The organism is Streptomyces actinomycinicus (genome assembly GCF_016741775.1).
In the GTDB taxonomy this organism is placed as follows: Bacteria; Actinomycetota; Actinomycetes; order Streptomycetales; family Streptomycetaceae; genus Streptomyces; species Streptomyces actinomycinicus.
Genome location: NZ_JAERRK010000005.1, coordinates 340,765 through 398,435 on the forward strand (window position 1 = coordinate 340,765; position 57,671 = coordinate 398,435).

General features: G+C 73.8%; 45 protein-coding genes (1 of these 45 running past the window's edge). 19 read left to right on the top strand and 26 right to left on the bottom strand.

What is annotated here, in order from left to right; translation table 11 throughout:
* Positions 1-1,692, bottom strand: the 5' portion of a protein-coding gene (locus JK359_RS13310) for a helicase domain-containing protein (RefSeq protein ID WP_236677806.1). The gene continues 381 nt to the left of window position 1, outside the view; only the first 1,692 of its 2,073 coding nucleotides appear in the window; its start codon is at positions 1,690-1,692; its stop codon lies off the left edge, out of view.
* Positions 1,693-2,260: 568 nt separating this feature from the next.
* Between JK359_RS13310 and JK359_RS13315 the strand changes: the two genes are divergently transcribed.
* Positions 2,261-3,697 carry a GNAT family N-acetyltransferase gene (locus JK359_RS13315; RefSeq protein WP_201835259.1) on the top strand — a complete coding sequence of 479 codons (1,437 nt, stop codon included), beginning with the start codon at positions 2,261-2,263 and terminating at the stop codon, positions 3,695-3,697.
* A 110-nt stretch (positions 3,698-3,807) separates the two neighbouring features.
* On the opposite strand, the gene JK359_RS13320 is transcribed toward JK359_RS13315, so the two are convergent.
* Positions 3,808-5,007 (bottom strand): trans-sulfuration enzyme family protein, encoded by a 1,200-nt coding sequence (locus JK359_RS13320; protein WP_201835261.1) that lies wholly within the window; start codon positions 5,005-5,007, stop codon positions 3,808-3,810.
* Positions 5,008-5,067: 60 nt separating this feature from the next.
* Here JK359_RS13320 and JK359_RS13325 point away from each other — a divergent pair, with 60 nt between their 5' ends.
* The 6 genes from JK359_RS13325 to JK359_RS13350 all read left to right on the top strand — a co-directional run bounded on the left by JK359_RS13325 (position 5,068) and on the right by JK359_RS13350 (position 11,256).
* Positions 5,068-5,553, top strand: coding sequence for an Lrp/AsnC family transcriptional regulator (locus JK359_RS13325; protein ID WP_201835263.1), 486 nt, complete (start codon positions 5,068-5,070; stop codon positions 5,551-5,553).
* 51 nt (positions 5,554-5,604) lie between these two features.
* Positions 5,605-7,296 carry a DUF885 domain-containing protein gene (locus JK359_RS13330; protein ID WP_201835264.1) on the top strand — a complete coding sequence of 564 codons (1,692 nt, stop codon included), beginning with the start codon at positions 5,605-5,607 and terminating at the stop codon, positions 7,294-7,296.
* A gap of 196 nt (positions 7,297-7,492) precedes the next feature.
* A complete protein-coding gene (locus JK359_RS13335) occupies positions 7,493-8,170 on the top strand; it encodes a hypothetical protein (RefSeq protein WP_201835265.1) in 678 nt (225 codons plus the stop codon).
* Positions 8,171-8,331: 161 nt separating this feature from the next.
* A complete protein-coding gene (locus JK359_RS13340) occupies positions 8,332-8,604 on the top strand; it encodes a ferredoxin (protein ID WP_236677737.1) in 273 nt (90 codons plus the stop codon).
* Positions 8,594-9,985, top strand: coding sequence for an NAD(P)/FAD-dependent oxidoreductase (locus tag JK359_RS13345; RefSeq protein ID WP_201835266.1), 1,392 nt, complete (start codon positions 8,594-8,596; stop codon positions 9,983-9,985). The genes JK359_RS13340 and JK359_RS13345 overlap by 11 nt, the downstream gene beginning before the upstream one ends.
* A gap of 32 nt (positions 9,986-10,017) precedes the next feature.
* Entirely contained in the window at positions 10,018-11,256 is a 1,239-nt protein-coding gene (locus tag JK359_RS13350; RefSeq protein ID WP_201835267.1) for a cytochrome P450, read from the top strand.
* 37 nt (positions 11,257-11,293) lie between these two features.
* On the opposite strand, the gene JK359_RS13355 is transcribed toward JK359_RS13350, so the two are convergent.
* A complete protein-coding gene (locus JK359_RS13355) occupies positions 11,294-11,770 on the bottom strand; it encodes a rhodanese-like domain-containing protein (protein ID WP_201835268.1) in 477 nt (158 codons plus the stop codon).
* A 94-nt stretch (positions 11,771-11,864) separates the two neighbouring features.
* On the opposite strand from JK359_RS13355, the gene JK359_RS13360 reads away from it, so the two are divergent.
* Entirely contained in the window at positions 11,865-12,311 is a 447-nt protein-coding gene (locus tag JK359_RS13360) for an Lrp/AsnC family transcriptional regulator (RefSeq protein ID WP_201835269.1), read from the top strand.
* Positions 12,312-12,314: 3 nt separating this feature from the next.
* On the opposite strand, the gene JK359_RS13365 is transcribed toward JK359_RS13360, so the two are convergent.
* The 6 genes from JK359_RS13365 to JK359_RS13390 form a co-directional block, all read right to left on the bottom strand.
* Complete coding sequence (locus JK359_RS13365) at positions 12,315-15,308, bottom strand: AAA family ATPase (RefSeq protein ID WP_201835271.1); 2,994 nt, start codon at positions 15,306-15,308, stop codon at positions 12,315-12,317.
* The gene (locus JK359_RS13370) at positions 15,305-16,468 is read right to left on the bottom strand and encodes an exonuclease SbcCD subunit D (RefSeq protein WP_201835273.1); all 1,164 of its coding nucleotides are present in this window, start codon (positions 16,466-16,468) and stop codon (positions 15,305-15,307) included. Before JK359_RS13370 ends, JK359_RS13365 begins: the two co-directional genes overlap by 4 nt.
* 107 nt (positions 16,469-16,575) lie before the next feature.
* On the bottom strand, positions 16,576-17,202 hold the full coding sequence (locus tag JK359_RS13375; protein WP_201835275.1) for a YigZ family protein: 627 nt from the start codon (positions 17,200-17,202) through the stop codon (positions 16,576-16,578).
* Between the two features lie 59 nt (positions 17,203-17,261).
* Positions 17,262-17,873, bottom strand: coding sequence for a hypothetical protein (locus JK359_RS13380; protein ID WP_201835277.1), 612 nt, complete (start codon positions 17,871-17,873; stop codon positions 17,262-17,264).
* 136 nt (positions 17,874-18,009) lie between these two features.
* The gene (locus tag JK359_RS13385; RefSeq protein WP_201835279.1) at positions 18,010-18,552 is read right to left on the bottom strand and encodes a SixA phosphatase family protein; all 543 of its coding nucleotides are present in this window, start codon (positions 18,550-18,552) and stop codon (positions 18,010-18,012) included.
* Entirely contained in the window at positions 18,549-19,289 is a 741-nt protein-coding gene (locus tag JK359_RS13390; RefSeq protein WP_201835280.1) for a hypothetical protein, read from the bottom strand. Before JK359_RS13390 ends, JK359_RS13385 begins: the two co-directional genes overlap by 4 nt.
* A gap of 142 nt (positions 19,290-19,431) precedes the next feature.
* On the opposite strand from JK359_RS13390, the gene JK359_RS13395 reads away from it, so the two are divergent.
* The 3 genes from JK359_RS13395 (at position 19,432) to JK359_RS13405 (ending at position 22,963) form a co-directional block, all read left to right on the top strand.
* Entirely contained in the window at positions 19,432-19,839 is a 408-nt protein-coding gene (locus JK359_RS13395) for a CoA-binding protein (protein ID WP_201835281.1), read from the top strand.
* Between the two features lie 205 nt (positions 19,840-20,044).
* Positions 20,045-21,679, top strand: coding sequence for an APC family permease (locus tag JK359_RS13400; protein WP_201835283.1), 1,635 nt, complete (start codon positions 20,045-20,047; stop codon positions 21,677-21,679).
* Between the two features lie 63 nt (positions 21,680-21,742).
* The gene (locus tag JK359_RS13405) at positions 21,743-22,963 is read left to right on the top strand and encodes a 4-hydroxybenzoate 3-monooxygenase (protein WP_307788090.1); all 1,221 of its coding nucleotides are present in this window, start codon (positions 21,743-21,745) and stop codon (positions 22,961-22,963) included.
* Positions 22,964-23,149: 186 nt separating this feature from the next.
* On the opposite strand, the gene JK359_RS13410 is transcribed toward JK359_RS13405, so the two are convergent.
* Positions 23,150-23,521 (bottom strand): ArsR/SmtB family transcription factor, encoded by a 372-nt coding sequence (locus JK359_RS13410; RefSeq protein ID WP_236677738.1) that lies wholly within the window; start codon positions 23,519-23,521, stop codon positions 23,150-23,152.
* Between the two features lie 61 nt (positions 23,522-23,582).
* Here JK359_RS13410 and JK359_RS13415 point away from each other — a divergent pair, with 61 nt between their 5' ends.
* Entirely contained in the window at positions 23,583-24,755 is a 1,173-nt protein-coding gene (locus tag JK359_RS13415; protein WP_201835287.1) for a cation diffusion facilitator family transporter, read from the top strand.
* Between the two features lie 48 nt (positions 24,756-24,803).
* Here JK359_RS13415 and JK359_RS13420 read toward each other — a convergent pair whose 3' ends face one another.
* From JK359_RS13420 to JK359_RS13430, 3 genes are all read right to left on the bottom strand, one after another.
* Positions 24,804-25,361 carry a YbaK/EbsC family protein gene (locus JK359_RS13420; RefSeq protein WP_201835289.1) on the bottom strand — a complete coding sequence of 186 codons (558 nt, stop codon included), beginning with the start codon at positions 25,359-25,361 and terminating at the stop codon, positions 24,804-24,806.
* Positions 25,362-25,404: 43 nt separating this feature from the next.
* A complete protein-coding gene (locus JK359_RS13425) occupies positions 25,405-25,977 on the bottom strand; it encodes a helix-turn-helix domain-containing protein (protein WP_201835291.1) in 573 nt (190 codons plus the stop codon).
* A 140-nt stretch (positions 25,978-26,117) separates the two neighbouring features.
* On the bottom strand, positions 26,118-26,882 hold the full coding sequence (locus JK359_RS13430; protein WP_201835293.1) for an acyltransferase: 765 nt from the start codon (positions 26,880-26,882) through the stop codon (positions 26,118-26,120).
* Positions 26,883-26,990: 108 nt separating this feature from the next.
* Between JK359_RS13430 and JK359_RS13435 the strand changes: the two genes are divergently transcribed.
* On the top strand, positions 26,991-27,518 hold the full coding sequence (locus JK359_RS13435; RefSeq protein ID WP_201835295.1) for a gamma carbonic anhydrase family protein: 528 nt from the start codon (positions 26,991-26,993) through the stop codon (positions 27,516-27,518).
* Positions 27,519-27,577: 59 nt separating this feature from the next.
* Here JK359_RS13435 and JK359_RS13440 read toward each other — a convergent pair whose 3' ends face one another.
* Positions 27,578-28,228, bottom strand: a complete 651-nt coding sequence (locus JK359_RS13440) for a DedA family protein (protein ID WP_201835296.1) — start codon at positions 28,226-28,228, stop codon at positions 27,578-27,580.
* Between the two features lie 398 nt (positions 28,229-28,626).
* Here JK359_RS13440 and JK359_RS13445 point away from each other — a divergent pair, with 398 nt between their 5' ends.
* Positions 28,627-29,559: a lysylphosphatidylglycerol synthase transmembrane domain-containing protein gene (locus tag JK359_RS13445; RefSeq protein ID WP_201835297.1), complete on the top strand. Its 933-nt coding sequence runs from the start codon at positions 28,627-28,629 to the stop codon at positions 29,557-29,559.
* A 185-nt stretch (positions 29,560-29,744) separates the two neighbouring features.
* Here the strand turns inward: JK359_RS13445 and JK359_RS13450 are convergent, their stop codons facing one another.
* The 7 genes from JK359_RS13450 to JK359_RS13485 all read right to left on the bottom strand — a co-directional run bounded on the left by JK359_RS13450 (position 29,745) and on the right by JK359_RS13485 (position 48,350).
* Positions 29,745-30,812, bottom strand: a complete 1,068-nt coding sequence (locus JK359_RS13450; RefSeq protein WP_201835298.1) for a class I SAM-dependent methyltransferase — start codon at positions 30,810-30,812, stop codon at positions 29,745-29,747.
* On the bottom strand, positions 30,809-31,990 hold the full coding sequence (locus JK359_RS13455) for a glycosyltransferase (protein ID WP_201835299.1): 1,182 nt from the start codon (positions 31,988-31,990) through the stop codon (positions 30,809-30,811). The genes JK359_RS13450 and JK359_RS13455 overlap by 4 nt, the downstream gene beginning before the upstream one ends.
* Positions 31,987-32,790, bottom strand: a complete 804-nt coding sequence (locus JK359_RS13460) for an alpha/beta fold hydrolase (RefSeq protein WP_201835300.1) — start codon at positions 32,788-32,790, stop codon at positions 31,987-31,989. The genes JK359_RS13455 and JK359_RS13460 overlap by 4 nt, the downstream gene beginning before the upstream one ends.
* 3 nt (positions 32,791-32,793) lie before the next feature.
* Positions 32,794-33,114 (bottom strand): acyl carrier protein, encoded by a 321-nt coding sequence (locus JK359_RS13465; protein WP_201835301.1) that lies wholly within the window; start codon positions 33,112-33,114, stop codon positions 32,794-32,796.
* Positions 33,111-38,738, bottom strand: coding sequence for a type I polyketide synthase (locus JK359_RS38975; RefSeq protein ID WP_236677740.1), 5,628 nt, complete (start codon positions 38,736-38,738; stop codon positions 33,111-33,113). Before JK359_RS38975 ends, JK359_RS13465 begins: the two co-directional genes overlap by 4 nt.
* A 4-nt stretch (positions 38,739-38,742) precedes the next feature.
* The gene (locus JK359_RS13480; RefSeq protein WP_201835303.1) at positions 38,743-45,993 is read right to left on the bottom strand and encodes a type I polyketide synthase; all 7,251 of its coding nucleotides are present in this window, start codon (positions 45,991-45,993) and stop codon (positions 38,743-38,745) included.
* A 473-nt stretch (positions 45,994-46,466) separates the two neighbouring features.
* Complete coding sequence (locus tag JK359_RS13485; RefSeq protein WP_307788092.1) at positions 46,467-48,350, bottom strand: RICIN domain-containing protein; 1,884 nt, start codon at positions 48,348-48,350, stop codon at positions 46,467-46,469.
* A gap of 498 nt (positions 48,351-48,848) precedes the next feature.
* On the opposite strand from JK359_RS13485, the gene JK359_RS13490 reads away from it, so the two are divergent.
* On the top strand, positions 48,849-49,025 hold the full coding sequence (locus JK359_RS13490) for a cold-shock protein (protein WP_201835306.1): 177 nt from the start codon (positions 48,849-48,851) through the stop codon (positions 49,023-49,025).
* An 81-nt stretch (positions 49,026-49,106) separates the two neighbouring features.
* Here JK359_RS13490 and JK359_RS13495 read toward each other — a convergent pair whose 3' ends face one another.
* Complete coding sequence (locus tag JK359_RS13495) at positions 49,107-49,568, bottom strand: DUF4442 domain-containing protein (protein WP_201835308.1); 462 nt, start codon at positions 49,566-49,568, stop codon at positions 49,107-49,109.
* Between the two features lie 62 nt (positions 49,569-49,630).
* Between JK359_RS13495 and JK359_RS13500 the strand changes: the two genes are divergently transcribed.
* On the top strand, positions 49,631-50,749 hold the full coding sequence (locus JK359_RS13500) for a DUF8017 domain-containing protein (protein WP_201835309.1): 1,119 nt from the start codon (positions 49,631-49,633) through the stop codon (positions 50,747-50,749).
* 117 nt (positions 50,750-50,866) lie between these two features.
* Here JK359_RS13500 and JK359_RS13505 read toward each other — a convergent pair whose 3' ends face one another.
* The 3 genes from JK359_RS13505 to JK359_RS13515 form a co-directional block, all read right to left on the bottom strand.
* On the bottom strand, positions 50,867-51,712 hold the full coding sequence (locus tag JK359_RS13505; RefSeq protein ID WP_201835311.1) for a spermidine synthase: 846 nt from the start codon (positions 51,710-51,712) through the stop codon (positions 50,867-50,869).
* 15 nt (positions 51,713-51,727) lie between these two features.
* Positions 51,728-52,909 carry an elongation factor Tu gene (gene tuf, locus JK359_RS13510; protein ID WP_201835314.1) on the bottom strand — a complete coding sequence of 394 codons (1,182 nt, stop codon included), beginning with the start codon at positions 52,907-52,909 and terminating at the stop codon, positions 51,728-51,730.
* 275 nt (positions 52,910-53,184) lie between these two features.
* On the bottom strand, positions 53,185-53,907 hold the full coding sequence (locus JK359_RS13515) for a DNA alkylation repair protein (RefSeq protein WP_201835315.1): 723 nt from the start codon (positions 53,905-53,907) through the stop codon (positions 53,185-53,187).
* 49 nt (positions 53,908-53,956) lie between these two features.
* Here JK359_RS13515 and JK359_RS13520 point away from each other — a divergent pair, with 49 nt between their 5' ends.
* On the top strand, positions 53,957-54,724 hold the full coding sequence (locus tag JK359_RS13520; RefSeq protein WP_201835317.1) for a TVP38/TMEM64 family protein: 768 nt from the start codon (positions 53,957-53,959) through the stop codon (positions 54,722-54,724).
* 44 nt (positions 54,725-54,768) lie between these two features.
* On the opposite strand, the gene JK359_RS13525 is transcribed toward JK359_RS13520, so the two are convergent.
* Positions 54,769-55,938: a thiolase family protein gene (locus tag JK359_RS13525; RefSeq protein WP_201835319.1), complete on the bottom strand. Its 1,170-nt coding sequence runs from the start codon at positions 55,936-55,938 to the stop codon at positions 54,769-54,771.
* Between the two features lie 106 nt (positions 55,939-56,044).
* Here JK359_RS13525 and JK359_RS13530 point away from each other — a divergent pair, with 106 nt between their 5' ends.
* Entirely contained in the window at positions 56,045-56,515 is a 471-nt protein-coding gene (locus JK359_RS13530; RefSeq protein ID WP_201835321.1) for a winged helix-turn-helix transcriptional regulator, read from the top strand.
* Positions 56,516-56,745: 230 nt separating this feature from the next.
* Positions 56,746-57,621, top strand: coding sequence for an undecaprenyl-diphosphate phosphatase (locus JK359_RS13535; RefSeq protein WP_201835322.1), 876 nt, complete (start codon positions 56,746-56,748; stop codon positions 57,619-57,621).
* Positions 57,622-57,671 lie beyond the last annotated feature (50 nt).

The window sequence follows — 57,671 nt, forward strand, 5'->3', positions numbered from 1 at the left end:
GTCCCGGACGCTCTCCAGGATCTCCTGCGTGGTGCGGTAGCTGACGGTCAGGTCGTGCAGTCTGAACCGCGGTCCCACGTGGGGGCCCAGTGCTTCCTTCCAGTCGCGTGCTGTCGCGACCGGGCCTGCCTGGGCGAAGTCGCCCACCAGCGTCATCGCCCTTGCCGGGCAGCGGCGGACGATCATCCGCCACTGCATGGCGGTCAGTTCCTGCGCCTCGTCGACGACGACGTGCCCGTACGTCCGCTCGGGGGGCCCGTCGACCAGGCTCGCCGCCTCGTCCAGCAACGGCACATCGGCGCCGGTCCACGGGTCGTCCGGACCGCGCAGCAGAAGGGACCGCTCCTGCGCGGTCAGGCGGGGCAGGTGCTCGGCGAGAGCGCCGGGATCCGTCAGGAGCGCCTTCACGAGGTCACCGGGTACCAGCCGCGGCCACAACACCTCGACCGCTTCCTCGACGCCGGCGTCGTCGAGGAGACCGGCTCGGATGGCGTCCGGGTCCAGCTCGTGGGCGGGCCCCGAGTCGGCCGCACCTTCGGCACGGCGCTGGGCGGCTCCCGTGAACCGGTCGAGGTCGATGCCCGTCATCCTTTCGGTGTCGGCGTCGATCTGCTCCAGGAGGTCACCCAGGTCTCGTTGCATCGCGTCGGTGACGGCGTCGACCAACAGCTCTTTGAACACCTGGCGCGCGGGGTTGTGCCCCGGTGCGGCTGTCACGGCGGCGTCGCGTGCCGTGGCGACTTCCTCGTGGGACAGGCGAACCGGTTCCTGTCCGACCCGCACGGTGAAGTCGCCGGCGGGGGCCTGGTGGACGCGCAGCAGGCCGGCCAAGGCGTCGGCGAGGTCGGAGCCGCCCTTGAGGCGCGCCGTATCGAACGGGTCCGCCGCGTCCGTGGACACTCCGGCCAGTTCCCGGCAGGTCGCCAGAACGACGTCGTTCTCTCCGAGCGAGGGAAGGACCTGGGAGATGTAGTCGAGGAACCGGGCGTTCGGGCCGACCACCAGGACACCTTCCTCCGCGGCGCGCGGGAACGCGTACAGGACGTAGGCCGCCCGGTGCAGGGCGACCACCGTCTTGCCGGTGCCGGGCCCGCCCTGTACGACGGTCACCCCGCGGTGGGCGGAGCGGACGATCTCGTCCTGTTCGGCCTGCAGTGTCGCGACGGCCGCGTGCATCCTGCCCGTACGCCGTGCCGACAGAGCCTCGGTCAACGGGCCGTCCCCCACGACGTCCTCGTCGGTCGGAGCGGTCCCGTCCAGCAGTTCGTCGCTCACCGAGATGACCGTGCGCGCCTCGAGGCGCAGGTGCCTGCGCCGCCGCAGGTCCATCGGGTGGACCGGTGTCGCCTCGTAGAAGGGCCGTGCCGCGTTCGCGCGCCAGTCCACGAGCAGCGGCAGGTCGTCCTCCTCCGTGTGCAGTCCGATCCGCCCGATGCGCAGGGCCGTGCCGTCCGTCCGGTCGATGCGCCCGAAGACCAGCCCCTTTTCGGCGCCCTCCAGCCGGCTGATTTCCTTGGCCAGACGCTCGGCGGCGATTTCTCTCTCGTATGCCTCCCCGGGGCTGTCCGCCGGGGCCTTCAGCACACTCGCCCGCTGTATTCGCGCCTCGGAAAGCCGCTCGGTGAGCAACTCGTATAAGGAGGACACATAATCCTGCTCCGATTCAACCGCACGCACGGCAGGACCGTTCATTTTCGACAACAGAGGCTCCTTCGATCCGAGCCACACCATACGGTCGGTCTTCCCCGAAGGTAAGTCTTGACTTACCTGGTGAAGCCGTGTCCCTGCGGCTGCAGCCATGACGGCTGCCCGTGCGGCACATCGAGCATCACACCGTTCCGCATATCGCTGATTGCGCTCCCGATGTCCACCTCCCTGCGGGAGGAGCCCGCCCTTCGATGCCGGCGATTTTTTGCCGCGCCCGAGGAAAGGGAATGATGTCGACCCGCAGAGCAGATGGCTTTCACCAAGGAACGAATGACGCCCGGCGCGGCGGGAGTCCGATGAACCCAGGTTTTCCGGGGCACAGGGGGAGGTGCACGCACCTGGCGGAGGCCGCGGCACGCCGTGGCTCCTCCCGCCTGGCCGGCCAGGCGCGGCGGCTGCGGGACGCCCTCGCCGCGGAGAGGGCTGCCTGAACTCGGCGGGAACACCCCCGCATTGCAACCGTGTAAATCGCAACAAACGGGCGGAAGCATGCTTTACCCATCGGTCACAATCAGTTCGTGATCACGCAACACCCTTCCTTCACAGTGGCTGCATGACTCCAGAGATGTCTGATGTGACCCGGGCGAAGCACGGGCGGCCCGTGCACCACTGGCGGCGGGACGTCGTCGAGCTGGCCGCGCTCTTCACGGCCGTCGCCGTGGCGGACGGTGTGGCGAACCTGATCGGGCACGGACCGGACGGCCCGGCCCTGCTGATGATCTCGGCGCTCGCGCTGGCCGCGACGGCGGGCTTCCACGTGTGGTGGTCACGCCGCCACGGACACGCGCCGCCGCTGAGCGATACCGGCGCCCGGCCGGCCGCCCAGGCGCGGCAGGCCGGGTCGTCCGAGCAGCCGGCCGCCGGGGAGGCCGCCGGCGCGCTGTGGCGGATGCGGACCACGGTGAAGGACGAGCCGGGCTCCCTGGCCACCCTGTGCACGGCGCTGGCCGGGCAGCGGGTGGACATCCTGAGCCTGCAGGCGCACCCGCTGGCCGAGGGCACCGTGGACGAGTTCCTGCTGCGGGCGCCGGGCGCGCTGGCGGCGGCGGAGATCACCCGGGCGGTCGCGCTGGCCGGGGGCTCGGCCACCTGGATCGAGCGGGCCGACGCCCACGACCTGGTCGACGCGCCCACCCGGGTGCTCGGCCTGGCAGCCCGCACCGCCCTGGACGCCGCCGAACTGCCGCTGGCGCTGCGCCAGTTGCTGGGCCGCTGCACGATCCGTACGCTGCCCGGCACCCCGGCGGGCGGCGGACGCGGCCCGGAACCGGTGCCGGTCGAGGGCGTGCTGGAGGACACCCTGATGCGGCTGCCGGCGCCGGAGGGCGGTGTGCTCACCGTGGAGCGGCCGTACCTGCCGTTCACGCCCACCGAGTTCGCGCGGGCCCGGGCGCTGGTGGAGCTGGACAGCAGGCTCGGACCGCGCATCCCCGGCGGCCAGGACGTGCTGACCCTGCCCGAGGGCAACGACATCACCGTGCGCCGGGCCGACACCGGGGACCTGGTCGCGGCCAAGGAGATGCACGAGCGGTGCTCGCCGCGCACCCTCGCTCTGCGCTACCACGGCCCGGTCGGCGACGCGGACCGCTACCTGAACCACCTGCTCAGCCCCCGCTTCGGCCGGACGCTGGCCGCGCAGACCGCGTCCGGCCGGATCGTCGGACTCGGTCATCTGCTGTGGGACGGCGACGAGACCGAGGTCGCGCTGCTCATCGAGGACGACTGGCAGCAGCGGGGCATCGGCGGTGAACTGCTCGGCCGGCTGGTCGCGATGGCGGTGGAGGCCCGCTGCGAGAGCGTGTACGCCGTGACCCAGGCCTCCAACACCGGCATGGTCGCCGCGATGCGTGGTCTCGGGCTCCCCCTGGACTACCAGATCGAGGAGGGCACGCTGGTCATCACGGCCCGCCTCGACGCCGGGCGGACGCCCCGGCACTCCCCTCACCTCACCGCCCGCCACGGCCTGACCGGGCCGCCCCGCCGGACCTGACCGCCCGGCGCCCCGCACGGCGCCCCCCACCGGAACCGACGGCCCCGCCTCCGGCGGCCTCCCGCCCCACCGCTCGAGGCGCCGGGCCCCCCGCGCCCGGCGCCCGTTCCTCAGGCCACTGCCTCGCGCAGTCGCTCCGGCCCACGGGTTCGCTGCCCGAGGGCCTGGTCCAGGTCGGACCACAGGTCGTCGACGTCCTCGAGACCGACGGACAGGCGGAGCAGCCGGTCGCTCACCCCGGCCCCGCGCCGGTCGTCGGCGTCCACGATGCGGTGGCTGATGGACGCCGGATGCTGGATGAGCGTGTCGACGCTGCCCAGGCTGACCGCGGGGGTGATGAGCCGGACCCGGGAGATGACCTCGTGCGGGTCCTCGTGCACCTCGAAGGCGATCATCGCCCCGCCGAGCCGCGGGTAGTGCACCCGGGCCACGCGCGGGTCGCCGGCCAGCCGGCGGACCAGTTCGGCGGCGTTCGCGGAGGCGGCGCGCACCCGTACCGGCAGGGTGGCGAGGCCGCGCAGCAGCAGGTAGCCGGCCAGCGGATGCAGCACCCCGCCGGTGGCGAAACGTATCTGCCGCAGCCGGCCCGCGAACTCCTCGTCGCAGGCGACCACCCCGGCGAGCACGTCCCCGTGCCCGCCGAGGTACTTGGTGGCGCTGTGCAGCACCATCCGCGCCCCCTGCTCGGCCGGGCGCTGCAGCACCGGCGTGGCGAAGGTGTTGTCGGCGAGCAGCGGGACCGAGCCGCAGGCGTGGGCGACGGCCCGCAGGTCGAGTTCGGCGAGGGTCGGGTTGGCCGGGGACTCGACCATCACCAGACCGGTGTCGGGGCGTACGGCGTCGGCGATGCCGGCCGGGTCGGTCCAGGTGACCTCCGTGCCGAGCAGGCCCGCGGTCAGCAGATGGTCGCTGCAGCCGTACAGCGGCCGTACGGCGACGACATGGCGCAGGCCCATGGCCGACCTGGCGAGGAGGACCGCACTGAGCGCGGCCATGCCGCTGGCGAAGGCGACCGCGGACTCGGTGCCCTCCAGGCGGGCGAGCGCGGTCTCGAAGCGGGCGACGGTCGGGTTGCCGAGGCGGCCGTAGACCGGCGGCCCCACCGGGTCGGCACCGTCGGCGGCGAAGGCGTCGATGCGGACGGCCTCGGCCCGGCTGTCGTAAGAGGGATAGGTGGTGGACAGGTCGATCGGCGGGGCGTGCAGGCCCTGGCGGGCGAGGTCGTCGCGGCCGGCGTGCACGGCCTCGGTGGCCAGGGCTCTCGCTGCGGTGCGTACGTCGTCGTAGGCACCCGTGCTGGCTGTGTCCATGGGCGGAAGAGTGAACATCGAACGGTTCGCGGGAATCGGACACCGTGCTACGTTCGGGCAATGGCCGAATCTGTCGTACTGGATCCGGTCGATCTGCACCTGCTGCGCCTGTTGCAGAACGACGCCCGGACCACCTACCGCGATCTCGCCGCGCAGGTGGGCGTGGCGCCGTCGACCTGCCTGGACCGGGTGACCAGGCTGCGCCGCTCGGGTGTGATCCTCGGTCACCGGCTGCAGCTCGATCCGGCCAGACTCGGCCGGGGGCTCCAGGCGCTGCTGTCGGTGCAGGTGAGGCCGCACCGGCGGGAGCTGGTGGGGCCCTTCGTGGAGCGGATCAGGGCGCTGCCGGAGGCCCGGACGGTGTTCCACCTGACCGGTCCGGACGACTATCTGGTGCACGTGGCCGTCGCGGACATGGCCGACCTGCAGCGGCTGGTACTGGACGAGTTCACGGCGCGGCGCGAGGTGGCCCGGGTGGAGACCCGGCTGATCTTCCAGCAGTGGGAGTGCGGGCCGCTGCTGCCGCCCGACCACGCCCAGGGCTGAATCCCCCCGCGCGTGGTGACGCGGAGATCCTCCCCGTACGAGGATGGCCGCATGTCTGAGACCAAGAGCCCGCTGCCCCGTCAGGTAGCCGACGCCTACGTGGACGACCTCATCGCCCTGGACCCGGTCACCGGTACGTACCTCGGTGTGAAGGAGAGTGCGAGCCGGCTGCCCGACTTCTCGCCCGCCGGTCAGGAAGCCCTCGCGGAGCTGGCCCGGACCACGCTCGCCCGGCTGGACGAGGCGGAGCGGCGGCCCGGCGCGGACAGCGACGCGGAGCGGCGCTGCGGACGGCTGCTGCGGGAGCGGCTCACCGCCGAACTCGCCGTCTTCGACGCGGACGAGCACCTCCGCGCGGTCGGCAACATGAGCACGCCCGGCCATGCGGTGCGGAACGTGTTCACGGTCATGCCGACGCGGTCGGACGAGGACTGGGCGCTGATCGCGGAGCGGCTGCGTGCGGTGCCGGACGCGCTCGCCGGCTACCGCGCGTCCCTGCAACTCGGCCTGGAGCGCAAGCTGTTCGCGTCGCCCCGGCCCACCGGGACCTTCATCGGGCAGCTGACCGAATGGACGGACACGGACGGCTCGGGTCGCGGCTGGTACGAGGACTTCGCCGCCGCGGGCCCCGAGGCGCTGCGCGCGGAGCTGAGCGAGGCGGCGGGTGCGGCGACCGGCGCCCTGCGGACGCTGCGGGACTGGCTGCGGGACGTGTACGCGCCGGCGATCGAGGGCGCGCCGGACGTGGTGGGCAGGGAACGGTACGCACGCTGGACGCGCTACTACAACGGCACCGACCTGGACCTCGACGAGGCGTACGCGTACGGCTGGGCGGAGTTCCACCCGCTGCTCGGCGAGATGGAGCGGGAGGCGGAGAAGATCCTGCCCGGCGCCGGGACGCCGTGGGTCGCGCTCGCGCACCTCGATGAGCACGGGCGGCACATCGTGGGCGTGGAGGAGGTCCGCGCATGGCTGCAGGGTCTGATGGACAGGGCCGTCGAGGAACTGGACGGCACGCACTTCGAGCTGGCCGAGCGGGTGCGGAAGGTGGAGTCCCGCATCGCCCCGCCCGGCGGTGCGGCCGCCCCGTACTACACGCCCCCGACGGAGGACTTCTCGCGGCCCGGGTGCACCTGGCTGCCCACGATGGGCGAGACCCGCTTCCCGGTCTACGACCTCGTGTCGACCTGGTACCACGAGGGCGTGCCCGGGCATCATCTGCAGCTCGCGCAGTGGACGCACGTAGCCGGGAACCTCTCCCGCTACCAGGCGACCGTCGGCATGGTCAGCGCCAACGTCGAGGGCTGGGCGCTGTACGCGGAGCGGCTGATGGACGAGCTGGGCTACCTCAAGGACCCCGAGGAGCGGCTCGGCTACCTGGACGCGCAGATGATGCGCGCGGTCCGGGTGATCGTGGACATCGGCATGCACCTGGAACTGCAGATCCCGGCCGACTCGCCGTTCCACCCCGGTGAGCGGTGGACGCCGGAGCTGGCGCAGGAGTTCTTCGGCGCGCACAGCAGCCGGCCGGCGGACTTCGTGGAGAGCGAGCTGACCCGGTACCTGACGATTCCGGGCCAGGCGATCGGCTACAAGCTCGGTGAGCGGGCGTGGCTGCTGGGCCGGGAGAAGGCGCGCGAGCGGCACGGTGCCGCGTTCGACCTGAAGTCGTGGCACATGGCGGCGCTGTCCCAGGGGGCGCTGGGCCTGGACGACCTGGTGGACGAGCTGTCCCGGCTCTGACGCCGCGCCCGTGCTCCCTCCCGCCCCGTCGCCCGGCAGGCGACGGGGCGGTCGTCGTAGCCGGCCCGGCCCCGCCGGCGCCTGCGGCACGGGGCGGCGCGGCGCGGCGCTCGGCCGTACGGCCGCCTCCCGCTGGCGCGCGCCTGGCGGAGGCGGCTAGCTGGTGCCGGGGGCCGACGCGAGAGGCGGGCCGGGCATGCACGAGAAGGGGCCGGGGCAGCAGGTACTGGAGACACCGCGCGCCGCCGGGCTCGCCGGTGTCCTCTTCGCGCTGCTCCTGGCAGCGGTGATCGTCCTGGTCCGGACGGGGCTTCCGGCAGGGGCCGACACGTCCGGCCCGCAGGCGTTCACGGACTCCGCGCAGCGCGACGCGCTGCGGGCGGCCCTCACGCTCGTGCCGTTCGCCGGCATCCTCTTCCTCTGGTTCGTCGGTGCGGTGCGCGCGCACGTCGGTGCCGTCGAGGACAAGTTCCTCGCCACCGTCCTCCTCGGCAGCGGGCTGGTCTTCACCGCCATGTTGTTCGGAGCCGCCGCGGCGGCCGGCGCCGTGATCGCGGTGCAGCACCCGACCGGTGCGCTGCCGCCCCCGGCCGCCTGGGACTTCGGCCGCCACCTGGCGTACTCGCTGATGACGGAGTACGCCATGCGGATGGCGGCCGTCTTCGCGTCCTCCATGTCGGTCATCGGCCACCGCCTCGGCGTCCTGCCGCGCTGGCTCACGGTCGTGGGCTTCCTCGCCGCCCTGGTCCTGCTCTTCCTCTCGTCGAACGCGCCCTGGGCGGAACTGGCCTTCCCCGCGTGGTCGCTGCTGCTCAGCCTGCACATCCTCGGCGTGCGCCGCCGAGACCGGCCCCGGCCGGCGGCGGCCGTATGACGGCCGCCGCCACGGCAGCCGCTCACTCGATCGGCGTGCCCCGCGCGCGGGCACCCCGTCCCGGCTCGCATCCTGGCGAGCGGGGGACGACCGCCGTCCGGAGCCGCCCGCGGATGCCGCGGTGCGCGCCGGACCTGGCCACCGGAAAGGGCGGAACGTCGATGAGGCTCGTCGTCGATCTCAACAAGTGTCAGGGGTACGCGCAGTGCGCGTTCCTCGCGCCCGACGTCTTCGCCATGCACGGTGAGGAGTCGCTGATCTACAACCCGCGCCCGGAGGAGGAGCAGCGGGAGCGGCTGGCGCGTGCCGTCGCCGCCTGCCCGGTGCAGGCGATCACGGCGGACGGACTGGACGGTGCCGTGGGCGAGCCGGGAACCGGTTCCGTGGGCGAGCCGGGGGCCGGTGCCGCCGGGGAGGCCTCCGATGGCCGTTGACCACGTGGAATGGCTCAGGCGTGAGGGCCGGATCGTCGTCGTGGGCGCGTCACTGGCCGGCCTGCGCGCCGCCGAGACCCTGCGGGCCGAGGGCTTCGCCGGTGAACTGACCCTGATCGGTGACGAGCCGCACGAACCGTACGACCGTCCGCCCCTGTCCAAGTCCGTGCTGCTGGGCAAGGCGTCCCCGCTGCACACCGAGCTGCCCCACCGCTGGGAGATCGACGCCAAGTGGCGCCTGGGCGTGGCGGCGAGCGGGCTGGACCTGACGGCCAAGCGGGTGCGGCTCGCCGACGGGGACGAGGTGGAGTACGACCGGTTGCTCATCGCGACCGGCGTCCGCGCCCGGCCCTGGGCCAAGGAGGAGGAGGCCCGGCTGGAGGGCGTCTTCCTGCTGCGCACGCGGGAGGACGCGGCGGGGCTCGTGCACCGGCTGAAGGCGGGGCCGCGCCGGGTGTTCGTCATCGGTGCCGGGTTCGCCGGTTCGGAGGTCGCCTCGGCGTGCCGGGAGATGGGCATCCCCGTCACCCTGGCCGAGCGTGCGGGTGCGCCGCTGGTGGGTGCGCTGGGCGGCGTCGTGGGCGCGGTCGCGGCCGACCTCGCGACCGAGAACGGCGTGGACCTGCGCACCCATGTCACGGTGACCGCGCTGGAGGGCGACGCGGCCGGCCGGGTGCGGGCGGTCCATCTGTCCGACGAGAGCGTCGTCGAGGCGGACGTGGTCGTGGTGTCGCTGGGTTCGCTGCGCAACACCGAGTGGCTCGCCGGGTCGGGGCTGGGGGCGGGGCCCCGGGGCATCGCCTGCGACGCGGGCTGTCGTGCGTTCGACTTCCGGGGCATCGTGACCGACGACGTCTTCGTGGCCGGCGATGTGGCACGCTCCCCGCACGCGCTGTTCGGCTACCAGTTCCTGTCGCTGGAGCACTGGGGCAATGCCGTCGCCCAGGCGGAGACTGCCGCGCACAACATGATCAGCCACGGCGCCGACCGGCGTCCGCATCTGTGGATGCCGGCCTTCTGGTCCTCGATGTTCGGCGTGAACATCAAGTCGGTCGGGGTGCCGCCGATGGGCGAACAGCTCGTGATCACGCAGGGGTCGCTCGCGGAGCGCCGGTTCGTCGGCGTCTACGGCTGCCAGGGCCGGGTCGTGGCCGCCGTGACCTTCGACAACACACGGTGGCTGGAGTTCTACCAGCGGCAGATCGAGCAGGGCGCGCCGTTCCCGGTGGAGTACCCCACGATGGACCGGCGTCCCGAGGGCCGGCAGCCGGTGGACGCCCAGTTCCCCGACCCGTCCCTGCCGACCCACGGCCCCATGGTGACCCTCAGCGGTTACTCGCCGGCCGACCAGCAGCTGGTCTTCCACCCCGCCCGCCACTGACCGCCGCCCGGCCCGATGTCCAAGGACCCGTCATGACAGAAGCCTCGCTGGTTCGCCGGATCACCGACTTCGCGAACCGCGCCGACCCGTACCCGCTGTACGAGGAGCTGCGCAAGACCCCGGTGCTGCACGAGGAGGAGGGCGGACCGTACGTCCTCAGCTCGTACTACGACATCAAGGCCCTGCTGCACGATCCGCGGATCAGCTCCGACGCCGCCAACGTGGCCGCCGCCGGAGGCGACCCGCTGAACCAGGCGGAGGAGTCCGGAGGGCTGCCGCCGTCCTTCCTGCGGCTGGACCCGCCCGAGCACGACCGGCTGCGGCGCATCGCCAACAGCGGGTTCGGGCCGCCCCACCGGCCGCGCCGGGTGGACGGCATGCGGGGTGACATGGCGACGACCGTCAGCCGTCTGATCGACGGCTTCGGGGACGCCCGGCAGATCGACCTGGTCGACCAGTTCGCCTACCCCTTCCCCGTGACGGTGATCTGCCAGCTGCTCGGGGTGCCCCGGGAGGACGAACCGAAGTTCCGGGCCTGGGTCGATCCGCTGGTCGCGGGTCTCGACCCCGACACGCGGCAGGGCGCGGACGACGAGTTCGTGAAGACCTTGCAGGAGACGCGGATGCAGCTCGGCATGTATCTGGCCGGGCTGGCCGAGCAGCGTACCAAGGAGCCGCGGGACGACCTGCTCTCCGACCTCATGCACAGCGAGGGCCCGGACGGCTCCATGACGATGATGGAGGTGCTCAGCACCGCGGTACTGCTGCTGATCGCCGGTCACGAGACGACGGTCAACCTCATCACCAACGGCATGCTCACCCTGCTGCGGCACCCGGAGGTCCTGCAACGGCTGCGGGAGGATCCGCGCCTGTCGGTCAACATCGTGGAGGAGCTGCTGCGTTACGAGCCGCCGGTGCAGATCGTTCCGCAGCGCACCTGCATCGCCGACATCGAGGTACGGGGGGTCACCATTCCCAAGGGCTCGCGCATCTGGCTCATGATCGCGGCCGGCAACCGGGACCCGGAGCGGTTCAAGGACCCCCAGCGATTCGACCCGGACCGCGGGGACATCCAGCACCTGGGCTTCGGCAGCGGGATCCACAGCTGCTTCGGCGCCCCGCTGGCCCGGCTGGAGACGCAGCTCGCGCTGTCCGAGCTGGCCAGACGGCTGGAGAACCCGCGCCTGGTCGAGGATCCGCCGCCGTACCGGCCGAACGCCGTGCTGCGCGGACCCCGGCATCTCGGGATCGCCTTCGACGGGCTGCGCTGAGCGGCTGACGGGCACCGCCGCCGGACCCGTGCGTGATTCAGCAGCCGCACTCGCCCGCCAAGGGAGCCGTCAGCGGGTCGGCGTCACGGCGGGCCGGGCCCTGCCAGGTCTCGTAGGGGAAGCCCTCACGCGCCCAGTACTCGAAGCCGCCGAGCATCTCCTTGACCCGGTAACCGAGTTCGGCGAGGGCGAGGGCGGCGCGGGTGGCGCCGTTGCAGCCGGGGCCCCAGCAGTACGTCACCACGGGCACGGACGGGTCGAGGAGCCGCCCGGCCTGCTCGGGGATGAGCGCGGTCGGCAGGTGGACGGCGCCGGGGACGTGGCCCTGGTCCCAGGACTCGGTGGAGCGGGAGTCCAGGACGACGAAGCCGGGGTCGCCGCCGGCCGCGAGCGCGGCGGCCACGTCGGAGACGTCGGCGTGGAAGGCGAGGCTCGCCCGGAAGTGGGCGGCGGCCTCGGCGGGCGTGGCGGGGGCGACGCGCAGGACGGGGTTCGCGGGTGTCGTGTCGGTCATGGCAGGAAATCTACGGTCCCCGGGCGGCAGTCTGAAGGGAAGATCCACGGGCTTGCCCTTGCCCGGCCGGGGATTCCCCTGCTATCCATCCGGGATGACCGTGTATTCCCCGGACGCCACCGACTGGCGCATCCTCGAGGTCCTCCAGCGCGACGGACGGGCCAGCTACGCCGAGCTGGCGCGCGCCGTGTCCATGTCCCCGAGCGCCGTCACCGAGCGGGTCCGGCGGCTGGAGGAGGCCGGCGTGATCCAGGGGTACGCGGCGGTGCTCGAGCCCGAGCGGCTCGGCCTGTCCATCCTGGCGTTCGTCCGGCTCCGCTACCCGAACGGCAACTACAAGCCCTTCCACGACCTGGTGGCCGCGACGCCCGAGATCCTGGAGGCGCACCATGTGACGGGCGACGACTGCTTCGTCATCAAGGTCGCCGCCCGGTCGATGTCCCATCTGGAGGAGATATCGGGGAAGATCGGCGCGCTGGGCTCGGTGACCACGAGCGTCGTGTACTCCTCCCCCTTGCGCCGGCGCCCGCTGGGCCAGTGAGCGCTACACCGCTCCCCACTGCCTGACCGCCGACCCCGCCCTGCCCTTCACCACCTCCAGCTGGGCGTGGATGCGGCGGCGCAGGTCGGCGACATGGCTGACGATGCCGACGCTGCGGTCGCGTTCGCGCAGGGAGTCGAGGACGTCGAGGACCTCGTCGAGGGTCTGGTCGTCCAGGCTGCCGAAGCCCTCGTCGATGAAGAGGGTGTCGAGGCGGACGCCGCCGGTCTCGTCGGTGACGACGTCGGCGAGGCCGAGGGCGAGCGCGAGGGAGGCGAAGAAGGTCTCGCCGCCGGACAGGGTGGCGGTGTCGCGCTCCCTGCCGGTCCAGGCGTCGACCACGTGCAGTCCGAGGCCGCTCCGGCCGCGGCCGGTGCGGTCGTCGGAGTGGACGAGGGTGTAGCGGCCCGAGGACATGCGCTGCAGGCGGACCGTGGCGGCGGCGGCGACCTGTTCCAGCCGGGCCGCGAGCACGTACGACTCCAGGCGCATCCGGCGTTCGTTGTCGGCCGCGGTGCCCGCGGTGAGCGCGGCGAGCCGGGCCACCCGGTCGTGTTCCTCGCGCAGCGGGGCGAGCCGTCGGACGGCGTCGGCGGCGCGCGCCGAGAGACGGTCCAGTTCGGTGCAGCAGCGGGCGGCGGCGTCGCGTGCGGAGGCGGCCTCGCGCAGGCGTCGTTCCGCGGCCGCCGTCGCCCGCTCGGCGCCGGCCGGGTCGGCGGGCGGCTGCTGGGCGGCCGCGGCGGTGCCGGCCTCGGCGAGGACCGCGCGTACGGCGGCCTCCTCCTGCTGCCAGGCGTCCAGGCGGTGCTGGAGTTCGCGGTGGGCGGCGGGGTCCAGCAGGGCTGCCGCCGCGGCCTGCGGGGTGTCGAAGCCGGCCCGGTAGGCGGCGTCGGCGAGGCGGGCGTCGGCGTCCTTCAGCCGCTGGGCCGCGTCCTCCGCGGCGCGCACGGCGTCGGCGGCCTCGGTGAGCCGTGCCGCCTGCCGTTCGAGCTGGGCGGCGCGTGCGGCCACGCTCTCGGCGCTGCCGCGTGCCTGCGCCAACTCCGCTTCGAGCAGGGCCTGTTCGCGGTCCAGGGTGTCCCGCCGGGTGAGCCGGGAGGCGGTCCGTACGGCGGCCTGCTGGCGGTGGGCGAGGCGCTGCTCGCGTTCCTGCTCGGCGCGCCGCAGCTGTTCCTGGGCGGTGTGCAGTTCGGAGGCCTCGTGGCGGGCGCGGGCGTACTCCTGCTCCAGGTGCTCCGCCTCGACGGTGAGCCGGCCGGTGGGCGTGTCGCCGGCCTCGGCGGTGGCGGCGGCCAGGGCCTCGCGGACCACGCCGAGGCGCCGCGCGTCCTCGGCGTGCCGTTCCTCGGCGCGCCGGGAGGCGGCGAGGGCGCGGTCCTCGGTCTCGCGGTCGACGTGTCCGGCGATCTTGCGGGCGGGCGCGGGGTGTTCGGTGGCTCCGCAGACGGCGCAGGGTTCGCCGGCGGTGAGGTGGGCGGCGAGTTCGGCGGCGATGCCGGTCAGCCGCTGTTCCTTGAGGTCGAGCCAGTGGGCGCGGGCGTCGAGGGCGCGCTGTTCCGCGGCACGCGCGTGCCGGTGGGCCTCTTCCAGGTCGGCGGCCAGCCGGTCGCGGGTGCGGGCCGCGTCGAGCCGCCGCTGCATGGGTGCCCGTTGCACGGCGAGCTGCTCGGCGCGGGTGGCGGCTTCCTGGGCGGAGTCGATCCGGGTCCGGAGGGCCTCCCGGGTGCCGTCCCAGTCGGCGAGCCAGGCGTCGGCCTCGCGCAGGACGTCCTCGTCGGCGCGCTCCTGCCGGTCGAGTCCGGCGCGCTCGTCGGCGAGTTCGGTGAGCCGGCGCTCGGCGCGTCGGGCCGCGTCCAGGCCGCCCAGTTCCTCGGCGGCCCGGCGGGCGGCGGCGGCGAGTCCGCTCGTGCCGGCGCCGGCGAGGGAACCGGGCAGCGGCGCCCGGGTGCGCGCCTCGGCCGCCGCGGCGCGGCGGTGCTCCGCCTCTGCGGCTTCCCGTAGTTCCAGGGCGGGTGCGACCGCCTCCGCCTTGCGGGCCCGCTCCATGCGCTGCTGCGCCTCGCGGTAGGCACCGGCCCGTTCGCGGAGGCGCTCGGCACGCTGTCCGGCCTCGGCGTAGCGGGCCTGGAGCCGGGCGAGTTCGCGCACCTCGTCCAGGGTGCGGCGGGCCGCCGCGTGGGCGGACTCGGCGGCGGAGAGCTGGGCGTGGGCGACGGTGAGGCGCTCGCGGGCGGTGCTGCGGGCGACGGCGGCGGCGCCGAGCACGGCCCCGGCCAGGCCCGGGTCACCGGGGGCCAGCTCGGGCAGCTCCATGGCGTCGCCGGCCTCCTGCTGCATGCGGTGGGCGTCGGCGAGGAGGGCCGCGTCGCCTTCGCGCACACGTGTCTCGGTGGCGCGGCGGCGTTCGGCGAGCCGCTTCTCGACGTCGGCGAAGCGCTGGGTGTCGAAGAGGCGGCCGAGCAGTTTGCTGCGGGCCTCGGCGTCGGCGCGCAGGAAGCGGGCGAAGTCGCCCTGGGGCAGGAGGACGACCTGGCAGAACTGCTCACGGCTCATGCCGAGCAGCTGGGTGATCTCCTCGCCGATCTCCTGGTGGGAGCGGCTGCGGTCCTTCCAGGTGCCGGCCGGGGCGTCGTACTCGCGCAGCCAGGTCTGGGCCTTGTCGACCGTCAGGCCCGTGCCGCGCAGCTTGGGCCGCTCCCAGGGGGGCTGCCGGGTGATCTCCAGCCGGCGTCCGGCGACGGTCAGTTCGAGCCGGACCTCGGTGCGGGTGGCCGGCCGGGCGTGGTCGCTGCGCAGGTTCATGCCCTGGCCGCTCTGCCGGGCGCCGGGGACGGAGCCGTAGAGGGCGTAGCAGACGGCGTCCAGGAGGGAGGTCTTGCCGGCGCCGGTGGGGCCGTGCAGCAGGAAGAGCCCGGCGGCGGACAGGGCGTCGAAGTCGACGGTCTGGGAGCCGCCGAAGGGGCCGAAGGCGGTGAGGTCGAGCCGGTGGAGCCTCACCGGGCCGCCTCGCGTACGGCGTCGGAGGCGCGGACGGCGTCGAACGCCTCGCGCAGCACGGCCGTCTCCCGTTCGTCGGGGCCGGCGCCGCGCACATGGGCGACGAAGTCCTGGGCGATCTGCTGGTCGCTGCGGCCGGCGAGACGCCGGGCGTAGGACACGTCGGGGTCGCCGGGGGCCCGCTCGGGGGCGAAGACCAGGCTCAGGGTGTGCGGGAAGCGCTCGGTGAGCCGGGCCATGGGCTCGGCGGGGCGCACCGCGTCGGTGAGGGTGGCCTCGATCCAGGCGTCCTCGAGGCGGGTCAGCCCGGGGTCGGCGAGGAGGTCGTCGAGGGTGCCGCGGAGGCGGGCGAGCGGGCGGGGCACCGGGCAGTCGACGCGGTCGGCTCCGACCGAGCCGTCCGCGTCGAGGTCGATCAGCCACATGCTCTTGCGGTGGTCGGCCTCGGAGAAGGAGTAGGCGAGCGGGGAGCCGGAGTAGCGCACCCGTTCGGTGATGGTCTGGCAGCCGTGCAGGTGCCCGAGCGCCACGTAGTCGACGCCGTCGAAGACCCCGGCCGGGACGGCGGCCACTCCTCCGACGGTGATGTCCCGCTCGCTGTCGCTGGCCTGGCCGCCGGTGACGAAGGCGTGGGCGAGGACGACGGAGCGGGTGCCCGGGGCGCGGGTGGCGAGGTCGGCGCGGACGCGGTCCATGGCGGCGCCGAGCACGGCCTCGTGTCCGGCTCTCGCCACGCCGAACTCGTCTTTCACCAGGGCCGGTTCGAGGTAGGGCAGGCCGTAGAACGCGACGTCGCCGTGGGCGTCCCGGAGCACGACCGGCGTGCCGGCGGCGGACGGTTCGGTGCGCAGGTGGATGCCGGCGCGGTCGATGAGGCCGGCGCCGACACCGAGGCGGCGGGCCGAGTCGTGGTTGCCGGAGATCATCACCGTGGGCACGCCGAGGTCCGCGAGCCGGTGCAGGGCGGTGTCGAACAGCTCGACCGCGGCGAGCGGGGGGACCGCGCGGTCGTACACGTCGCCCGACACGACCACCGCGTCCACCGCGTGCTCGCGCACGGTGGTGACGAGGTGACCGATGAACTCGGACTGGGCCCCGAGCAGGTTCACCCGGTGGAAGGCCCGGCCGAGATGCCAGTCGGACGTGTGCAGGAGTCTCATGATCCCCGACCCTAACGGCCGGGTCTGACATCACGGGCGGTTACTCCCGTACCAGCCCGTCATGACCCGCGCACCGCAGGGCCACTTTGCCCGATTCGCGGCAATTGTCAGGCGTCTCCGTAGGCTTCGCCGCCCAGTTCGAAGCCGGCCGTGCCCGCCGTCACATCGGCGAGCCAGGCGCGGAAGGCGTCCACGTCGGCGTCCGGCAGACCGATCTCGATGGTCACGGCCTCGCCGTAGCGGACGTCCCGGACCTCGCGCCCGGTGGACCTGAGGTCGTTCTGCACCTTGCCCGCGCGCTGGTGGTCCACGGTCACGGTGGCCAGGCGGAAGCGGCGCCGGGTGATCGCGCCGAGGGCGTCCAGCGCCTCGCCGACGGAACCGCCGTAGGCGCGGATGAGTCCGCCCGCGCCGAGCTTGACCCCGCCGTAGTAGCGGGTGACGACGGCGACGACGTAGCGCATGTCACGGCGCAGCAGCATCTGGAGCATGGGGACGCCGGCGGTGCCGCCCGGTTCGCCGTCGTCACTGGCCTTCTGCACGGAGGCGTCCGCGCCGATGACGTACGCCCAGCAGTTGTGGGTGGCGTCGGCGTGCTCCTTGCGGACGGCGGCGATGAAGTCCTGCGCCTCCTGCTCGGTGGCGGCCGGGGCGAGGGCGCACAGGAAGCGGGAGCGGTTGATCTCGGTCTCGTGCACGCCCGCGCGGGCCACTGTGCGGTACTCGTCCTGCATCCCGCCAGCCTAATCCGTGGTCAGGAGCGCTCCGCCGGAGCGGATGCCGCTCGGGACGTTCACGGGCCCGCCGAGCGGCCGGGGCTGCGCGCTCGCCAGGCCGCGGTGACTTCGGCGAGCATCCGGCGGGCTGCCTCGCGGCCGTCGGGACGCGGTGCCTGCACCCTCGGGCCGGCCAGATCGGGGCCGGTGAGCGAGCGGGCCGGGACCGCGGCCCAGTCGTCCCGGTGGACCACCGCGACGTGCCCCTCCACCCGGGCTCGCCGGTCCTGCCAGTCGTCGGGCGGGGCCATCAGGATCCGCAGGGTGTGTGCGCCGGCCCACTCGAGCCGCAGGACCTGCCGCCCGATCTCGTGCTCGATGAGCGACCGGGTCTCGCCGGTCCCGAGATGCACAAGCAGCAGTTCCCCCTCGAAGAAGTAGCCTCCGTCGTATCGCCCCGTGCCGACTGCCAGCAGGGGGAGCCGGGGATGGAAGGCCATCGCCTGCACGGGAAAGCGCGAGTGAGTGAGTACCTGGCGGCCCGGATCGGCCGTGTCGAAGACCACCACCGGGGCCGGAACGGCATACGCGCGCCTGCCCGCCACGGCCAGCAGGCCACGCTCCTCGTCCCGTACGGCCAGGGCGGGGTCCGCCACGGCGGAGAAGGGGTCGGTGCCGGATCCGGTCACACCGGTGATCTTCGCAGGTGCCGAGCGACCAGGGAAGCGTTCTGCTCCGGCAGGACCACGGACCCCTGCGGCGAACTCGGCGACCGCCCGCTTTACGCCGCGCACGGCCCGCGCCGTGCGCGGCAGGCCGGCCCTGCTACTGCTTCGCCCCGCGGGGCACCGTGAACGAGGTCAGCAGGGCCGTGCCCGGGGCGAGGGCCGGCCAGCCGGTGCCGCGCCAGGCGAGTACGGCGATCGCGGCCGTCGGGAACTTCTCCCGCACCCGCTCCAGGGTGTCGTCGAGGCCGTCCTCGGCCAGCTCCTGCACCAGCTCCTCCAGTCCCGGGTTGTGCCCGACCACCAGCAGCGTCTCGACCTCCGGCGGCGTCTCGCGCACGACCTCCAGCAGTTCCGGGACGCCGGCCCCGTACAACCGCCGGTCGTAGCGCACCGTCGGCGGGGTGGCCCACTCGGCGGCGGCCATTTCCCAGGTGCGGCGGGCGCGGACGGCGGTGGAGCACAGGGCGAGGTCGGGCAGGGAGCCGGCGGCGGCGAGGGCGCGTCCGGCGGCCGGGGCGTCCCGCAGGCCCCGCGGCGCGAGCGGTCTGCGGTGGTCCTCGACGCCCTCGGGCCAGGCGGACTTGGCGTGCCGCAGGACCACCAGCCGGCGCAGCGGGCCCGCGCCCGCCCGCTCGATCACGTGAGGCTCCCGACGTCGCGGGTGAGGTCGAGGGCGAGCAGCCGGTCGGCGTAGGCGTACGTCTCGAAGCGGGCGCCGTCGGGCAGGTCGGGGTCGCGCTCCACGTCCCGCAGCACCTCGAGCACTCCGGGCAGGTCGAGATCGTCCTCCCAGGCGGTCCGCAGGCGCGTCCGCACCTCCTCGGGCACCGGTCGTGACGGCCGCCGCGCCCATCCGGCCACCGCCCCGCGCCAGCGGGCGAGCTGTCCGGCGGCCTCCGTCAGAACGGTGCCGTCGAGCCGCGCGGAGTCCTGCCGGCGGGCGGAGAGGAGGGCCAGCCGGAGGGCGGCCGGGTCGCCGAGCAGGGCCGGGAGCGGCGGCTCGGGGCCGGCCCAGGCCGCCGGCGCCACGGCCGCCACCGGCCCCTCGGCACGCAGGACGGCGGCGTCGCCCCCGGCCACGTGGATCACCTGTGCCTCCCCCAGCCCGGACGCCAGGTCCCGGCCGTCCTCGAAGGGGCGGATGGCGAGCCGGGTGGCCGCCGTGCGGAGTTCGGGCTGCTCACGGGGGGCCGTGAGGATCGTCCAGACCGGCGTGCCACCCAGCTCCAGGGCCCGTACGAGCAGGTCCGCGGTGAGCAGCACGCGCAGGGCCGTCGGGTCGAGGCCGGAGGCGTGGGCCTCGATGCGGGTCAGGCCGCGGCGGGCGGGCGCGGCGGAGACGGGCTCACCGGTTCGGGCGTCGAGGATGTGCAGCACGGGGCGAGCGTAGGCGGGCGGACGGCCGTATGCAGGCAGCTTGCACCGATTCCGGTCACCGTGGCGGGGTACGGCGGGAATCGGCACCCGCCCGGGTGCTGTTGCCCCGACGAACAGTTCCCCCAGCCCGAGGAGGCAGCCGATGTACGGCGACGACGCGACGATCCGCAGGATCCTGACCGACCTGGGTGACACCTGGGCCGTGGTCGGTCTGTCCTCGAACCGGAGCCGGGCGGCCTACGGGGTGGCCCAGGTGCTGCAGCGGTTCGGCAAGCGGATCGTGCCGGTGCACCCCAAGGCGGAGACGGTGCACGGCGAGCGCGGCTACGCCTCACTGGCGGACGTCCCCTTCGACGTCGACGTGGTGGACGTGTTCCTCAACAGCGCGCTGGCCGGGGCGGTGGCGGACGAGGCCGCGGCCAAGGGCGCGAAGGCGGTGTGGTTCCAGCTGGGCGTCGTGGACGCAGCGGCCTGCGAACGGGCGCGGGCAGCGGGCCTGGAGATGGTCATGGACCGGTGCCCGGCGATCGAAATTCCCCGCCTGCCCTAGTGTGACTGTTCTCCTTCATCACAATTCTCCGCTGAATATTGACATTCGCCTTGCCCGTCTGACCTGTGTGAAGACCTCGTCCCAAGACAGGCAAGATCCTGGGTCAAGTTTTGTAAAACAGTCTTTTGCCGACACGGAAAGCCTTCCTAGCCTGTGGCCTCCTTGCACGTTAATTCTGCGTTCATGAACTGAGAGGCCACTTGACATGGCGAAAGTCGACGCCCTGCCACAGGCCAGGACGGAGTCCGGCGGGCTGCGCCGAGACGTCGGACTGATCGGACTGATGTGGGCCTCCGTGGGGTCCATCATCGGCTCCGGCTGGCTGTACGGCGCCGAGAAGGCGGTCGTCGTGGCCGGTCCCGCGGCGATCATCTCGTGGGTGATCGGCGCGGTCGCGATCGTCCTGCTCGCGCTCGTGCACGCCGAGCTGGGCGGCATGTTCCCGGTGGCGGGCGGCACCGCACGCTACCCGCACTACGCGTTCGGCGGCCTGGCCGGCATGTCCTTCGGCTGGTTCGCCTGGCTGCAGGCGGCCACCGTGGCCCCGATCGAGGTCGAAGCCATGATCGGCTACGCCGGTCACTGGGAGTGGGCCCAGGGCCTGCAGCACACCGACGGGACGCTGACCACCGCCGGTTTCCTCACGGCCCTGGTCCTCATGGCCGTCTTCGTCGGGGTCAACTTCTTCGGCGTCCGTGCCCTGGCACACACCAACAGCGCCGCCACCTGGTGGAAGATCGCCGTCCCGCTCGGGGCGATCTTCATCATCGCGGCGGGCAACTTCCACGCGAGCAACTTCACCTCGGAGGGCTTCGCGCCGTTCGGTGCCAAGGGCATCCTGGGCGCCATCAGCTCCAGCGGCATCATCTTCGCGCTGCTCGGCTTCGAGCAGGCGATCCAGCTGGCGGGCGAGAGCCGCAACCCGAAGCGTGACCTGCCGCGGGCGACCCTCGGCTCGGTGGCGATCGGTGCCGTGATCTACATCCTGCTGCAGGTCGTGTTCATCGCCGCGCTGCCGCACGCCTCGTTCGCGCACGGCTGGGCCAAGCTGGACTTCCCCGGCATCAGCGGCCCGTGGGCGGGCCTGGCGACCCTGGTGGGCCTGGGCTGGCTCGGCTGGGTGCTCTACGTCGACGCGATCATCTCGCCCGGCGGCACCGGCCTGATCTACACCACCGCCACCTCCCGCGTCTCCTTCGGCCTGGCCAAGAACGGCTACGCGCCGAAGGCCTTCGCCAAGACCGACAAGCGCGGTGTGCCGTGGTTCGGCCTGCTGATGTCGTTCGTCACCGGTGTGGTCTGCTTCCTGCCGTTCCCGAGCTGGCAGGAGCTGGTCGGCTTCATCACCTCGGCGAGCGTGCTGATGTACGCGGGCGCGCCGCTGGCCTACGGCGTCTTCGCCGACCGCCTGCCGCACCACGAGCGCCCCTACCGGCTGCCGCTCGGCAAGCTGATCTCGCCGCTGTCCTTCGTGGTAGCCAACCTGATCATCTACTGGGCCGGCTGGGACACCCTGTGGCGCCTCGGCTTCGCGATCCTGCTCGGCTACGTGCTGCTGGGCTCCTACGCCTGGTACGCCACCGCCAAGCGGCTGCCCGACGCGCCCCGGCTGGACTTCAGGGCCGCGCAGTGGCTGCCCGCCTACCTGGCCGGCCTGGGCCTGATCTCCTACCTGGGCGGCTTCGGCGGCCGGGGCACCATCCCGCTGTGGTGGGACATCCTGGTCGTCGCGGCCTTCTCCCTGGGCATCTACTACTGGGCCAAGGCCGTCGCCTCGAAGCCCGAGGTGATCGAGCGCAGCATCGACGAGGTCGTGGTCACGGAGGCAGCCGGCCACTGACCGCGCCCCCTCATGACCGGTGTCCCGTCGGCCCTGCTGACGGGACACCGTCATAATGCTCGCGTGACGTCACCCTCCCCCCACCCCGGCTCCCCCGCCCGGTCCCGTTTTCCGGTCGTCGTCGTCGGCGCCGGGCCGGCCGGCCTGACCGTCGGGAACGTCCTGCGGGCAGCCGGCGTCGACTGCCTGGTCGTGGAGGCCGAGAGCCGGGAGTTCATCGAACGGCGGCCACGCGCCGGGGTCATCGAGGAATGGGCCGTACGCGCACTGGAACAGCGCGGCCTGGCCGGCGACCTGACCGCACGCGCCCAGCGCCACACCGAGTGCGAGTTCCGCTTCGACGGGCGCGCCCACCGGTTCGGCTACGCCGAGCTGACGGGACGTCACCACTGGGTGTACCCGCAGCCGCTGCTGGTGACGGACCTGGTGCGCGAGTACGCCGACGTGCGCGGCGGACAGATCCGCTTCGGCGTGCGGGACGTCCGCCTCCACGACCTGGACTCGGACCGGCCCGCCGTCTCGTACACCGACCCGGACAGTGGTGAACGGCACTGGGTGCACTGCGACTTCGTGGCCGGCTGCGACGGGGCCCGCGGTGCGAGCCGGGACGCGCTTCCGGAACGGGCGCGGATCTCCCGGCACGACTACGGGATCGGCTGGCTGGCTCTGCTGGCCGAGGCGCCGCCGTCCTCGGACTGCGTGCTGTTCGGCATGCACCCCCACGGCTTCGCCGGGCACATGGCGCGCAGCCCCGAGGTGACCCGCTACTACCTCCAGTGCCCGGCCGGCGACGACCCGGCCCGCTGGCCGCACGAGCGGGTCTGGGACGAACTCCGGCAGCGGCTGCACGCCGCCGGCCGGCCGCCGCTGACGGAGGGGCGGCTGCTGGAGAAGCGGGTGCTGGACATGCACAACTACGTGGTGGAACCCATGGTGTTCGGCCGTCTCTTCCTGGCCGGCGACGCCGCGCACCTCGTCGCGCCGATCGCCGCCAAGGGCATGAACCTCGCCCTGAACGACGCGTTCCTGCTCGGCGACGGCCTCGCCGCGTACCTGACGAAGGGCGACGCCACGGGCCTGGACGGCTACTCGGACGCGTGTCTCCGCCGGGTCTGGGACTACCAGGAGTTCTCGCAGTGGCTGTCCGAGATCTACCACGGCACCTCCTCCGGCGACCCCTACCGCGCCGGCACCACGCTGGCCCGGCTGCGCCGGCTGTTCACCTCGCCCGCGGCCGCGGCGGCCTTCGCCGAGCAGTACCTGGGCACGGCCGCCGCCCGCTGACCCCCCGGCCGCCTCAGGCACCGGCCGCCGGCATGCGCGGCCGGGTCGGGCACTGGGCCGCTCCCGCAGGTGAGCAGAGGACCACTTGACCCTCCCGCGCCTGAGGGCACCACGCGACGCCCCTGCCCCCGGCACTGTCGGCCGCGACGGCCGGTCCGGAGGAAGCGCCGGCCCCGTTGGAGCGGCTCAGCTCTCTCCCGCGCTGAGCCGGCCGGTCTCGGCGAGGCGGTGGTCCGCCGTCTTGAGCGCTTCCTCCACCAGCCGGCGCACGTGCCCGTGGCGGAGCGAGTAGATCACCCGGCGGCCTTCCTTGCGGGTCTCCACCAGACCTGCGAGCCGCAGCCGGGCCAGGTGCTGGCTGACGGCCGGGCGGGCGGCGCCGCACGCTCCGGTGAGCGTCGTGACGTCGGCCTCGCCCCCGGTCAGGGTGTGCAGCAGGGCCAGGCGGGTGCGGTCGCCGAGCAGGGCGAGAAGCTCGGCGGCGACCGTGAACTGCACCTCGCCCGGACTGCGCTCGTGCGCATGGTGCGCAGGTGATAGGTGCATGCGTGCGTTCATACGCACATAATGGCCCGGTGGGCACCGCTGCGTCCACCACGCCCACCGGAAGGAGTCCGACGTGAGCGACGGGCACGACGACCGGCCCCACCCGCCCGAGCATCCGCACGGCGACGGTGCACACCGGCACGGACACGACAGCCACGGCAGGCAGGACGGGCCGCCGGGCGGGCGCCACAGGCCGCCAGGCGGGTACCGCAGACACGGCAGCGGCGGCCATGGCCACGCACACGGGGCCGCCTCCTCCCCCGGCCCGCGGCGGCGTCTCGCGCATCTCCTCACCCCGCACTCCCACGAGAGCGCCGACAAGCTGGACCCGGCGCTGGAGGCGTCGGCGCGCGGGATGCGGGCGTTGTGGGTGTCGCTGGCCGTGCTCGGGGCGACCGCCCTGGCGCAGGCGGTCGTGGTGGCCGTCTCCGGGTCGGTGGCACTGCTCGGGGACACGGCGCACAACGCGGCCGACGCGCTGACCGCCGTCCCGCTCGGCATCGCCTTCGTGCTGGGCCGGCGCGCGGCGACCCGCCGGTTCACCTACGGCTACGGCCGGGCCGAGGACCTCGCGGGCCTGGTGATCGTGCTGACGATCGCCGCGTCGGCGGCCTTCGCCGCGTGGGCGGCCGTCGGGCGGCTCCTCGACCCGCGTCCGGTCTCGCACCTGCCGGCGGTCGCGGTGGCCGCCCTGGCCGGTTTCGCCGGCAACGAGTGGGTGGCCCGGTACCGGATCCGGGTGGGCCGTGAGATCGGCTCGGCCGCGCTCGTCGCCGACGGGCTGCACGCCCGCACCGACGGGTTCACCTCGCTGGCCGTGCTGCTCGGTGCCGCGGGCTCGGCGCTGGGGTGGCAGGCGGCCGACCCGGTCGTGGGGTTGGCGATCACGGCCGCGATCGTGCTGGTGCTGCGGGACGCGGCGCGGGAGGTGTTCCGACGGGTGCTGGACGCCGTCGACCCGGAGCTGGTGGACCGGGCCGAGCGGGCGGTGCGTGAGGTGGCCGGGGTGCGCGGGGTGGGCGAGCTGCGGCTGCGCTGGATCGGGCACCGGCTGCGGGCCGAACTCGCGGTGGTGGTGGACGGTGAGGCGACCGTACGGCAGGCCCACGCGATCGCCGTCGAGGCCGAGCACGCCCTGCTGCACGCCGTACCGAGGCTCACGGCGGCCCTGGTGCACGCCGACCCGGCGCCGGCGCCCGGGGAGGAGGACCCGCACCTGGCCCTGGCCCACCACGCGACGGTCTGAGGCGGGCGGCACCGTCGACCGCCGCCCCGGCGCGGCCGCGCCGTGGGTTCAGGCGGTGCCCAGCCCCTCCAGTACGAGCGCGCCGGGCAGTTCCGCCAAGGCCTTGCCCGGCACCAGGAGCTTGCCGCGGCGGCGGCCGCTGCCGACCAGGACGTAGGGCAGGTCGGCGACCACCGAGTCCACCAGCACCGGCCAGCCGGTGGGCAGTCCGAGCGGGGTGATGCCGCCGTACTCCATGCCGGTCTCGCCGGTCGCCGTCTCCATCGAGGCGAACGAGGCTTTGCGGGCGCCCAGTCGGCGGCGGACGACGCCGTTGACGTCGACGCGGGTGGTGGACGGCACCACGCAGGCGGCCAGCGTGGTCTCGCCGCCCCGCTTGCCCGCGACGACGACGCAGTTGGCCGACTGCTCGAGCAGGTCGCGCCCGTAGTGCTCCACGAACACCGCCGTGTCGGCCCACTGCGGTTCGGTGTCGACGTACAGGATCCGGTCGGCCGGGATCCCGCCCTGCCACAGGCGTACGGCATCGGCGACGGGCGCGGTCAGCTCGTCCAGGCAGTCCGGGGCGGGGGTGGCTGTGTCGAAGTCTCCGATGGGTGCGCGCATGTCCGCACGCTAGCAACAGCGGCCCGCCCGCCGTACCCGCGTCTCAGGGCACGGGCGGCACCGACACGGCCATCACCATCTCCATCGGCTCCTCACCCCGATTGCCGTAGAAGTGGGGGACGTCGGCCTCGAAGGAGGCGCTCGCGCCGGCCGGGACGCGGTACTCCTCTCCGTCCACGGTGAGCGTCAGCTCACCGGCCGTGACGTGGACCAGTTCCACGGTGCCGCCGGGGTGGGGCTCGGACGGGCTGCTCTCGCCCGGCATCAGCCGCCAGTCCCACATCTCCAGGGGTCCGGGCGCCTCGGTGCCGGCGAGCAGCCGGTTGTAGCTGCCCGCCTCGGTGTGCCACAGCCGTACGGCGCGTTCGGCCGGGACGACGCGGACCTTCGGGCCCCGCTCGTAGTCGAGGAGTGTGGTGACGCTGACGCCGAGCGCGTCACCGATCTTGACGACCGTGCCGATGCTGGGGTTGGTCCGCGCCTGCTCGATCTGGATGAGCATGCCGCGGCTGACACCGGCCCGGGCGGCGAGCACGTCCAGCGTGAAGCCGCGCACCGCGCGCCAGTGTCTGACGTTGCGCGCGAGGGACTGGGTCAGGAGTTCGAGGTCCGACACGTTGCGTCCAATATTCAGGAAGTTCAATATGCTTGATGATGCAGTCCAGTTCATTGGACTACGGTGAGATGCACCTGATCGTTCATCGAACTGTACTGCGGGGCTGGCCCCGACAGCACTCCGCACCGGGTACGGCCGCGTCAGCTCTCGGGTTCCAGCGCGGTGAGCCGGGCGACCGCCGTCTCGTCCAGCTCCGCCAGCGCCCGCAGCTGTTCCGGCGTCGTCCCGTCCGGGATCGGCACCGGCGCCGGCGTCCGCAGTGGCGGCTGCCAGCCGTCGTCGGGGGTCCAGCGCCGCACCACCCGGGCGGGCGCCCCCGCCACCACCGCGTGGTCGGGCACCGTGCCGCGGACCACCGCACCGGCGGCCACGACCACGTTCCGGCCGATCCGCGCGCCCGGAAGGATCACCGCGCCGGTGCCGATCCAGCAGCCGGGGCCGATCTCGACCGGCTCCATCCGCGGCCACTGCCTGCCGATCGGTTCGTGCGGGTCGTCGTAGGAGTGGTTGGTGGAGGTGACGTAGACGTACGGGCCGAAGTAGCAGTCGCTGCCGATCGTGACCGTCGTGTCCGCGATGACGTGGCTGCCGCGGCCGAGGACCACGCCGTCGCCGATGCGCAGGATGGGGTCCGGCCCGAGGTCCAGGTCCGGCATCAGACCGGCGGTGAGGGTGACCTGCTCGGCGATGATGCAGTGGGAGCCGAGCCGGATCCAGGGCTCGCCGAAGACCGTCCCGAGCGGGAACGCCAGCCGGGTGGCCTCGCCGATCGCGCCGAAACGGAACCCGGCCGGGTGCTCGGCCGTGACCGACCCCTTGCGCTGCGCCCAGGACCAGGCCGCGTGTACGGCTCGCTGGGCCAGGCCCTGTCGCCAGGATGAGAACGTGTTCTTGCGCTTCGGCACGGGCTCACGTTACTCAGCGGTCGCTTCCGGCGAGAGGGCGGGCTGCTGTGATCTTTGCCCCAACCGGTGTCGTACCGTGCCGGGTACCGCAGACACGAGGAGACGGTGATGACGCAGAAGGCGCTGATCGTGGGTATCGGGGGCAAGGAGCCGCAGGTGGATCCGGAGGCGTTCGTGGCGCCCACGGCCTGTGTCATCGGGGACGTCACGCTGCACCCGGGGACCAGCGTCTGGTACGGGGCCGTGGTGCGCGGGGACGTCGAGAAGATCACCGTGGGGGCGCAGACCAATGTCCAGGACAACGTGACCCTGCACGCCGATCCCGGTTTTCCGGTGACCGTCGGAGAGCGGGTGTCCATCGGGCACAACGCGGTGGTCCACGGGGCGACCGTGGAGGACGACTGCCTCATCGGGATGGGGGCGACCGTGCTCAACGGGGCGGTGATCGGGGCGGGATCGCTGGTCGCCGCTCAGGCGCTGGTGCCGCAGGGCATGGTCGTGCCGCCCGGGTCGCTGGTGGCGGGTGTGCCCGCGAAGGTGAGGAGGGAGCTGACCGAGGAGGAGCGGGCCGGGGTCACCCTCAACGGCACGATGTACGCGGAGCTGGGCAAGGCGCACAAGGACGTGCACCGGTAGGAACCCGCGGGAAGGGGTGCGGGTGCGTGGCGGCTCCCCGCACCCTTGGAGGGCGTGGTTCAGTCGCCGGCGCCGACAGGTTCCGGTTCGGATACCTGCTGCTCGCTCTGGGCCTTCTTCGCCTTGCGCTTCAGGATCAGCATCGACGTCAGACCGATCAGCACGGCGGCCACCAGGCCCAGGTACGAGAAGCGCTTCAGCCAGTCCTCGGCGACGCGGCCCACGTAGTAGATGACGGCCGTGGTGCCGCCCGCCCAGCAGATGCCGCCCAGGACGTTGGCGATCAGGAACTTCCAGTACGGCATGTGCAGGACGCCCGCGAGGGGGCCGGCGAAGATCCGCAGCAGGGCGACGAAACGACCGAAGAAGACCGCCCACATGCCCCACTTCTCGAAGGAGCGCTCGGCGGTGGCCACATGGCCGGCACTGAAGTGCCGTGGGAATTTCCTGCCCAGCCAGGCCAGCAGCGGGCGCCCGCCCTTGCGGCCGATCGCGTAGCCGATGGAGTCGCCGATCACGGCGCCGGCGGTCGCGCACAGGCCGAGGACGACCGGGTTGATCCCCGAGTCCTGGGAGGACATGAGGGCCGCCGAGATCAGGACGATCTCACCCGGCAGCGGGATGCCCAGGCTCTCCAGACCGATGACCAGTGCCACCAGGGCGTAGACGGCCCCCGCGGGCACCGAGTCGAGCAGATCCTGGACGTGCACGCCGGTTCCTCCCCTGTCGCTCTCCTTGCCGGCCGGAACGCCGCATGCAGAGCGCGCCCCAAGGGAAGGCTACCTGGTCGGCGGTGAACGGTTCCTTGCCCGTGCCCGCCCGGCGGCACCGACCCGCCCTCACGCCTTTCGTTTCCGGACATCCCTCTGTCACACGGGAGGGGAAGGCTCCCACTCGGTTTCGCCCACCCCGCTTCCCCGAGGCCCCGGTGCGGGGCCCGCCGCGGAAGGACGACGTCCCCGTGTCCTCACCGTCCCCCTCCTCCCCGCTGACTCCGTCGCTCTCGCCTTCGCTCTCCCCCTCGCGCCCCGCTCACCCGCTCCCCGCTCACCCGCTTCCGGCGCCGGAGGCCCCGTGCCCCGTCGCCGCGGGCCGACCGGCGTCGCGCATGTCGGCCCGGCCGGTCCGGCTGGCCCTGTGCCTGGCCCCTGTGCTGCTCGCCGGCGGCCTGGCCGTGGCCAACCGGCCCGTCGTGTACGAGGGGGTACGCCGGCTGGTCGCGGCCGACGTGCGGTGGCTGCTGGCCGGAGCCGGCTTCACCTGCCTCGGCTGGGTCGCCGCCTCCTGCGTGCGGCAGGGCGCACTGCCCGACCGGGTGCCGCCGGGGCTGCTGCTGGCCTCGCAGTTCGCCGCGGGTGCCGCCAACCACGTGCTGCCCGGCGGCCTCGGCGCCCACGCCGTCACGTTGCGCTTCCTGCGCGGGCAGGGCGTGCCGCTGGACCGGGCGACCGCGTCGATCGGGCTGTACTCGCTGGCGAAGTCCTCCGCGAAGACGGCGGTGCTGCTGGTGTTCCTGGCGGCATCGCCGGCCTGGCGGCGCCTGGGGGACCTGATACCGGACGGCCGGCTGCTGGTGCCGCTCGCCGCCGTCGGGGGCGGGGCGCTCGCGGTGGCGGGGGTCCTGCTGACGGTGGTACGGCCATTGCGGCGGCCGGTGACCGGACTGCTGCGTTCCGCCCTGGCCGACGCGCGGACGGTGCACACCCGGCCCTGCCGGGTCCTCGCCCTGTGGGGCGGGGCGGTGGCGATGCCGCTGCTGCAGGCGGCGACGCTCGCCTGTGTCGGGGCCTCGCTCGGGCTGGGGCTGCCCTGGGAGCAGGTGGTGCTCGCCTACCTGGCGGCGGGCACGGCCGTCGGAGCGGTACCCGCGCCGGGTGGGGTCGCCGTGGACGCGGCGCTGGTGTGGACGCTGGTCGCCTTCGGCTCCACGCCGGCGGTGGCGACCGCCGCGGTGATCGGGTACCGGGTGCTGACGGACTGGGTGCCGTTGCTGCCGGGGGCGCTGGTGTTGTCGGCGCTGATCCGCGCGAAGGTGCTGTAGCCGGTCTCCCGCCCAGCCGCCCGCCCGGCTCGGGTGTCGCCGAGGTGCCCTTGACGGTGCCTGTGCCGGCCGCGCCGCACTCCGCAGCGGATGTCCGGTGGGCCCGCTCTCCCACCCGCACGCCCGACTCGCGTGACGAGAAGGTGCCCCTGACAGCAACGGTTGCGAGGGTGTGCTGGGAAGCGTCAGTCCCTGCGCGCCACCAAGCGGTACGCGTTGGACACGCCCAGGCGGTGGGAGAGCGGGCGTACGGCGAAACGGTCCAGGGCGGTGGCGGCGAGGAGTGCGGGGACGCCCGACAGCAGGAGTGCCGTGCGCAGGGCGCGCCGCAGGGGTCCCGGTGGTCCGGGGAACCAGGGCGCGTCCTCGCGCGGGGCCGCGTGGTCGAGGGCCAGCCAGACGGCGGCGAGCAGGTCGACCGGGTCGTGCGCCTCGGCGTGCTGTTCCGCCACCACCGTGAACCCCAGCTCGCCGAGGCGGCGGCGCAGATTGGCGACCGGCATGAAGTGCAGGTGCTGCGGCTGGAGCCAGGGCAGCCACCAGCGGCCGAGGAGCCGGGCATAGCGGCTCTCGGGGTCCGGGACCTCGATCAGGAGGTGGCCGCCCGGACGTACGGCGCCGTGGGCGGCGCGCAGTTCACGGTCGGGATCGGTGCTGTGCTCCAGGTAGTGGAACATGCTCACCACGTCGTAGCGGGCGGCGAGTTTGGGGGCCAGGTCGGGGAAGGCGCCGCGGTGGGCGTGGGCCACGCGGCCCGCGCGGGCGGCGAGTTCGACGCCGTCGGTGAAGTCGAGTCCGTCGAAGGACGTGTCCGGCAGGACGGTACGCGCGGTCTCGCAGAAGTGACCGTGGCCGGTGCCGACGTCCAGCCAGGTCTTCGGCGCCGGATCGTGCGGCAGCATCGCCTCGGCACGGCCCCGGTACATCGCGGTGCGCCCGCCGAAGGTGCCGCTCATCCGCTGCTCGCCGAGACCGTCGTAGAAGTCCCGGTAGTAGAACTCCAGTCCCTCCGGCGTCAGCGGGGGGTTCTGGAAGACGTGGCCGCAGTCGGTACAGCGGTCGAGCGTGAACCGGCCGGGCTTGTGCTGGAGCAGGTCGCCGGTGTGCAGCCGGGGCGTGAGCCGGGCGGACGCGCACCAGGGGCAGGTGGTGCGCCCCGGCGCGAAGAAGCGGTCGGTGCCGGCCGCCAGGTCGGCCCGGTAGGCGGGGCGCAGGGCGGCGATACGGGCTGTCCTGTCACGGGCGTCGCTCATCGGCTCTCCGCTGCCATTCGTTCGAGGTGGGCCGCCGCGGTCCGTGCGCCGCCCGCCGCGCGGAACGCGGTGCGCACCCGGGCGGCGGCGGCCCGGTGGGCGGAGTCGTGCAGGACGGTGTCGAGGGCCTCGCCGAGCCGGGCCGCGGTGCTGCGGCCGAACCTGACCCGGACCCCGGCGCCGGAGTCCACGACCTGTCCCGCCACCACCGGCTGGTCGTCCCGGATCGGGGCCACGACGAGCGGCACGCCGTGCCACAGGGCCTCGCACACGGTGTTGTGGCCGGCATGGCAGACGACGGCGTCCATGCGGGCCAGCAACGGGAGTTGGGGCACGGACGGCAGTATCAGCACGTCCTTGTCGCCGGCCGTGGCGCGGAGCGTGCCGCCCGGGTCGGCGATCACGGCCTGCACCCGGTCGGCGCGTTCCCGCAGCGCGCCGAGGCACTCGGCGAGGAACCGGCCGCCGGCGTCGGCGTTGGCCGTGCCGAGGGTCACCAGGACCTTGGCACGGCCCCGGTCGAGCCATTCCCACGGGAAGCCGGGCGCGGCCGGCCGGCCGGTGAGCGAAGGCCCCACGTAGTGGACGTGCGGCGCCAACGGCGCTTGCGGGCCGATGAGTTCGGGGGTGCTGAACACGAGCAGCAGGTGGGGTGAGTAGCGCGGGTCGGCGGTGCCGGACGGGTCGCCGATGCGGGCACGCAGCCCGGCCAGGCGCTCCCGGATCCAGTCGGCGACCTTGGGCAGGCCGTCGTAGGCGCCGCTGAACTCGGCGGAGGTCGTCGCCGAGGTGGCCCAGGGCAGCCCGAGGCGCTCGGCGACCAGGGCGCCGGCGAAGGCCTGCTGGTCGGCGACGACCACGTCGGGGCGGACCTCGGCGACGGCCGCGCCGACTCCGGGCGCCATCGCGTCGGCGAGCGGCAGCAGGTACCACTCCCACAGGAACCGCAGCGCCTCCGCTCCCCGCAGGTCCGGCGGCCGTACGGCGCCCCCGGCGCCCGGCACCGGTCCCGCGCACCCGGTCACCACCGCGTCCGGGCCGGCGAGCCGCCGTACCAGCGCCGGGTCGGCGCAGACCCAGGCCACGCGGTGGCCGCGCGCGGAGAGCCGGGCGGCGACGCCCACGGCCGGGTTGATGTGCCCGGTCAGTGGCGGCACGACGAAGAGGAAACCGCTCACCGGACACCCGCCTCCGCGGGCGCGACGCCGGCCACCAGGTCCAGGATGTGCCCGCCGACGGTGCCCGGCGCCTCGACCAGGACCGAGTGTTCGTGTCCCGGCAGGACGACCGCGCGGAAGTCCGGCAGCAGCCGCCGCTGCACCGGCACCAGGTCCGCCAGGTCCGAGTCCCCGCCGTACACGCCGAGGACCGGGCACCGTACGGCGCTGATCTGGGCCTCGGTGAGGACCCGGCTGGCGGGGATGTCCCGGCCGAGGGTGGTCTCGCGGGCGAGGCGTGCGGCGCCCTTGGCGAGGCGGGCGGTGTTGTGGCCTCGGTGTGCGGTGATCCAGGCGATCGCGTCCGGTTCGTTGTGGGCGAGTTCGGCCGTCACCCGGCGCAGGATGCCGCCGAGTTTGGTGGCCCAGGCGGCCGTCGCCGGCTCGGACTCGATGAGGCTCAGGCTGGCCACGCGGCCGGGATGGCGGGCCGCGTAACCGAAGGCGATGGTGCCGCCGTAGGAGTTTCCGACGAGGTGCACGGGCCCGGTGACGGCGAGCCGGCCCAGGAGCGCCTCCAGGTCCGCGAGGTTGTGGTCGAGGGTGTAGCCGTGCGGCGGGCGCTCGCTGCGGCCGTGGCCGCGCAGGTCGTACATGACGACGTCGAGTCCGGCCGCCGCGAACGCGGGGGCGACGGTGAAGTAGTAGCTGGCGAGGCTGTCCGTGAGCAGTCCGTGCACCAGCACGATGGTGCCGCGGCCGGCGACCGGGCCGGTGCGCTGGACGTGCAGCCGGATGCCGCCGGCGTCGACCATGGCCATCGCTCAGCCCGCCTGCGTCGTCTTCAGGCTCCACACGACGTACTCCACGAGCCGGCCGACGGTCAGTTCGATGATCTCGTCGAACTCCATGCCGGCCAGGAACTCGGCGAGGTTGACCCGCTGCCCGTACCGCTCCTCCAGCAGACCCGCCAGGGTGACGAGGTCGATGCTCTCCAGCTCCAGGTCGCGGTTGAAGGTGGTGGACATGCCGATCACCACGTCGTCGTCGCCGTACTCCGCGAGGACCGTGCGGAGCATGCCGGCGACGTCGGCGAGCACGGTGTCGGCGGTGGGCTGCGCCGGGGCCGGCTGGGTGGGGTTCATGGGGCGTACTCCTCGGCTGCTGCGTCGGCTGCGTGACCGGGCACTCGACCGACTGCTCGGTCTACGGCCGGCTCGACCGCTCGGTCTGCGGCCGGTTCGACTGCTCGGTCTGCGGTTTGCTCGACTGCTGGGTCGGCGGTGTGGTCAAGTGCTCGGTCTGCGGCCGGCTCGGCTGATGGGTCGGCGGCTTGGTCAAGTGCTCGGTCTGCGGCTTGGCCGGCTGCTGCGGCGAGTGCCGGGCCGGATGCTGACTCGTGCGGTCCGTCGTCGGCTCCGGGGCCCGCCGTCCAGGCCGCCACGTAGGCGCGCCGGGGCAGCGCGGGCGGGCTGCTCACCGGGGTGCAGTGCACGCGGTAGGAGCGCTCCAGGCGGCCGGAGACCAGCAGCCGGCTGCCGTCAGGGGCGGCCTCCAGCACCGTGAAGTCCCGGGGACGGCCGCCGAATCCGACGCCCTCGGCCTTGGCGACGGCCTCCTTGGCGGCCCAGAAGCGCGTGAACCAGACGGCCTCCGGTTCACCCGCGTCGTCGCAGAGGGCGCGCAGCAGGCGCAGTTCGGCCGGGCCGAGCGCGGTGGTGAGGGTCGCCGGGTCGCGGTCGGTGACCTCTTCGATGTCGATGCCGGGGCCGGGCCGCGGGCGGTGCGGCCGTACGATCGCCACGCCCGCCTCGGCCCGGTGGGCGAGCGAGACGTCCAGCGGGGGCAGCGTACGACCGTGCACGCCGGCGACACCGGGGCGGCCGAGTTCGTCGTTGCCGACCCTGATCTCCGCCGGGAAGACGGGCCCTTCGCCGTGCTGCCACAGCCAGTGCCGCACGGCGTCCTTGACCGCGATCCGGCCGAGCAGCCACTGCCGACGGCCGCGGGGCGGGCGCTCGGCGTATGCGGCGCGTTCCGTCCTGCCCAGCGAGTTGCGCATGATCAGCTCGCGCGAGGCGAGGTCCGGCCACCGCTCGTGCACCAGCGCCCAGCCGCCGGGCATGGCCGTGGAGAGCGTGTGCCGCTCGGGGAAGCGTTCGACGGGACGGGTCGACGGGTCGTTGTCGAAGCGGCGGTCCTGCCAGCCGGTGATCCGCGCCCACACCCGGCCGCCGACGGTCAGCTCCGCGTCCGCCTCCAGGACCGTGTCCGTCAGGGAGGTGATCCGCAGCAGGCAGCCCACCCGGGCGCCGGGCGCCGGATGCGGACCGTGGAACCGCACCTCCCGCAGTTGCACGGGGAAGACGACGGTTCGTTCGGTACGGGTCGCCATGATCCAGTAGCCGAGCAACTGGCCCACGTTGTCCAGCAGGGCGCCCGGCGCGGCGGGCGTGGTGATCACTCCCCTGATGTGCCGCTCGCCGATGCCCGTGAGTTCGGTCAGGCCCTGGAAGCGGGGGCCGTGGAACATCCAGCGTTCGCGGTACAGCTGTGCCGCGGTGTGCTCGGGACGGCGCTCCGGGGCGTCCCCGAGGGGGCGGAGCGGGGGCGGGGCGGGCGCGTGCGGGGCGAGTTCGATCACGGCGCGGGCGGTGGGACCGAAGGTGACGCCGAGGTGCTGCGGCCGGCCGGGGACGGGGGTGACGGTGACCGGGACGTCGACCGGGGGCGTGGCGGTGAGCCAGCGGTCGAAGCGGGCACCGTGCACGGCCACGGCGTGCAGGCCGGGGGCCGCGGCCGCCTCCGCCGCGTCCATCATGTGCCGCACGATCGTGGTGGCGGGGACCACCGGCCACCGGTCGTCCAGATCGGGCCAGCCGGGGCGCTGGGGGAAGAAGCAGTGGTCCAGGAGGTGGGGCATGGTGTGAGCGGAGATGTGGAGGGAGGTGGTGGTGAGGGGTGCGGCGGGTGCTGCCGCAGGTGTGAGGGGTGTGCTCGGCGAGGGTGGCGTGAGGGGGGCCGGAGGTGTGAGAGGTCTGCTCCGCGAGGGAGGCGTGAGGGGGGCCGGAGGTGTGAGAGGTCTGCTCCGCGAGAGAGGCGTGAGGGAGGCCGGAGGTGTGAGAGGTCTGCTCCGCGAGAGAGGCGTGAGGGGGGCCGGAGGTGTGAGAGGTCTGCTCCGCGAGGGAGGCGTGGGCGATGGCGGAGGTGTGGGAGTGGCCGCGGCGGGGGCCGGTGTCGTCCCGTCGGCGGGGCGGCGGCTCGCCGTGATCAGCTGCGCGGCCGTGTGCGCGGTGTCCCTCAGGAGGGCGGTCAGTTCGGCTGCGGCCGGGTGGTGGGGTGCGAGGTCGTCGAGGGTGGGGCCGACGGGGTGCTCGGGGCTGCCGGAGCCGACGGAGTTGCCCGCGGAGGCCGTCCTGCCGGAGCTGGCGGGGCCGGAGAGGGCCCCTCGGCCGCGGGAGTCGGCGGGACTGCCTGCGGATGCCGAGTCGTCGGAGCCGACGGAAGTCGAACCGCCGACGCGCTCCGGGCTGCCGGCGGACGCCGGTCCTGTGGAGTGCGCCGGCTGTGGAGGCGTGGCCCTTGGGCGCAGTTCCGCACGGAGCGCGTCGAGAGTCGGGCCGTCCAGCGACACCAGGGCGCTGCCGAGGTCGAGGCGGACGGGGCGGACGGGCGGGCGGCCACCGGCCGGCGCGGATGCGGCGGCCTGGGCAGGTGCCGACGGGGCGGCTGCGCCCCGTGGAGGTGCGGGCGGGATCGCCGTGGCGCGGGGAGCCACCGACGGTGCTGCCGTGTCCCCGAGAACCACCGACTGTGCTGCCGCAGTGCGGGGAGCCACCGACTGTGCTGCCGCAGTGCGGGGAGCCGCCGACTGTGCTGCCGCAGTGCGGGGAGCCACCGACGGTGCTGCCGTGGTGCGGGGAGGTAGCGACGGGGTCACCGGTGCTCCGGCTGTCCACAGTGCGGTGGCGGTGCGCCGGAGTTGGGAGAGGCCGCTGTGATGGGGCGAGTTGGCGGCGACGGCCAGGTGATCGCGGTCGCCGAGGGTGTCGCCGATCAGTGAGGTCAGCCGGCCGGGGCCGGTCTGGACGAAGACGCGGTGCCCGGCGGCGTACAGGGCCTCGGTCAGCTCACGGAAGCGGACCGGCTCCAGCAGGTGCCGTACGAACAGTTCGCGTACCGCCGGCTCGTCCCTGGGGAAGGGCGCCGCGGTCGTCCCGGACCACACCGGCACGGTCGGCGGGTGGAGCCGGAAGCGGTCGGCGGCCTCCTTGATGGGGGCGAGGAACGGTTCGAGCATCGGCGTGTGGAACCCGGACCGGAACGGCAGCACCTGGCAGAGCACGCCCTGGGCGCGCAGGGCCCGGACGAAGTCCTCCACCGCCCCCGCCGGGCCGCAGACCATGGACTGGCGGGGCGCGTTGTCGTGCGAGAGGACGATCCCGCGGTCCGCCCGGTCGCCGTCGGCCAGAGCGGCGCGGACATGGGCGGCCGAGGCGCCGACGGCGGCGAAGGCGAGACCGGGGACGGTGACGGTGTCCGGGTCGAACTCGGCCATGAAAGCGTCCACTTGACCGGCCGAGTACAGTCCGGCCGCGGCCATGGCCGTCCATTCGCCGACGCTGTGCCCGGCGACCGCGTCCGGTACGACGCCCATGCGGCGCAGTGCCTGGTCGAGCAGCCGGCCCACGCCGACCACGCCGAAGCCGTGCCGGCCGACGTCGCCGACCTCGACGTCCGGCCCGGCACCGGCGACCGGGGGCAGGCCGAAGTGGGCGGCGACGTCGTCGGTGCGGGGCGTGAACTCGCCCTCCAGACCGGGGAAGACGAACGCCAGCCTGCCGCCGGCCGGGCCGAGCAGGGGTCCGGGCCGGAACCACACGTCGCTGCGACCCTGCCAGGGCCGGCCTTTGCCGACCACGCGCCGGGCCAGGGCGAGCCGCTTGCCGGTCGGGTCCACGACGCCGAGCCGGGCCGGGCCCGCCTCGGCGTGCGGCAGGGCCGGGTCGAGCCCGGCGGAGAGGACGGCGGAGTCGTCGGCGCCGAGGAGTGCGGCGAGACCGTCCGTGTCGCCGGCGGCGAGAAGGAGAATCCGCTCGGGCTCGGAGACGCGCGAGGAAGCCGTGGGGGGTGCCGCCACCTGCAGTTCCGCCGCCTCCGGCAGCCCCGCCTCACTCGGCAGCCCCGCCTCACTCGACGGCCCCACCACCTCCGGCAGCCCCACCACCTCCGGAGGCTCCGCCGCCCCCGACAGCCCCACCACCTCCGGAGGCTCCGCCGCCCCCGTCAGCCCCGCCTCCTTCCGCAGTCCCGCCTGCCTCGGGAGCGGAACGGCCGGGCGGCTGCCCGGGGTCTCCTCCAGGACCACGTGTGCGTTGATCCCGCCGAACCCGAAAGCGTTCACGGCGGCCCGTCTGACCGTCCGTCCTGCCCCGTTCTCCCACGGCAGAGCCCGGTCAAGCGTGCGGAAGCGGGTTGCGGCGAGGGCGGGGTGCGGGTCGTCGCAGTGGAGGGTGGGCAGCAGCGTGCGGTGGTGGAGGGCGAGCGCGGCCTTGACCAGGCCCGCCACTCCGGCGGCCGGCATGGTGTGGCCGATCATCGACTTCACCGAGCCGAGGACCGGGCGGTCGTCCCACCCGTATCCCGCACCGGGACCGAACACCTCGGCCAGCGTGGTGAGTTCGGCCTTGTCACCGGCGGGGGTGGCGGTGCCGTGCGCCTCCAGCAGGCCGATCGCGTCCGGTGCCGCCGGGTCGAGTCCGGCGGCCCGCCAGGCCTCGCGCACGGCCCGGGTCTGCCCGCCGGGGTCGGGCGAGACGAGCCCTGCCGTACGGCCGTCGCCGGCCACGCCCGTGCCACGGATCACGGCGTAGACGCGGTCGCCGTCGCGTTCGGCGTCGGCGAGCCGCTTCAGGACCACGACTCCGGTGCCCTCGCCGATGAGAATGCCGTCGGCGTCGCGGTGGAAGGGACGTATGCGCTCCGTCGGCGACAGGGCGCGCAGCTGCGAGAAGACGCTCCACAGGGTGATGTCGTGGCAGTGGTGCACTCCCCCGGCCAGCATCAGGTCGCAGCGGCCGGTGGTGAGTGCGGTGACCGCCTGGTCGACGGCGACCAGGGAGGAGGCGCAGGCCGCGTCCACGGTGTAGGCGGGGCCGCGCAGGTCGAGACGGTTGGCGATGCGGGAGGCGGCGAGGTTGGGGACGAGGCCGATCGCCGCGTCGGGGCTGTCGGGGCCGAGCCGTCGGGTGAACGCCTCCCGCACGCGGTCGAGTTGGTCCGGCGCGAGGTCGGGCAGCAACTCGCCGAGCGTGTGCACGAGCTGGGCGGCGGTGCGCACCCGCTGGTCGAGCCGGGCCAGGCCGGGGGTGAGATAGCCGCCGCGGCCCAGGACGACCCCGGCCCGGTGCCGTTCGGGCAGCCGCTCGGCGCCGCCCGCGTCGGCGAGCGCGGCGGCGGCCACGTCGAGGGCGATCAGCTGGTCGGGTTCGGTGCCGGGCACCGCCGAGGGCATGATGCCGAAGCGGGTGACCTCCACCTCGGCGGGACCGTCCAGGAAGCCGCCGCGCCGGCAGTACACCTGGCCGGCGACGGCGGGCCCGGCGGCGGATCCGGGCCGGTAGTGGCCCGGGTCCCAGCGGTCGGCCGGGACCTCGCGGATCGCGTCGGTGCCGGCCCGCAGATTGCGCCAGTAGGCGTCCAGATCGCGGGCGCCGGGCAGCAGTACCGCCATCCCGACGATGGCGACGGGAGTATGACGCTCCGTCATGTCGTTACCAGCCCGAGGCGGTGTAGACGACGGCGCGGGCCGCCGGGTCGCCCCAGGCGAGTTCCCTGAGCAGGGCCGCGGTGCCCTCGTCGGGGTCGATGAGGGCGACGCCGCGGCGGGCGTACTCGCGGCCGAGTTCCGCCCCGACCATGCCGGGGTGCCTCCCGTCCGGCGCCCAGGGTCCCCAGTGGACGGTGAGCACGCGTCGCCCGGTACGGGCCGCCCAGTCGGTGCCGAGCGCCTCCAGGGCGTCGTTGGCGGCGGCGTAGTCGGCCTGGCCGCGGTTGCCGAGCACGGCGGCGATGCTGCCGAACAGGACGGTGAACGCCGGTGCGGTGGGCAGGTCGTCCAGGGCGGCGAACAGTGCGCCGGCACCGGCGGTCTTCGTGCCGTACACCCGCTGGAAGGACTCGGGGGTCTTCTCGGCGACCAGCCGGTCCTCGATCACCCCGGCGGCGAAGACCACGCCGTCGAGCCGGCCGTGCTCGGCGTGGATCTCCTTGACCGTCTGCAGGACGGTGTCCCGTTCCCGGAAGTCGACCGAGCGGTAGCGGGCCGCGCTGCCGAGCGCGGTGAGTTCGGCGAGCGTGGCGGTGATCTCCCGCTGGGCGAGTATCAGTTCGGCGGCCCGGTTGATCTCGGCCGGCTTCGCAGCACCCGGGCCGGCCGCGAGCGCGGCCCGCAGTTCGGTGGGGGTGCGGGCGGCCGCGGTGCGCGGGTCCTCGGGGGCGGCGGGCGCGGGCGTACGGCCCAGCAGCTCGACACGGCACCGGGAGGCGCCGGCCAGTGTGGCCGCGAACCGCGCGGTGATGCCCCGGGCACCGCCGACCAGCAGCACGACGGAGTCCCGGTCGAGCCCGAGGGCGGCGGCCTCGGCGGCGCCGTCTCCGGCGGGTCCGGCACCGGTGCCGGCGAGCGGCCCGAGTGGCACGTGCACCAGGTCCAGGCCCTGCCGGCCTCCGCCGGCCGTACGCAGCACGACGGGTGCCGGTGCCGGGGCGGCCAGCTCGGCGAGCACGGCGCCGGCGACGGCGGCCGGGGTGGTGTCGGCGACCGCCAGGACGCGTACCAGGAGGTCGGGGTACTCACGGGCGGCACTGCGGAACAGACCGTCCAGACCCGCGGCGCGCAGCGCTCCGGCACCGTCCGCCGGCCGCACGGCCAGCAGCAGCCGGGGCGCGCGGGCCAGGGCGGCCCGGAGCACCGGGAAGGCCTCCGGCAGGACCGGAAGGTCCGGGAGGTCCGGCCCGGGCAGCGCCCCGAGGTACAGAACACCGTCGACCGCTCCGTCGGCCCCGCCGACGAGGTGGCCGCGGTCGAGGATCACGGCGTCGGCGCCGTGTGCGGCTAGTTGCGCCGCGAGCCGGTCGGCGACGCCGTCGCCGTCGTCGCCGCCTGCACTCTCGCCCGTCCCCTCGCCGCCTGCGCGCTCGCCCGTCCCCTCGCCGCCTGCGCGCTCGCCCGTCCCCTCGCCGCCTGCACTCTCGCCCGTCCCCTCGCCGCCTGCGCGCTCGCCCGTCCCCGCGCCGCCTGCGCGCTCGCCCGTCGCCTCGCCGCCGAGGATGACGAACCGTCTGCCGGACAGGTCGGTGGCGCGGTCCGGGCCCGGCAGCGGGACGGGCCGCAGCTCGCAGCGTCGGGGGGCGGCACCGCGGGGGGCGTCGGCGGGACCCTGGGCGGCGTCGGCCGGGCCCGGGGCGGCGTCGGCGAGGCCCTGGTCCGCGTCGGCCGGGCCCGGGGCGGCGTCGGCGAGGCCCTGGTCCGCGCCGGCCGGCGGGCTCACCTGCTCCTGCGGCCCGGCCGCCCGGCTGTCGGTCACGCCGATCCGCTCCGTGAGCCACTCGGTCACGGCCGCCGTAGTGCGTGCCTTGGCCAGTTCTTCCAGTTCGGCGTCGTCCAGGACCTCCGCGCCGCCCGTGATGCCGAGGCGCTTGGCGAGTTCGCCGGCGATCTCGGCCCGTTTGATCGAGTCGATGCTCAGGTCGGCCTCGAGGTCCAGCCCGGGTTCGATCATGTCGAGGGGGTAGCCGGTGCGTTCGCTGATGATCTCCCGCACGACCCGCTCCACGTCGTCCGGCGGGCGGGCCGTGACGGAGTCGGCCCGCGGGGACTCGGGACCAAGGCGCTGGACCGGCTCCGCGGCCGGCGCCGGCGCCACGCCCTGAACGGCCTCCGGGCCCGGTACCGGTGCCACCGCCGGTACGGGTGCCACGGCCGGCACGGCTGCTGCGGCCGGTACGGGTGCTACGGGCCCCACGGGGGCCTGGGGCGGTGTGGCGCCGCCGAAGTACGTGAGCAGCACGTCGCGCTGGGCGGCGATCATCTCCCGGCTGGTGCGCAGGAACTCGGAGATCAGCGCTTCCCGGTCGGCCGGGGCGCCGGTGGGCCGGTCGATGGTCACAGGAGCCTCCACGACGCGTCGGGCAGGTGCGAGGGCACCGGGCAGGAGTGCCCCGTCGGCGGTGCGGACGAGGTGGCCGTCGACCGTCCAGCCGGGCCGCTTCGGTGCCGGGGTGCGCAGGGCGTCGACGGCGTCGCGCCCCTGGAAGAGCCACGCGGTGCGCACCGGCAGCCCTGCGACGGCGAGCCGGGCGAGGGCGTCGAGCCAGCCGGCCAGACCGCTGTCGGGCCGCGGCTCGCAGGCGACCGTGCGGTGCGGACGGTCGCCGAGGATCTGTCCGACGAGCCGGGTGAGGACCGTACCCGGGCCCGCCTCGACGAAGATCCGCGCGCCGGCCTCGTACATCGCCTCGACCTGGGCGGCGAAGGCGACCGGCGCGCCGATCTGGGCGGCGAGTTCGCCGCGCACGGCTTCCGGATCGGGCGGGTACGGCGCGGCCGTGCGGTTGGCCCACACGGGGAACTCGGGCGGCCGGACGGTCTTGTCCGCGAGGACCTTGGCGAACCGCTCCCCCGCGGCGGCCACGAGCGGACTGTGGAAGGCGCAGGCCACGGGGAGGCGGCGCGCGCCGAGCCCGGCCGCGCGCAGTGCTCGTACGGCGGTGTCCACGTCCTTTGCGGGTCCGGAAATGACCGTCTGAGTGGGCGAGTTGACGTTGGCGACGACGACCGATTCCGGTGCCGCGGCCGTGCGCAGGGCACGTACGACGTCCTCGGCGGGGGCGCCCACGGCGGCCATGGCGCCGGGCTCGTCGCCGGCCGCCGCCAGGATCGCGGCGGCCCGCTCGGCGCTCAGCTCCAGCAGTGTCTCCGGATCGAGGGCACCTGCCGCGGTGAGGGCGACCAGTTCGCCGTAACTGTGCCCGGCGGCCAGGTCCGGTTCGACGCCCGCGGAGGTGAGGAAGGCGTGGGCGGCGAGTCCCGTGACACCGAGGGCGGGTTGTGCCGCGCGCGTGTCGGTGAGCGCGGAACGGTGCCGCTCGCGGGCGGCGTCGTCGAAGGCGGCCGGCGGATACATCCGGTCGGCGTGGGCCCGGCCGAGGTGCAGGTAGTGCCGCAGCTCGGGGACGGCGATCAGGAGATCACCGAGCATGCCGGGGCGCTGGCTCCCCTGGCCGGGGAAGAGGAACGCGACCTGCCCCGCGGCCGGGGTGGCGCCGGGGGTACGGGTGGCGGGGTCGGCCAGGTGGATCCCGGCATCCGGTGCGTGCTCGTCGGCGAGGAGCCGCCGCAGCTGACCGGTCAGTTCCCCGACGTCGCGGGCCACGAACGCGGCCTGTACCGGATCGTGCGACGTGTCGGCGCGGTGGGCCGCCGCCAGGGCGAGGTCGCGCAGTCGCCAGGGGCTGCCCTCGGACTCGGCGGCCCGGAGGATCTCCGCGGCCTGCTCGCGTCCCGCCGCCGTGTCCCGGCCACGGAACAGGAACAGCTCGGCGGGCCAGGCGTCCAGACATTGCCGGGGTGGCGGGCCGTCCCCGTACGCCGCCAGTACGACATGGAAGTTGGTGCCGCCGAAGCCGAACGCGCTGACCCCGGCGAAGCGTTCGGCGGCCGGTGCCGCCCAGGGCTGGGCGCGGGTGTGGAAGACGAACGGGCCCGAACCCTCCGCCCAGGCGGGGTTGGGCCGCTCCAGGTGCAGGGTGGGTGGCTTGACCCCGGTGTACAGGGCGAGGGTGGTCTTGATCAGGCCGGCGAGTCCGGCGGCGCACTTGGTGTGCCCGATCTGCGACTTCACCGAGCCGAGCGCGCACCCGCCGGTCGCGGCGCCGGCCTCGGTGAACACCTCGCCGAGCACGGTCAGTTCGGTACGGTCTCCGACGACGGTCCCCGTTCCGTGCGCCTCCACCAGGCCGACCGAGGCCGGCGGGACACCGGCGTTGCGGTACGCCCGCTCCAGCGCGGCCCGCTGGCCCTCCGGGCGGGGCGCGGTCAGGCCGAGGGAGCGGCCGTCGCTGGCGGAGCCGAGCCCCTTGACCACGCCGTAGATCCGGTCGCCGTCGCGTTCGGCGTCCGCGAGCCGCTTGAGGACCACGCAGGCGACGCCCTCACCGAGGGCGATGCCGTCGGCGGAGGCGTCGAAGGCGCGGGACCGGCCGGTCGGCGAGAGGGCGTGGACGGACGAGAACAGGACGTAGTCGTTGATGCCGTTGTGCAGGTCGGCGCCGCCGCACAGCACGAGGTCGCTGGTGCCGCAGACGAGTTCTTTGCAGGCCGCGTCGAGGGCGGCGAGGGAGGAGGCGCAGGCGGCGTCGACGGTGTAGTTGGCGCCGCCGAGGTCCAGGCGGTTGGCGATCCGGCCCGAGATGACGTTGGCCAGCATGCCGGGGAAGGAGTCCTCGGTGAGCCGGGGCAGCTGTTCCGCCAGGCCTTCCGGGACATCGCCGTAGTACGAGGGGAGGACGGCCCGCAGGGTGACGGCGTTGGACAGGTCGCTGCCCGCCTCGGCGCCGAACACGACGGAGGTCCGGGAACGGTCGAACGTCCGTCCCTGCTCCCCGTATCCGGCGTCCTCCAAGGCCCGGCGCGCCGCCTCCAGGGACAGCAGCTGGACGGGCTCGATGCTGCCGAGCGAGGCCGGTGGAATGCCGTAGCGCAGCGGGTCGAAGGGGATCCCGGGCAGGAAGCCGCCCCACTTCGACGCGGTGCTGCCTGCGGTGTGGTGGACCGCGGGGTCCCAGCGGTCCGGCGGGACCTCTGTGACGGCGTCGCGTCCGGCGACGACGTTCGCCCAGAAGGTGGCGACATCGGGGGCCTGCGGAAACATGCAGGCCATGCCGACGATGGCGATGTCGAGCGGCGGGGGCGACGGGGACAGCGGGGGCGACTGGGGCTCGGCGGCGGACCGGAGGGGTGACCGTGCGGCGAGGAAGGCGGCCGCGCCGTCGTTCACCGCCCGGTGGAGGGCCGACACCGTGGTGGTCGCCGAACGGAGGACCGCGGCCTGGCCCGCCATGAACATCCCGTCGCTGAGCTGCCGTTCCTCGTCGACGTCCTGCAACTCGCCTTCGGCGGCGCGCGTCACACCCTTGCTGGCGATGCGCAGCCGGCCGACGTTCAGCCGTTCCAGCTGCTCCCAGACCTCCCGGTCGGGCAGGCCCCGCGCACGTAACGCGGCTTCCCTGGTCCGGTAGTCACGGGTGAAGGGACTGGGCACGCAGCGGGTGGCGTGGCCGGGCGCGGTCTCCAGCAGAATGGTGTCGGTGGCGGCGAGCACCTGTCTCTGGAACAGCGGCCGGACGGCCCCGTGGGCGACGGCCTCCTCGGTGAACAGGTAGGCGGTGCCCATGAGCACGCCGACGGCCGCGCCGCGTGCGGTGAGCGGCGCGGCCAGCGCGGCGACCATCGCCGCCGACCGCTCGTCATGGATGCCGCCCGCGAAGAACACCTCCAGCTCCCGCGCGGTCCCGTGCCCGGCACGGGCCCCCGCGTCCCCGTCCGCATGCGCTTCCCGGTCCGCCAGGAAGTCTTCCAGTACGCCGAGCTGGGCCTCCCAGAGCGGGAACGAGGCCCGCGGTCCGACGTGCCCGCCGCACTCGGACCCCTCGAAGACGAACCTGCGCACACCGGCGTCCAGGAACTGCCGCAACAGCCCCGGCGAGGGCACGTGCAGGAACGTGCGGATCCCGGCCCGCTCCAGCGCCTCGGCCTGGGCGGGCCGGCCGCCGGCGACGATCGCGTGCGTGGGACGCAGCTCCCGCACGGCGTCGAGCTGCGCGTTCCGGATGTCCTCGGGCGCGAAACCGAGCACGCCCACGCCCCAGGGCCGGCCGTCCAGCACGGCACGCGCCTCGGTCAGCATCGCCCGGGCCCGCTCGCCGTCGGCGAGGGCCAGCGCGAGGAAGGGCAGCGCGCCGTCCTCGGCCACGGCGACGGCGAATCCGGCCTGGTCGCTGACCCGCGTCATGGGTCCCTGGGCGACCGGCAACCGGGTTCCCAGCGCGGTGCTCATGGCCGCGCCGGGCCCCAGGGCCGGGCCGGCGGGCCCCGTCGGTACGCCCGCGGAGGCCGCCTCCCGCAGCGCTGCCGACAGCCCGCGTACGACGCCCCGCACGTCCCGCCACCGCTCGGCGAAGCCGGCGGCCAGGAAGCCGTCCTGGCCCACCGGAAGCAGCCGGCCGCGCGGGTCCCGTGCGCCGAGCAGGGCCGCGACCGCTTCCGGGTCGTCGGCGGGGGGCTGCGGGGCGTCCGGGCCACGTCGCCGCAGTACCCGGTGCCCGCCGAGCACCACGGTCTCCGAACCGTCCATGGCACGCAGTACCGCCCGGACCGTCTCGGGGAGCCCCGACTCGGCCAGCAGGGCGAGTTGGCTGTCCAGGACGACTCCGGCCGCGCCACCGGCCACGGCGGCGACCGCCGTGCGCGGGCCGATGCCTCCGCAGGCCCAGACCGGGTGACCGGCCAACTCCTCATCGGCGAGTAGTTGTTGGAGCAGTACGAAGGTGCTCAGCTCGCCGATCCGGCCGCCGCTCTCACTGCCCCGGGCGATCAGTCCATGGGCGCCGGAACGGATGGCGGCGCGTGCCTGCCCGAGATCACCGGCCTCGGCCAGCACCCTTGTCCGGACGGGTAATCCGGCGGCCGGCCAGGCCGCGTCAGGGGTGAGGACCACGGTGTCCACGGCACAGCCGAGATCCGCGGGGGTGAGGGCGCAGCGCCCGGTCACCCGTATCCCGAACGGTCCTGGTGCCGCCCGTATCAGCCGGGAGAGTTGTTCCCGGGCTCTTCGGCCGCCCGTACCCAGGTCGAGGACGCCGAGCCCGCCGGCGGCGGACGCTGCGGCGGCAAGACGGGCGTCGGGTTCCCCGAAGGGGGTGAGGCACAGGATCAGGTCATGGGCACGCACAGGGGAGGTCATGATGCTCCGGCACGATCGGCGAGACAGCACGGTGGGGGGTGTGCAGGGAGACACTCTGGTGCGAGGGCTGGAAACTAGCGAGGTCATTACTCGCGGGTCAATAACGCCGCAGCCTTTCGGTGTACGGTGACTCCGATTCGGCCAGCACGGCGAATTCCCCGCAAGGACAGATAAATCCAGCAATTCCCTGCACGGGTGGCGACGCCGGACCGCCCGGCCGCATACGCCACACCGGCGCAAGTCCGTCAAAGCGGCCGCCCACTTCGCCGAGGACTCACCTCGGCGCAAGCCGCCGGTACAGTCGGCCGAAGTCTGTAAATTCCGCACGCCGTCGGCCCCCTGGCTCGATCCGGCGCGCACTCCGGGACCACCGACGGTACGACCGGGGCCGCCGACGGTACGACCGAGGCCGGCCGGGACCGGCCGGGGCCACCGCCGGTACGACCGGGACCGGCCGTCACCGGCCGGCCCCGTCACCGCTCAGTCGTCGACCCGCCGGACCCGACCGACCCCACCGACCCCACCGGCCCGACCGACCCGTCCGGTCCGTTCGCTCCTCCACCCCCGTAGGGCCCACGCAGCCCCTGCGCCCGGTGCGGCCCCTGTGACCCATGCTTCGAGCCCGGTGTGCGCGGCGATCCCGGTGTGCCCGGCCGTGCCCCCTCTCCCTCCGGCCCGGCTCCGGAGCGCGGCACTCCGACCGCCCCCGCCCCCGGTGCCAGCACCCACCGCTGCTCCCGTGATCCGTCGCGTTCCGCCACCCCGACCCGCGATACGGAACGGGCTGAACGTGCCGAACGGCCGGAACCCGGCGTGAGGGCCAGGCCCTTGTGCCAGCGGAGCAGGATCTCGCCGCGGACCGTGAGGTCGTACGACACCTCTCCCGCGTGCACGACGCAACCGTCCAGCACGACGCGTTCCGTCCCGGGGTCGGCGGCGACGCAGAGCGCGGGATCGGCGGCGCTGCGCAGCAACCCGTCGTCCCGGTACGACCACTGCTGCGACACGGCCGACGAACAAGGCGCGAGCCGGAGGCCCGCACCCCCGGCGACCCGGCCCCCGTCGACGTCCAGGCAGCGCCCGGAGCCGAGGGCACGGAGGGAGCCGTGGGCGATCTCGGCGGACTCGCCGACCGAGGCGGCGGAGGGCGAGGTCGCCGAGTGCGCGCCGATGCCACCCGGTGTGGTGGTGTTGCCGGCGGGGGCACCCCAGGTGGCACCCGGGGCGGCGGCGACACCGTTGTCATCGGACCAGCTTCTGACCACGAGGACGGTGGCGAGCAGCGCGAGGGAGGTCAGCCCGACGCCGACGGCCACGGCCTTTCGGTGCCGGAGCCCGGGTCCGCCGCGGAGGCGGTGGTCCGCCCCGGAACCATTGCCGTACTCCGGTCCGGGAGCATTGCCGTGGTCCGCTCCGGAACCGGTGCCGTGGTCCGCTCCGCGACCGTTGCCGTGGTCCGCTCCGGCGCGGTGCCGGCCACCGGCCACCTGCGGGACGTCCTGCGGTGGCGGGTGCCCTGCGGGGTCGCAGCGGCCGGGGCGTGCGTCGACGTAGCGGCGGGCGCCCCAGCCGAGCACGGTCTCGGCGAGCAGCAGGGGCAGGCCACCGTCGAAACGGCCGAGCTGGTCGGCTGCGTACCGGCAGTGACCACAGACCGTCAGGTGCCGGCGAACCTCGGGCAGCAGGTCGCCGCCGCGGCGGATGGGAACGTCGAGGAGCCGGTTGTAGAAGCGGCATTCCCTGGCGGGCGCGAGTTCCCGGTGGGCACGCACGCAACCGGCGCGGAATTGCTCGCGCGCCTGCTCCAGGGAGGTCGTCGCGGCGGCCGTGTCGATCCCCAGCAGACCAGCGGGTATGTATATGGGTTCGGCTTCGACCTCGGTGTGCCAGAGAAGGCATTGCGCGGCACCGGGGAGCGCCCGGAATGCGCGTGCGGCGAGTTGCCTGCTTTCCGGCGTTCCGGGGTTCGTGGCGCGAAGACCGCGGCCGCCGGTGGTTTTGCGCAATTCCGGCAGAGTGACACAGGCCGCGTCGTCCGCGGCCCAGGTACGGACGATGTCACGGGCGGCCACCAGCAGTTGGGGCCGCAGGGCGCCGCCGATCACACCACCGGTCATGCGGGCCAGTACCTGGTGGAAGGCGGCGGTGGCCACCAGTTGCGCGGAGGGGCCGGCGGTGGCCAGACAGACGACGGCATAGTCGCAGGTGGCCCGCCAGTGCCGGGCGAGCAGCAGGGCGACGGCGGGATGGCGGGCGTCGTCCGGGCCGCCGAGCCGGGCGACGAGAGTGCGGTCGGACCCGCCGACCGGGCCGGGCAGGGGTGGGTACGGCGGGCGTGGGGGGTGAGGGGACTGCACGGAACCGTTTCCTTTCCACCCGCAGGACGGCATACACAACGGCGTCCTGTCGGAAAGCAGTGCCTGATTGGTGCGTACCAAAAGGGCAGGCCGCGACGTCGGCGTCGGCCCTTTGTCCTCCCGCGGGGAGGCTCACTTTCGCACACGCCGCTCACAGGAAACAAGAAGTTCGAAAGCCCCGACGGCAAAGTCGGTTTAACGCACAATGGTTACCGGCGGTATCACCGGCGAGCGCTTTGTCGGTTCCCTCAACTCGCGTGCGACACAAGCCGGATGCCCTACGAAATTTCCAACTCCGCGGCGCGCGGCGCCGGCAGGCCCTCACGCTTCCCCGCACGGCCCTTCACGTCCGGCCCGCCCGCCGGACGGCCCCTCGCTGACTTCCGGTCAAACCGTGGCCGACGCGCCGCTGCGCCCCTTCCTCCCTCGGACACGGTACGTGATGCTCTGCTCACCGGGGGAGAGCATCAGCTACGACCTACCACGGAGGAAAAGACGATGCCTCTAGGAACGATCGCCGTCTACAACAAGGCGGACGGCGTGGGCATCATCGCCGACGAGGACGGTGCGAGGCGCCCCTTCTCCGGCATGGAGACGCAGACCACCCGCGAGGGACAGCGGGTCGTCTTCGAGGTCGTCGGCGCCAAGGCCACCAACGTCATCGCCGTTCGCTGAACCGCCCCACGCACCTGTGCCCCGCCCCGGCACGACCGGGGCGGGGCACAGTACGGCTCGTACCACGCCGAAGCGGCGCGGTCACTTCCCCTGGTCGGTCGGCCGGAGCGTCCACAGGACGCTCATCTCGCCGGTCACGGCGCCGTCCGCGCGCCGGATCTCGACCGCCACGGGGAACTCGGGCCGCTGCCCCGCGTCGAGTTCGGCGACGACCTCGGCGGCCGGGCGGCCCAGCGTCGCGGTGGCGGTGACGGCGCCCATCGCGAGCTTCTTGTAGGAGATCTCGGCACTCACGGCGAGCGGCACGGCGCGCGTGAGCTGGTCCCCGAAAGCGGCCAGCACGATGGCGCCGCTCGCCGACTCGCCGAGGGTGAACATCGCACCGGCGTGCGGGCCGCCCACGTGGTTGTGGTAATCGCTCTGGTCCGGCAGGGACACCACCGCCTTCTCGGGGGTGGTCTCCAGGAACTCCAGGTTCAGGGTCCGGGCCATGGGCACGGTGGCGGCGAGCATCTCGCCGATCGACATCTGGTCTGCGCTCATGACCGGCATGTTACTCACGAGTAGCCGAGCCTGGCCAGTGAAGCGCACTAGGGTTACTGGCCATGTGGCCAGATCAGCAGCCGCCAGGGGGCGCGCAGAACCCGCAGCAGAACCCGTACCAGCAGCCGGGCGAGCAGCAGCAGAACCCGTACCAGCAGCCGGGTGACCAGCAGGCGAACCCGTACCAGCAGCCCGGGTACCAGCAGTACCCGCAGGCCGGACCGTACGGACAGCAGCCGCAGGCCGGGCAGCAGCCCCCGGCCGGATACGGTCAGCAGCCGCAGGCCGGACCGTACGGGCAGCAGCCGCAGTGGGGGCAGCAGCAGCCCGCCACCGCTCCGATGGCCCAGCCCCCGCAGGGCGGCGGGGGGCGTACGAAGCTGATCGCGATCGTCGCGGCCACCGCCGTCGTGGTCACCGCCGCGGTGACCGGCTACCTCGTGCTGGGCGGCTCGAAGGACGACGAGGCGGACAACGGCAAGGACGGCCGGCACACCGGCCCCTCCCGGACGGCGACCACGTCGCCCTCGCCCACGTCGTCCGCGACCGACAACCCGCGTGCGAGCGAGACCACGAAGCCGACGGTCGCCGGCTGGAAGGTCGTGATCAATCCCAAGTACGGCACGGCCTTCGACGTACCACCCGACTGGGAGGTGGAGCGGCCCGGCGTCTTCTCGTTCTTCGAGGACGAGCAGAAGGGCGACGGCTCGGCGTACATAGGCTTCTCCGCACCTTCGTTCCTGAAGCCGGACTACTGCACCGCCGAGAAGAACGGCACGAAGGAGTCGCACGCCCTCGTGGGCAGCGGCACGAAGGGCGAGAACGGCGCCAAGGACACCGCGAGCACCGCCCGCGGCGACTCGGCCGCCTTCGTGTTCGGCGGTTACACCGACCAGTCCAAGGCCGCCGAGAAGTACCTGAAGGTCGGCAAGCCGAAGTCCTTCACGACGGCGTCGGGGGTCAAGGGCAGCATCGCGACGTCGTACGTGGTCGGCGTGCCGAAGAAGAACAAGTGCGACACCGACGGCAAGGCCATCACGTTCGCGTTCAAGAACTCCACGGGAAGCTTCGTCTCGTGGACGCTCTACGGCGCCAAGGGTGTCAAGGACGAACTGCCCGACGCCACGGTCCACAAGATCCTGAGCACGGTACGGCTGCACGGCGACCCGATCGTGGAATGACCGGGGCTGCGGCCGCGGCACCACCGAAGCCGCCTCGGCGAGCCGCGCACGCGGCGGGGACGGCCGACCGGTGATCCGGCCCCCGGCTCCCCCGCCCGCTCCCGCCCCGGCGCCGTCTCAGCCGATGCCGAAGGCTCCGTCGGGGGGCTCGGGCGACGGTACCGCTTCGGCCTCCTCGACCGGCCGGGCGGAACCGGTGAACTCCCGCACCGCGGGCCCGTGTTCGACCCGCGCCGGGAAGACGTCCGCGGCGGTGCGCCGGGCCAGCGCGGCGATGTCCAGCGGCCGGTGCGAGGCCACGACGACCGCGTTGCCGAACCGCCGCCCGCGTAGCACCGCCGGCTCGGCGATCAGCGCCGTCTCCTCGAACACTGCGGCCAGATTGGCCAGTTGGGAGCGCAGGAAGCCGAACGGCGCCGCGTCGGCGAGGTTGGCCAGATAGACCCCGCCGGGCCGGAGCACGCGTTCGGCCTCGCGGACGCAGCCGAGCGTGGTGAGGTGCGCCGGTACCCGGGACCCGCCGAAGACGTCGGCGATCAGCACATCGGCGTGATCGTCCGGGGCGGACTCCAGCCAGGCCCGGGCGTCCCCGGCGTGCAGCACGACACCCGAGCCAGCCGGCACCGGCAGGTGCTCGCCGACCAGCTCCAGCAGCCCCCGGTCGGCCTCGACCACGTCCTGCCGGGACCCGGGCCGGGTGGCGGCCACGTAGCGGGGCAGCGTCAGCGCACCCCCGCCGAGGTGGACCACGTCCAGCGCGCGGCCCGCCTCGGCGGCGGTGTCCAGCACATACCCGAGCCGCCGTACGTACTCGAACTCGAGATGCGCCGGATCATCGAGATCCACGTACGACTGCGGCGCACCGTCCACGGTGAGCAGCCAGGCGCGCTCCCGGTCGACGTCGGGCATCAGCTTGGCGGTGCCGTGGTCGACGGCCCGGGTGACGGGTATGGCTTCGTTCACGCCTCCATTGTGGGGTCACCCCACCGAGGTCACCGTTCCCGCCCCCACGGTCCTGCCGCCCTCGCGCACGGCGAACCCGAGCCCGGGCTCCAACGGCACCTCGCGCCCCAGCTCCACGGTCATCTCCACGGTCTCGCCTGGCCGGGCGATGCCGGCCTCGCCGAGGTCGACGGAGCCGACGACGTCCGCCGTACGGATGTAGAACTGCGGCCGGTACCCGGTCGCGACCGGCGTCGTACGACCGCCCTCGCGCCCGGACAGCACGTACACCCGCGCCGAGAACCGCCGGGCCGGCACCACACTGCCCGGTTCCGCCACGACGTGCCCCCGCCGGACCACGTCCCGCGGCACGCCCCGCAGCAGCAGGGCGACGTTGTCCCCGGCCTGCGCCTCCTCCATCGGCTTGCCGAAGGTCTCCACGCCGGTGACCACGGTGTCGACGCCGGCGCCCAGCACCGCCACCCGGTCCCCCAGCCGGAGCGTCCCTCTCTCGACGGCGCCGGTCACGACGGTGCCCCGCCCGGTGATGGTCAGCACGTTCTCGACGGACAGCAGGAACGGCGCGTCCAGGTACCGCTCGGGCATGGGCACGTACGTGTCCACCGCGTCGAGCAGCGCCTCCACGGACGCCGTCCAGCGCGGGTCGCCCTCCAGGGCCTTCAGCCCGGAGACGCGTACGACGGGTACGGCGTCGCCCGGGTAGCCGTGGGCGGTGAGCAGGTCGCGGACCTCCAGCTCGACCAGGTCGGTCAGCACGGCGTCCTCGCCGTCGTCGACGGCGTCGGCCTTGTTGAGCGCGACGACGATGTGATCGACACCCACCTGCCGGGCGAGCAGCACGTGTTCGGCGGTCTGCGGCATGATCCCGTCGAGCGCGGATACGACGAGGATCGCCCCGTCGAGCTGCGCGGCGCCGGTGACCATGTTCTTGATGTAGTCGGCGTGGCCCGGCATGTCGACGTGGGCGTAGTGCCGGGTGTCGGTCTCGTACTCGACGTGCGCGATGTTGATGGTGATGCCGCGGGCGGCCTCCTCCGGGGCGCGGTCGATGCGGTCGAACGGCACGAAGGTGCCGGTGCCGCGCCCGGCGAGGACCTTGGTGATGGCGGCGGTCAGGGTGGTCTTGCCGTGGTCGACATGGCCCATGGTGCCGATGTTCAGGTGCGGCTTGGTGCGCGCGTAGGACGTCTTGGACATGGCTGTACCTCGAAGCCTCTCAGCCGTGAAGAAGAATGCGGGACCCCGGGGACCGGCCGACCCTCCCCCTGCGGGGTCCGCCGGACGATCCGGAGAGGGTCAGCTTCGGGCGCCGTCGACAGCGGCCACGAGGAGCGGGACGGCAGCCTTCGGGGCATCCGCGACGGCGGATGCTGCGAGGACGAAGGCGTACCGGAACATGCCGTCGATCATTGCCGACGGTTTGTCCGGCGTCGAATGGTTTTCGGGCGAACGGCTCGTGCGGGCGGGCGGGTTCAGGTGCCGATGTTCTTCAGTGCCTCCCGGACGGTCAGCGGGGCGAACCGGCCCCGCTCCCGTCCCATGAAGGCCCGCACGGCCTCGGGGTCGGTCTTGGCGTACTCGCGCAGTGCCCAGCCGACCGCCTTGCGGATGAAGAAGTCGGGGTGGCCGGACTGGAGCAGGCAGTAGGCGAACAGCCGTCCGGTGTCGGTACGTTCCTTGTGGCGGAGCTGGTGGAGCAGCGCCGTGCGCACGATCCACAGGTCACCGTCGGTGATCCAGGCGTCCATGTCGGCGGTGAGCCCCGGGTCGGCGGCGACCAGCGCCCCGACCACGTGCGCGGCGAGCAGGTCCACGGTGTCCCACCAGGGGACGGTGCCGACGAGGTACCGGGTCACCGGCAGGAATCCCGAGGAGCAGCGGCCCGCGTGCCGGCGCAGGAAGTCGACGGCGAAGTAGTGGTACTCGCGCTCGGGCAACTCCCAGCAGCGCAGGGCGACCGCGGTGCAGTCGGCCTCGTCCGGGCGGGGGGTGCCGGCGAGCACGGTGCGCGACAGGGCACGGCGGGCGGTGGTGGGGATGCCCAGGAAGGGCGCCACGTCCTTCATGTAGGCCCGCATGGCGGACGCCCGCGCGGGATCGGCGGCGGCCCCGTACGCCGCCGTCAGCCGTTCCAGCACGGTGTCGGCGAGAGCACTGCGCGGCATCTCCGGCTGAGCCGCACCTGTGACGGTCATGAGACGAACCATACGGCGATCAGACACGTTCGTCGGCTAATGTCACCGGATGCTCGATGCCAACCGCTCTGGCACCGCCACGGCCTCTCCCCGGGCCGCCGCCACGGAGCTTGCCGTCCCCGTGCCGCCGCCGCACCGCGCCGCGTTCACCGCCCGTTGCTCCCGCGTGCTGCTCTCCCCCTACGCCCGGCTCTCCCTGCTGCTCGCCCTGCTGGCCGGCGCGGCCGGCTCCGTGCTGCTGTTCGAGCCGCAGCGGCTGCTGACGCACGGCTGGCCGGCGCAGCTAGGCGGGGCCGCGGCGGCCGTCGTGTTCGCGGCCGCCTACGGCCTGTGCACCGTGGCGTTCGTGCCGCGCCCCTTGCTGAACCTGGCCGCGGGCGCGTGGTTCGGCTCGCAGCTGGGGCTGGTCTCGGCGCTGGCGGGCACGGTGCTCGGGGCCGGGGTGGCGTTCGGGCTGGGCCGGCTGCTCGGCCAGGACGCGCTGCGCCCGCTGCTGCGGGGCCGCTGGCTGAAGGCCGCGGACGGCCAGCTCAGCCGGCACGGGTTCCGGTCCATGCTGGCCGCCCGGCTCTTCCCGGGGGTGCCGTTCTGGGCGGCGAACTACTGCGCGTCCGTCTCCCGCATGGGCTGGCTGCCGTTCCTGCTGGCAACGGGCCTCGGCTCCGTCCCGAACACGGCCGCCTACGCGGTGGCCGGAGCCCGCGCCTCGGCTCCGACCTCCCCCGCCTTCCTGATCGCCATGGCCGGCATCGCCCTGCCGGCGCTCGCGGGCACGGTCGTGGCCTGGCGCAAGCGCCACCGGCTGCGCGGCCGGTGAGCCGCCGGGCCCGCCCGGACCGGACCGGGTGACGAGGGGCCGGCTCAGACGCCTTCGAGGATCATCGCGTTGGCGAGTCCGCCCGCCTCGCACATGGTCTGCAGGGCGTACTGGGCGCCGCGGGCACGCATGGCGTGCACCAGGGTGGTGGTGAGCCGGGTGCCGCTGGCGCCGAGCGGGTGGCCGAGGGCGATCGCGCCGCCGTGCACGTTGACCCTGGCGAGGTCGGCGCCGGTCTCCTGCTGCCAGGCGAGCACCACGCTGGAGAAGGCCTCGTTGACCTCGAACAGGTCGATGTCGGCCAGGCTCAGGCCCGCCCTGCGCAGCACCTTCTCCGTGGCCGGGATGACACCGGTGAGCATCAGCAGCGGGTCGGAACCGGTCACGGCGAAGCTGTGCAGGCGGGCCAGCGGGCGCAGGCCGAGCCGGGCCGCGGTCTCGCTGGAGGTGATCAGCACGGCGGAGGCGCCGTCGTTGACGGGGCTCGCGTTGCCCGCGGTGACGTTCCACTCGATCTGCGGGAAGCGCTCGGCGAAGCCGGGGTCGTGGTAAGCGGGCCTGAGGCCGGCGAGGATCTCCGGGGTGCTGTCCGGGCGGACGCACTCGTCGCGGGCGACGCCGTCCAGCGGCGCGACCTCGGCGTCGAACAGCCCGGACTCCCAGGCGGCGGCGGCCTTCCGGTGGGAGGAGACGGCGAACTCGTCCAGCTGCGCGCGGGTGAGGGACCACTTGGCGGAGATGAGTTCGGCGCTGATGCCCTGCGGGACCAGGCCCTCCGGGTAGCGCTCGGCGACACCCGGCCCGAACGGGTCCTTGCCGGCGGGCACGTTGGACCACATCGGCACCCTGCTCATCGACTCCACACCACAGGCGACGACGAGGTCGTAGGCGCCGGAGATCACGCCCTGGGCGGCGAAGTGCACGGCCTGCTGCGAGGAACCGCACTGCCGGTCCACCGTGGTCGCCGGGACCGACTCCGGGAAGCCGGCGGAGAGTACGGCGTACCGGGTGGTGTTCATGGCCTGCTCGCCGACCTGGTCGACGGTGCCGCCGATGACGTCGTCGATCAGCGCGGGGTCGACGCCGGAGCGCTCGACGAGGGTGCGCAGCGTGTGTGCCAGGAGCTGCACCGGGTGGACGTGGGCGAGGGAGCCGCTCGGCTTTCCCTTGCCTATGGGGGTGCGTACGGCTTCGACGATGACTGCGTCTCGCATGGGGAGGGCCTCCAGCGTGATCGGACGGGCTACTGGCGAGTAGGAAATCCGGACTCACCATAACCCTGAGAGTTGGAAAATCAAACCCTCATCTAGACTGAACCGCATGGCCGCCACCAAGGACCCGCGCCCCTGCTCCATCGCCGACGCCCTCAGCCTGGTCGGCGAGAAGTACTCGCTGCTCGTCCTGCGCGAGGTGTGCCTGGGGAACGGCCGCTTCGACCAGCTCGTGCGCAACATCGGCGCCCCCCGCGACATCCTGGCCACCCGGCTGCGCCGGCTCGTGGAGGCCGGCATCCTCACCAAGCGCCTCTACAGCGAGCGCCCGCAGCGGTTCGAGTACCGGCCGACGCAGGCGGGGCTGGAGCTGGAGCCGGTCCTGTGGACGCTCAAGGAGTGGGGCGACCGCCATCTGCGCGGCGGCATCGATCTGCCGATGGCGCTCGAGCACGAGTGCGGCAGCGAACTGGTGCCCGTGGTCACCTGCCGTGCCTGCGGGGACCCCGTACGGCACGGGGAGCTGACGGCCCACCCGCAGGCCCCCGGCTGGACGGTCTCGGGACCGTCGGCGGCCTGAGCGCACCTGACCTCCACCGGACCGCCGGCGACCCGACGGCCTTCGCCGGACCGTCGGTGGTCCGAACGGCCTTCGCCGGACCGTCGGTGGTCCGAGCGCGCCGGACCGCCCTCGGGCGGGCGAGGGCCGCGGGCTGTCCGGACCCTGTTTCCGGGCTGTGATCCCGGCCCGCTACGCTGCCCTCGTCACATGATCACCATTTCCCGCCAGCACTTGGACGCCATACCTTCATGTCTTGGTTTGAATCCCTCGTCCTCGGACTCGTCCAGGGGCTGACCGAATTCCTGCCCGTCTCCTCCAGCGCACATCTGCGGCTGACCGCGGCGTTCTCGGGCTGGAAGGACCCCGGTGCGGCCTTCACGGCGATCACGCAGATCGGCACGGAGACCGCGGTGCTGATCTACTTCCGCAAGGACATCGGCCGGATCATCTCGGCCTGGTTCCGGTCGCTCTTCGACAAGGCGATGCGGCACGACCACGACGCGCAGATGGGCTGGCTGGTGATCGTCGGCTCGATCCCCATCGGGGTGCTGGGCGTGACACTGAAGGACCAGATCGAAGGCCCGTTCCGCGATCTGCGGATCACCGCCACCATGCTCATCGTCGTCGGCGTGGTCATCGGCATCGCCGACCGGCTGGCGGCCCGGGACGAGAACGGCGGCCGGCACCGGGCGCCCAAGCAGCGCAAGACCCTGGAGAACCTCGGCATCAAGGACGGTCTGGTCTTCGGCCTGTGCCAGGCCTGCGCCCTGATCCCCGGCGTCTCGCGCTCCGGTGCGACCATCAGCGGCGGCCTGTTCATGGGCTACAAGCGCGAGGCCGCGGCCCGTTACTCGTTCCTGCTCGCCATTCCGGCCGTCCTCGCCTCCGGCGCGTTCGAGGTGAAGGACTCGCTGGGCGAGGGCCATGTCGACTGGCCGCCCACCCTGTTCGCGACGGTGATCGCGTTCGCGTCGGGGTACGCGGTGATCGCGTGGTTCATGAAGTGGATCTCCAACAAGAGCTTCATGCCGTTCGTCTGGTACCGCGTAGCCCTCGGCATCGTGATCATCGCCCTGGTCGGGGCGGGCGTGCTGAGCCCGCACGCGGCGGAATCGGCGAGCTGACGGCCGTCCCACCAGGCTCGGCCCCTGCCCGTGCCCCTGCACACCACCCC

Excerpts from the sequence above, each read along its gene's own strand:
- JK359_RS13315 (WP_201835259.1), top strand. The coding sequence starts at position 2,261 with ATGACTCCAGAGATGTCTGATGTGACCCGGGCGAAGCACGGGCGGCCC.
- JK359_RS13320 (WP_201835261.1), bottom strand. The coding sequence starts at position 5,007 with ATGGACACAGCCAGCACGGGTGCCTACGACGACGTACGCACCGCAGCG.
- JK359_RS13325 (WP_201835263.1), top strand. The coding sequence starts at position 5,068 with ATGGCCGAATCTGTCGTACTGGATCCGGTCGATCTGCACCTGCTGCGC.
- JK359_RS13330 (WP_201835264.1), top strand. The coding sequence starts at position 5,605 with ATGTCTGAGACCAAGAGCCCGCTGCCCCGTCAGGTAGCCGACGCCTAC.
- JK359_RS13335 (WP_201835265.1), top strand. The coding sequence starts at position 7,493 with ATGCACGAGAAGGGGCCGGGGCAGCAGGTACTGGAGACACCGCGCGCC.
- JK359_RS13340 (WP_236677737.1), top strand. The coding sequence starts at position 8,332 with ATGAGGCTCGTCGTCGATCTCAACAAGTGTCAGGGGTACGCGCAGTGC.
- JK359_RS13345 (WP_201835266.1), top strand. The coding sequence starts at position 8,594 with ATGGCCGTTGACCACGTGGAATGGCTCAGGCGTGAGGGCCGGATCGTC.
- JK359_RS13350 (WP_201835267.1), top strand. The coding sequence starts at position 10,018 with ATGACAGAAGCCTCGCTGGTTCGCCGGATCACCGACTTCGCGAACCGC.
- JK359_RS13355 (WP_201835268.1), bottom strand. The coding sequence starts at position 11,770 with ATGACCGACACGACACCCGCGAACCCCGTCCTGCGCGTCGCCCCCGCC.
- JK359_RS13360 (WP_201835269.1), top strand. The coding sequence starts at position 11,865 with ATGACCGTGTATTCCCCGGACGCCACCGACTGGCGCATCCTCGAGGTC.
- JK359_RS13370 (WP_201835273.1), bottom strand. The coding sequence starts at position 16,468 with ATGAGACTCCTGCACACGTCCGACTGGCATCTCGGCCGGGCCTTCCAC.
- JK359_RS13375 (WP_201835275.1), bottom strand. The coding sequence starts at position 17,202 with ATGCAGGACGAGTACCGCACAGTGGCCCGCGCGGGCGTGCACGAGACC.
- JK359_RS13395 (WP_201835281.1), top strand. The coding sequence starts at position 19,432 with ATGTACGGCGACGACGCGACGATCCGCAGGATCCTGACCGACCTGGGT.
- JK359_RS13400 (WP_201835283.1), top strand. The coding sequence starts at position 20,045 with ATGGCGAAAGTCGACGCCCTGCCACAGGCCAGGACGGAGTCCGGCGGG.
- JK359_RS13410 (WP_236677738.1), bottom strand. The coding sequence starts at position 23,521 with ATGAACGCACGCATGCACCTATCACCTGCGCACCATGCGCACGAGCGC.
- JK359_RS13420 (WP_201835289.1), bottom strand. The coding sequence starts at position 25,361 with ATGCGCGCACCCATCGGAGACTTCGACACAGCCACCCCCGCCCCGGAC.
- JK359_RS13435 (WP_201835295.1), top strand. The coding sequence starts at position 26,991 with ATGACGCAGAAGGCGCTGATCGTGGGTATCGGGGGCAAGGAGCCGCAG.
- JK359_RS13445 (WP_201835297.1), top strand. The coding sequence starts at position 28,627 with ATGTCGGCCCGGCCGGTCCGGCTGGCCCTGTGCCTGGCCCCTGTGCTG.
- JK359_RS13450 (WP_201835298.1), bottom strand. The coding sequence starts at position 30,812 with ATGAGCGACGCCCGTGACAGGACAGCCCGTATCGCCGCCCTGCGCCCC.
- JK359_RS13460 (WP_201835300.1), bottom strand. The coding sequence starts at position 32,790 with ATGGCCATGGTCGACGCCGGCGGCATCCGGCTGCACGTCCAGCGCACC.
- JK359_RS13465 (WP_201835301.1), bottom strand. The coding sequence starts at position 33,114 with ATGAACCCCACCCAGCCGGCCCCGGCGCAGCCCACCGCCGACACCGTG.
- JK359_RS38975 (WP_236677740.1), bottom strand. The coding sequence starts at position 38,738 with ATGACGGAGCGTCATACTCCCGTCGCCATCGTCGGGATGGCGGTACTG.
- JK359_RS13480 (WP_201835303.1), bottom strand. The coding sequence starts at position 45,993 with ATGACCTCCCCTGTGCGTGCCCATGACCTGATCCTGTGCCTCACCCCC.
- JK359_RS13490 (WP_201835306.1), top strand. The coding sequence starts at position 48,849 with ATGCCTCTAGGAACGATCGCCGTCTACAACAAGGCGGACGGCGTGGGC.
- JK359_RS13495 (WP_201835308.1), bottom strand. The coding sequence starts at position 49,568 with ATGAGCGCAGACCAGATGTCGATCGGCGAGATGCTCGCCGCCACCGTG.
- JK359_RS13500 (WP_201835309.1), top strand. The coding sequence starts at position 49,631 with ATGTGGCCAGATCAGCAGCCGCCAGGGGGCGCGCAGAACCCGCAGCAG.
- tuf (WP_201835314.1), bottom strand. The coding sequence starts at position 52,909 with ATGTCCAAGACGTCCTACGCGCGCACCAAGCCGCACCTGAACATCGGC.
- JK359_RS13515 (WP_201835315.1), bottom strand. The coding sequence starts at position 53,907 with ATGACCGTCACAGGTGCGGCTCAGCCGGAGATGCCGCGCAGTGCTCTC.
- JK359_RS13520 (WP_201835317.1), top strand. The coding sequence starts at position 53,957 with ATGCTCGATGCCAACCGCTCTGGCACCGCCACGGCCTCTCCCCGGGCC.
- JK359_RS13525 (WP_201835319.1), bottom strand. The coding sequence starts at position 55,938 with ATGCGAGACGCAGTCATCGTCGAAGCCGTACGCACCCCCATAGGCAAG.
- JK359_RS13530 (WP_201835321.1), top strand. The coding sequence starts at position 56,045 with ATGGCCGCCACCAAGGACCCGCGCCCCTGCTCCATCGCCGACGCCCTC.
- JK359_RS13535 (WP_201835322.1), top strand. The coding sequence starts at position 56,746 with ATGTCTTGGTTTGAATCCCTCGTCCTCGGACTCGTCCAGGGGCTGACC.